The following is a 56,613-nucleotide window of genomic DNA, read 5'->3' on the forward strand; positions in this document are numbered from 1 at the left end:
CTCGGCCTGGCGCCCGGTTCGATTGGAGCGGTGTGCCTGTCGGTGGCGGGCCCCGTCAGCGGTGACGAATTTCGTTTTACCAACAACCACTGGCGGCTGAGCCGCAAGGCCTTTTGCCAGACCTTGCAGGTCGATCAGTTGTTGCTGGTCAACGACTTCTCGGCTATGGCGCTGGGCATGACGCGCCTGCAACCGGGCGAGTTTCGGGTGGTCTGCAAAGGCACGCCGGAGCCGTTGCGCCCGGCGGTGGTGATCGGTCCTGGCACTGGCCTTGGGGTCGGCACCTTGCTGGATCTTGGCGAAGGCCGTTGGGCCGCATTGCCGGGGGAGGGTGGGCATGTCGACCTGCCACTGAGCAGTCCGCGAGAAACCCAACTCTGGCAGCACATCTACAACGAGATCGGTCACGTCAGTGCCGAAACAGCGCTGAGCGGCAGCGGTTTGCCGCGCGTCTATCGAGCGATTTGTGCTGTCGACGGGCATGAACCTGTGCTCGACACCCCGGAAGCCATCACCGCCGCCGGACTTGCGGGCGACCCGATTGCCGTGGAAGTGCTCGAGCAGTTCTGCTGCTGGCTTGGTCGGGTGGCCGGCAACAACGTGCTGACCACCGGTGCACGCGGCGGTGTCTACATCGTCGGCGGGGTGATTCCACGGTTTGCCGATTTCTTTCTCAAGAGCGGTTTTGCCCGCTGCTTCGCCGACAAGGGCTGCATGAGCGAGTACTTCAACGGCATTCCCGTCTGGCTGGTGACCGCCCCGTATTCCGGCCTGACCGGCGCGGGTGTGGCACTGGAACAGGCTCTCCCTGATTGAAATGATTACCTGTGGGAGCGCGCTTATTGTGGCGAGGGGGCTTGCCCCCGTTGGATCGCGAAGCGATCCCAAAATAGTCACTGGGGTTTGCCTGAAGTAATGATGTAGCTGCCTTTACGACTGCTTCGCAGCCGAACGGGGGCAAGCCCCCTCGCCACAATAGACTCCTCACCATTAATGCGCGCACGTCATCAGATTTTCTTAAGGCATAATCCGCCCCATCCATAACAACAAGGACGCCGCCCCGTGAGCTCAGTCAACAAGTCGATTTTGTTGGTCGATGACGATCAAGAGATACGCGAGTTGCTGGACACCTACCTCAGCCGCGCAGGGTTTCAGGTGCGGACCACGCCCGACGGCGCCGGCTTTCGCCAGGCGCTGAACGAGGCGCCGAGTGATCTGGTGATCCTTGATGTGATGTTGCCGGACGAAGACGGCTTCAGTTTGTGTCGCTGGATTCGCCAGCACCCGCGCCAGGCCCAGGTGCCGATCATCATGCTCACCGCCAGTTCCGACGAGGCCGACCGGGTCATTGGCCTGGAGCTCGGCGCCGACGATTACCTTGGCAAACCCTTCAGCCCCCGTGAATTGCAGGCACGAATCAAAGCCTTGCTGCGGCGTGCCCAGTTCGGTCAGGAGCGCTCTGGCGGCGAAGTGTTGGCCTTCGATGAGTGGCGGCTGGACATGGTCAGCCACCGACTTTTTCACACTGATGGCGAAGAGGTGATTCTCTCCGGTGCCGATTTCGCGCTGTTGAAACTCTTCCTCGATCACCCGCAGGAAATCCTCGACCGCGACACCATCGGCAATGCCACCCGTGGCCGTGACCTGATGCCGCTCGATCGCATCGTCGACATGGCCGTCAGCCGTTTGCGCCAGCGTCTGCGCGATACCGATAAACCTCCGCGTTTGATTCGCACCGTGCGCGGCAGTGGTTATCAACTGGCTGCCAATGTAGTCGCCAGCAATGGCCACTGAGTTTTTCACCCGCCTGATACGGCGGGTGCCGGTGCCGCGTTCGCTGCTTGGGCGGATGTTACTGCTGACCCTGCTGGCGGTGCTGTTCGCGCAAACGCTGTCGAGCGTGATCTGGGTTTCGCAATTGCGTGCCACGCAACTGGAAGGTCTGGTCACCGCCGCTCGCAGCCTGGCGCATTCGATGACCGCCAGCGTCAGTTACTTTCGCTCACTTCCGGTGGCGTACCGACCGTTGGTTCTCGACCAGTTGCGTAGCATGGGCGGCACCCGCTTCGTGGTGACGCTCAACGACAAACCGTTGGAAATGCAGTTGCTGCCGGCGACCCCGCGCAAAGAAGCGGTGCTGGCGGCAGTGGATGACGTGCTGCGGCAATCGCTGGGCGCAGACACCGACATCTCGGTGCAATTCGTCAGCCCGGACGACCTGCGGATCTTCAATGGTGGTTTGAAGCTCGATGAATTGCCACGGTCCTGGGCGCATTACGCGCTGACCCTGGAACCGGTCAACCCGCCGGTGCTGGTCACCCAGATCAAACTGGCCCAAGGCGAATGGCTGTATATCGCCTCGCTGTTGCCCGAGCCCTATACCAGCCTGGAAGAGCAGGGCCTGCCGTCGCAGCAGGTCTGGTTCATCGTGCTCACCAGCGGTTTTCTGTTGTTGTTTATTGGCCTGTTGGTGCACTGGCAGAGCCGACCGCTCAAGCGTCTGGCGCGGGCGGCGCGGGACATGTCGCTGGGCGCCGAAGTGGAACCGGTGGCCGAGGGCGGTGGCAGTGAGGTGGTCGAAGTCGGCCGAGCCTTCAACGCCATGCGCGAGCGCATCAGCCGCTACCTGACAGAGCGCAGCCAGTTGTTCAGTGCCATTTCCCATGACTTGCGCACCCCCATCACTCGTCTGCGGCTGCGGGTCGAGTTGCTGGAAGACGAGCGGCTGCAAGCCAAGTTCGGGCGTGATCTGGATGAGCTGGAGCTGTTGGTCAAAGGCGCGCTGCAATGCGTCAAGGACACTGACATCCACGAAAACATCGAGCCGGTGGACCTCAATCATGTGCTCGATTGCTTGGTCGAGCCTTACCTGGCGCCCAACGGCAATGGCCGCGTAACCCAGCAAGGCCGGGCGCTGGCGCCGTATCCCGGTAAGCCGCTGGCGCTCAAGCGCTGCATCGGCAACCTGATCGACAACGCCCTCAAGTACGGGCAGAACGCCCATTTGCACATCGACGACGATGACAGCGCGTTCATCTTGCACGTCGACGACGAAGGCCCGGGCGTGCCCGAGCAGCGACTGGAGCAAGTGTTCGAACCGCACTTTCGTTTGGCCGGACAGCAGCAGGGTTACGGGTTGGGGCTGGGCATTGCGCGTAACATCGCCCATAGCCATGGTGGGGAAGTGAGTTTGCAGAATTTGCGCGAGGGCGGGTTAAGGGTGACGCTGCAGTTGCCCAGAGATTGATGATCATTCCCACGCTCCGCGTGGGAATGCAGCCCGTGACGCTCCGCGTCACTGGACGCAGAGCGTCCCTAGAGGCATTCCCACGCAGAGCGTGGGAACGATCAGTGTCACAAGTCAGTGACACACACGGGCCCCTTCGTTACCTGCCCGTCACCGCCTGTTGTTTAGACTCCCCTCAGTCATAACAACAAAAAAAGGTACTCCATGAACACCCTCCAACCTGCCTTCAGCAGTTGGCTGAACGCGCCTGCCCATCAGCGATGGCTGGCCGACGAAGGCTTGCGCCTGCTGGCTTTCGCCAAGGCATCGAAGCTGCCTGAAGGCTTCGGCAACCTGGACGAACACGGCCAATTACCGGCCGCCGCCCAGGCCCACACCATGAACACCGCCCGCATGACCCACAGCTTCGCCCTGGCTCACATTCAGGGCTTGCCGGGGTTTGCCGAACTGGTGGATCACGGCATCAATGCCCTGAATGGCCCGTTGCGTGACGCCGAATTCGGTGGCTGGTTTGCGGTGCCCGATCACCGTGATGGTGATACCGGCAAAGCCGCTTACCTGCATGCTTTCGTGGCACTCGCGGCGAGTTCTGCGGTGGTTGCCCAAAGGCCTGGAGCAGATGCCTTGCTCAGCGATGCCATCGCCATCATCGAGCAGCATTTCTGGAGCGAGGAGGAGGGCGCGATGCGCGAATCCTTTAATCGCGACTGGAGCGAAGAGGAACCCTATCGCGGTGCCAACAGCAACATGCACGCCACCGAAGCCTTTCTCGCGCTGGCCGATGTCGCACAGGACAGCCGTTGGTTGAACCGTGCCCTGCGAATTGTCGAGCGGGTGATTCACCGGCACGCAGCGGTCAACGACCATTTGGTGGTCGAGCATTTTGATCGTGATTGGCAACCGTTGCGCGACTACAACCAAGCCAATCCGGCTGACCACTTCCGACCGTACGGCACCACGCCGGGCCATGGTTTTGAATGGTCACGGCTGCTGCTGCACCTGGAGGCTGCACGCGGGCAGGCCGGCATGTTGACCCCCGGTTGGCTGGTGAGCGACGCGCAACAACTCTTCGCCAACAACTGCCTTCACGGATGGCGCGTCGATGGCGCGCCAGGCATTGTCTACACCCTCGACTGGGACAACCGCCCCGTCGTGCGCCAGCGTTTGCACTGGGTTCACTGCGAAGCCAGTGCCGCCGCCAGTGCCTTGCTCAAACGCACCGGTGAGGCGCAGTACGAAACCTGGTACCGGCGTTTCTGGGAGTTCAGCGACCGCTGTTTGATCGACCGAATTCACGGCAGCTGGCACCACGAACTCGACCCGCAAAACTGCCCAAGTGCCGAGATCTGGGGCGGTAAGCCAGACCTCTATCACGCCTGGCAAGCGGTGCTGATTCCACGCTTGCCGCTGGCACCGAGCATGGCCAGTGCGTTGGCTCAAGGCTCTGTCTCGGTACTTATGTAACCATGCAGTGACATTTTGCCGTCGCTTCGTTACCTGCCAAGCGACCTACGCTGTTTAAACTCGTTTGCAGCGCAAGCACCAGACTTGCATGCATAACAACAAGAAAGGTACTGCTAGATGAATGCGATTTCTCGCCTCGCCACTGTCGTTTCTCTTGCCACGCTGTTTCCCCTGACTGCATTTCCTCTTAGCGCACTTGCCGCCGATTCCAAAGGTTCCGTGGAAGTCGTGCACTGGTGGACTTCGGGTGGTGAAAAAGCAGCGGTCGATGTCCTCAAGGCTCAAGTCGAAAAAGACGGCTTCACCTGGAAGGACGGTGCGGTCGCCGGCGGCGGTGGCGCTACAGCTATGACCGTACTCAAAAGCCGCGCCGTAGCGGGTAACCCGCCAGGTGTAGCGCAAATCAAAGGTCCGGATATCCAGGAGTGGGGCAGCACTGGCCTGCTCAGCACCGATGCGCTGAAAGGCGTGTCCAAAGCTGAAAACTGGGATGGCCTGCTCTCGAAGAAAGTCTCCGACACCGTCAAGTACCAAGGCGATTACGTCGCGGTTCCGGTGAACATTCACCGCGTTAACTGGCTGTGGATCAACCCGGCCGTCTTCAAGAAAGCCGGTATCGAAAAAGCCCCGACCACCCTTGAAGAATTCTATGCCGCTGGCGAAAAACTGAAGGCTGCCGGCTTCATTGCCCTGGCCCACGGTGGTCAGCCTTGGCAGGACAGCACCGTGTTTGAGGACGTGGTGCTCTCGGTCATGGGCCCTGAGGGCTACAAGAAAGCCCTGGTCGATCTGGACCAGAAAACCCTGTCCGGCCCGGAAATGGTCAAATCCTTCACCGAGCTGAAAAAACTCACCGGCTACATGGACCCCAACCGCGCGGGCCGTGACTGGAACATCGCTGCCGCCGACGTGATCAACGGCAAGGCTGGCATGCAGATGATGGGTGACTGGGCCAAGAGCGAATGGACCGCCGCCCACAAGGTAGCGGGCAAGGACTATGAGTGCGTGCCGTTCCCGGGCACCGAAAAAGCCTTCACCTACAACATCGACTCCCTCGCCGTGTTCAAGCTCAAGGCTGATCGCACCGGCGATATCGCCGCTCAGCAGGACCTGGCCAAGGTCGCGCTGGGTAAAGACTTCCAGAAGGTCTTCAGCATCAACAAAGGTTCGATCCCGGTGCGCACCGACATGCTCAATGACATGAGCGCGTCGGGCTTCGACTCCTGCGCCCAGGCGTCGGCCAAAGACTTCCTGGCAGACGAGAAGACCGGCGGCCTGCAACCGAGCATGGCGCACAACATGGCCACCTCCCTGGCTGTGCAAGGCGCGATCTTCGATGTGGTGACCAACTTCATGAACGACAAGAGCGCTGACCCGGCCAAGGCCAGCGCCCAACTGGCATCGGCCATCAAAGCCGCCCAGTAGTCCCTGACGCCGCATGACCCTGTGGGAGCGAGCCTGCTCGCGATAGCTGACTGACATTCAATAGAGATGTCGACTGTTGTACCGCTATCGCGAGCAGGCCCACTCCCGCAAGGGGGCACTGTGCGCATTCACTTCTCTTCACCTGGATTATCCCGATGAGCTCTGTGGCGGTTTTCAGCAAAGCCTCACCGTTCGACGCACTGCAGCGCTGGCTTCCCAAACTGGTTTTGGCGCCGAGCATGCTGATCGTCCTGGTTGGCTTTTACGGTTACATCATCTGGACATTCGTTTTGTCCTTCACCAATTCCAGCTTCATGCCGAGCTACAAGTGGGTCGGCCTGCAGCAATACGTCCGGTTGATGGAGAACGACCGCTGGTGGGTCGCGAGCAAGAACCTCGCGGTCTTCGGCGGCATGTTCATCGGCATCAGCTTGGTGCTCGGGGTGTTTCTGGCGGTGCTGCTCGATCAGCGCATTCGCAAGGAAGGCTTCATCCGCACCATCTACCTGTACCCGATGGCGCTGTCGATGATCGTCACCGGTACTGCCTGGAAATGGCTGCTCAACCCAGGCCTGGGCCTGGACAAGATGCTGCGTGACTGGGGCTGGGAAGGCTTTCGCCTGGACTGGCTGGTGGATCAGGATCGCGTGGTTTACTGCCTGGTGATCGCCGCGGTATGGCAAGCCTCCGGGTTTGTGATGGCGATGTTTTTGGCCGGCCTGCGCGGTGTCGATCAGTCGATCATCCGTGCGGCGCAAGTCGACGGTGCGAGCCTGCCGACCATCTATTTGAAGATCGTCCTGCCAAGCCTGCGTCCGGTGTTTTTCAGCGCCTTCATGATCCTCGCACACATCGCGATCAAGAGCTTCGACCTGGTGGCGGCGATGACGGCGGGCGGTCCGGGTTATTCCTCCGACTTGCCGGCGATGTTCATGTATTCCTTCACCTTCAGCCGTGGCCAGATGGGCATCGGTTCGGCGAGCGCAATGATGATGCTCGGCGCGATCCTGGCGATTCTGGTGCCGTACCTGTACTCCGAACTGCGAGGCAAACGCCATGAGTAATCAACTTGGCAAACCGGCCTTGAGCTTTAGCCGCATTGCAATCTACGCGACCTTGTTGCTGGCCGCTGCGGTGTACCTGATTCCGCTGGTGGTGATGTTGCTGACCAGCTTCAAATCCCCGGAAGACATCCGCACCGGCAACCTCTTGAGCTGGCCGCAAGTGATTGATGGCATTGGCTGGATCAAGGCCTGGGACGTGGTAGGCGGCTACTTCTGGAACTCGGTGAAAATCACCGTGCCGGCAGTGCTGATCTCGACCTTCATCGGTGCAATGAACGGCTACGTGCTGTCGATGTGGCGCTTCCGTGGTTCGCAGTTGTTCTTCGGCCTGCTGTTGTTCGGCTGCTTCCTGCCGTTCCAGACCGTGCTGCTGCCAGCCTCGTTCACCGTCGGCAAACTCGGCCTGGCCAACACCACCACAGGGCTGGTGCTGGTGCACATCGTCTACGGGCTGGCGTTCACCACGCTGTTCTTCCGTAACTACTACGTGAGCATTCCGGATGCGCTGGTCAAGGCGGCGCGGCTGGATGGCGCGGGCTTCTTCACGATCTTCGGGAAGATCCTGCTGCCGATGTCGATTCCGATCGTGATGGTCTGCCTGATCTGGCAGTTCACCCAGATCTGGAATGACTTCCTGTTCGGTGTGGTCTTCGCCAGTGGCGATGCCCAGCCAATCACCGTGGCCCTGAACAACCTGGTCAACACCAGCACCGGGGTCAAGGAATACAACGTTGATATGGCGGCGGCGATGATCGCCGGGCTGCCGACACTGCTGGTCTACATATTCGCTGGCAAGTATTTCCTGCGTGGGCTGACGTCCGGCGCGGTCAAGGGGTAGAACATGGCAACTCTCGAATTACGCAACGTCAACAAAACCTACGGCAGCGGCTTGCCGGACACCCTGAAAAACATCGAATTGAAGATCGATGACGGTGAATTCCTGATCCTCGTCGGCCCGTCCGGTTGCGGCAAGTCGACCTTGATGAACTGCATCGCGGGACTGGAAAACATCAGCGGCGGGGCAATTCTGGTGGACGACGCTGACATCAGCGGCATGAGCCCCAAGGATCGCGACATCGCCATGGTGTTCCAGTCCTACGCGCTGTACCCGACCATGAGCGTGCGCGACAACATCGCCTTCGGCCTGAAGATCCGCAAGATGCCGGCGGCTGAAATCGACGAAGAAGTGGCACGGGTCGCCAAGCTGCTGCAAATCGAACACCTGCTCAGCCGCAAGCCCGGCCAGCTCTCTGGTGGTCAACAACAGCGTGTGGCCATGGGCCGTGCGCTGGCGCGGCGGCCGAAGATTTATCTGTTCGACGAACCGCTGTCCAACCTCGACGCCAAGCTGCGGGTCGAGATGCGCACCGAAATGAAACTGATGCACCAGCGCCTGAAAACCACCACGGTCTACGTGACTCACGACCAGATCGAGGCCATGACCCTGGGCGACAAAGTGGCGGTGATGAAGGACGGGATCATTCAGCAGTTCGGCACGCCGAAGCAGATCTACAACGACCCGGCCAACCTCTTCGTCGCCAGCTTCATCGGTTCGCCACCGATGAACTTCATCCCGCTGCGTTTGCAGCGCAAGGACGGCCGTCTGCTGGCGTTGCTCGACAGCGGCCAGGCGCGTTGCGAGCTGCCGCTGGGCATGCAGGATGCAGGTCTTGAGGACCGCGAAGTGATCCTCGGCATGCGCCCGGAGCAGATCGTCCTGGCGAACGGCGAGGCCAATGGTTTGCCGACCATTCGCGCTGAAGTCCAGGTTACCGAGCCAACCGGTCCCGATACGTTGGTGTTCGTCAATTTGAACGAAACCAAAGTCTGCTGCCGTCTGGCGCCGGATGTTGCACCGGCCGTTGGCGAGACCCTGACCCTGCAATTCGATCCATCGAAAGTGCTGCTGTTCGATGCCAAGACGGGCGAACGCCTGGGGAGGGCCGGTCAAGCGCAAACCGGGACTCACAGCGCCAACGTCGCGCAGTTCAAAGGGCGCTGAAGATCAAAAATGTGGGAGCGAGCTTGCTCGCGATGGCTATCTGACATTCAACATTGATGTCGACTGAAACACCGCTATCGCGAGCAAGCTCGCTCCCACAGGGGGATATGTGGCGGATGGGGACATCCGTCGCAACCGCTGTAAACCGCGTTAGATAAAAACAGTTAATAACAATAAAGACGAGGATGTAGGGATGAAAAAGAAGAACAACGCTCAGCTTATCTGCCAATTGTCAGCTGTTGCGGTGCTGACCATGGCCGGTAACGTACACGCAGATGATGCATTCAGCGCCGACTCCAAGTGGATGACGGGTGACTGGGGGGGCGAGCGGACCAAGCTGATCGAACAAGGTATCGACATCAAGGCGGATTACGTCGGTGAAGTGGGCGCCAACCTCCACGGCGGCTACAACCACGACAAGACCGCACGTTACGCCGACCAGTTTGGCCTGGGCGTGGCGCTGGACCTGCAAAAGCTGTGGGGCTGGGACAACACCCAGGCCAAGATCCAGCTCACCAACCGTAACGGTCAGAACATCTCCAATGACCGTGTCGGCGACCCGCGTGCCGGCACCTTGAGCTCCTCCCAGGAAGTCTACGGCCGTGGCCATATGGTCCGTCTGACCCAATTGTGGGTCCAGCACCAGTTCCTCGACGGTAAGCTGGACGTCAAAGCCGGTTATTTCGGCGAAGGCGAAGACTTCAACACCTTCCCGTGCGAGTTCCAGAACCTGGCGTTCTGCGGCTCCCAAGCGGGTAACTGGGCGACCGGTATCTGGTTCAACTGGCCGGTCATGCAGGCGGCGGTTCGCGTGAAGTACAACATCACGCCTGAGTTATATGCGCAGATCGGCGCGTACAACCAGAACCCATCGCAACTGGAACACGGTAACGGCTTCAAGCTCAGCGGCAGTGGTACCAAGGGCACCGTCTTGCCGGTCGAACTGGTCTGGTCGCCGAAGGTCAACAACCTGCCGGGCGAATACCGCGTGGGTTACTACAAAAGCACTGCCGACGCCAATGACGTCCGTAAAGACGACAATGGCAATGATGCAGCGACCACAGGCAACGCCTTCCGCAGCCACGATAGCAAGCACGGCTACTGGTTCGTTGCGCAGCAACAGCTCACCAGCCACAACGGTGACGCTTCTCGCGGTCTGAACGTCGCGGCCAACGCCACTTTCCACGACAAGGACACCAACGTTGTCGACAACTACCAGTCGCTGATGTTTGTGTACAAGGGCCCATTCGATGCACGCCCAAAAGATGACGTCGGCATCGGTTTTGCCCGTATCCATGTCAACGATGACGTGAAGAAAAACGCCGAGTTGCTCAACGCCGCCAATGGTGTCAGTGACTACGACAATCCGCTGTTCTCGCCACTGCGTTCCACCGAGTACAACTACGAGATCAACTACGGTTTCCACGTTACCAACTGGCTGACTGTGCGTCCTAACCTGCAATACGTCACTCACCCGGGTGGTGTTGATGAAGTCGACAACGCGCTGGTCGCCGGTTTGAAAATTCAGTCGGTGTTCTAACGCAGCTGCGATAAGCTCCTCTCCATGTGCGCATTTTTGCGGACGGCCAAGGCTGTCCGCTTTTTTTTGGGGCTGCGCAACCCCTGTAGCTCCTATTGGTATGGCAATGATTTTCAGGACCGTGGCACATGCTTGAGCATCCGCTACAACGCTTCTTCAAATCCCTGCGCGAGCGCCCGGTGTTCGCCTGGGAGCGCTATCAGCAGCGTGAGGTGCTGGTGATCGACCATCCGCTGTGTCAGGCGGTGTTCAGTCGTCAGGGTGCGCAGTTGCTGCACTTCCAGCCCTCGGGCCAAAAACCCTGGCTCTGGTGCGCGGCGAAGTGGCCGCAGGTCGGGGCGATTCGCGGTGGCGTACCGGTGTGCTGGCCGTGGTATGGCCGTCATCCGAGCGAAAATGCCTGGCCGTCCCATGGTTGGGCACGGCTGATCGACTGGAAACTGATCGACAGCAGCACCGATGACGACGGCGTGCGCCTGCATTGGCAATTGCAGTTGTGTGACTGGCAGGTGGACCTGCATGCGCACTTGGGTGATCGCATGGATTTGCGCCTGAGTACCGAGCATCAGGACAGTCTGCCGTGCCAGCTGAGCCATGCATTGCACGCCTATTGGCGTATTGGCGACGTTGCTGAGATAGCGCTGTCTGGACTCGATGGCGCGCAAGGTTATGACCAGCTCAAGCGCGAGTTTTGCGAGCAAAAGGGCGAGTTGCGGGTGGAGGGCGGCTGTCAGCGGGTGTTCCAGCACGAGGGCGAGTTACAGCTCAAGGACCACGCATGGCAGCGCCAGCTGTGCATCGACACCGGCGACAGCGCTGACACCGTGGTCTGGCATCCCGGGTCACGGCCGCTGCTGGGAGTGAGCTGGAATGAGGTCTCGGAGTTTGTCTGCGTAGAGGCAGCCTGCGGAGGCACCGATAGCCTGAGCCTGGCACCGGGGGAGCGGGCGCATTTGAGTTTGCAGGCGCGGATGGGAGTGTAGAGGTGGTACACAAACCCTGTGGCGAGGGGGCTTGTCGGAACGCCGCACCGCCCCGTTCGGCTGCGCAGCAGTCGTAAACCGGTAGATACGGTTTACCTGAACTACCGAGTTGGCTGGTTTTTGGGCTGCTTTGCAGCCCAACGGGGGCAAGCCCCCTCGCCACAAGTGGGCACTCGGCTTGGACAAACGTCAGCTGAACTCATCCCCAATCGGATACCGGCTGGCGTTAAGGCTTTCCTTGATCTTGCGCAGGTGCGGCTGGAAGTCGACGCCGCGGCGCAGGGTCATGCCGGTGGCGAGCACGTCGAGCACGGTCAGCTGGATGATTCGCGACGTCATCGGCATGTAGATGTCGGTGTCTTCCGGCAGGGGGATGTTCAGGCTCAAGGTGCTGGCCTTGGCCAGTGGCGAACCCTCGGCCGTCAGACCCAGCACCGAGGCGCCGTTCTCACGGGCAATGCGCGCCACCTCAACCAGTTCGCGGGTGCGTCCGGTGTAGGAGATGATCACGAACAGTTCGCCCGTGTGGGCCACCGAGGCAATCATCCGCTGCATCAGCACGTCGGCATGGGCGGTGACCGCCAGGTTGAAGCGGAAGAACTTGTGCTGCGCATCCAGCGCCACCGGGGCTGACGCACCGAGGCCGAAGAAGTGGATCTGCCGGGCCTGGATCAGCAAATCCACGGCGCGGCTGATCAGGTTCGGGTCCAGTGCCTGGCAGGCGCTGTCCAGCGATGCGATGGCGCTGCCAAAGATCTTCTGGGTGTAGGCTTCCGGGTTGTCGTCGGCTTCCACTGCGCGGCTGACATAGGCCGCGCCGCTGGCCAGGCTTTGGGCCAGTTGCAGTTTGAGTTCCGGGTAGCCGCTGACACCGAACGAACGGCAGAAACGGTTGACCGTCGGCTCGCTGACCGAGGCGGCCTGGGCGAGGGCGGCAATACTGAAGCGAGTGGCCTGCTGTGGGTTGAGCAGGATGACTTCGGCGACCTTGCGCTCGGCCTTGTTCAGGTCTGCAAGGCGATTCTGGATCTGTTCCAGTAAATTTCGCACGCGGTCCATTCATGTTCCTTAGGTCGGCTATGCAGATTGGGCCTGTGAAGCGGCCCATAATGGTGACCTATCCTACTGGTGGCCCCGACCGACCACCACTTGGAATGTGTATTTTGGAAAAATGTTGTGGTTATTACTACATTTTTCCTTGAGCGATGCCTTAAAAAAAGGTATTTGTAGCTTAACTTGATAAAAGAACAAACATCATGCCTTCGATTACGGTTGAACCGTGCACCTTTGCCTTGTTCGGCGCCCTCGGCGATCTGGCCCTGCGCAAGCTGTTTCCTGCCTTGTACCAACTCGATGGCGCCGGTCTGTTGCACGAAGACACGCGCATTATCGCACTGGCCCGTGAATCGGGCAGCGAGCAAGAGCATCTGGCCTTTATTGCCAGTGAGCTGCGCCATTACGTCGAGGAAAAGGAACTCGACGAAGCCGTGGTCGAACGCTTCCTGGCACGCCTGACGTACCTGCATGTCGACTTCCTCAAGTCTGACGACTACGTCGCCCTGGCCGAACTGGCCGGCACGGCGCAGCGGATGATTGCCTACTTCGCGACGCCCGCTGCGGTGTACGGCGCGATTTGCGAGAACCTGGCGAAGGTCGGCCTGGCCGAAAACACCCGGGTGGTGCTGGAAAAGCCGATCGGTTCGGACCTTGAGTCGTCACGCAAGGTCAACGACGCCGTGGCGCGTTACTTCCCGGAAAACCGCACTTACCGCATCGACCACTACCTGGGCAAAGAGACGGTTCAGAACCTGATCGCCCTGCGTTTCGCCAACAGCCTGTTCGAAACCCAGTGGAACCAGAACTACATTTCCCACGTGGAAATCACCGTCGCCGAGAAGGTCGGGATCGAGGGCCGTTGGGGCTACTTCGACAAGGCCGGCCAACTGCGCGACATGATTCAGAACCACCTGTTGCAGTTGCTGTGCCTGATCGCCATGGACCCGCCAGCGGATCTTTCGGCCGACAGCATCCGTGACGAGAAAGTCAAAGTGCTCAAGGCGCTGGCGCCGATCAGTCCGGAAGGCCTGACCACCCAGGTGGTGCGCGGCCAGTACATCGCCGGTCACAACGAAGGCAAGTCGGTGCCGGGCTACCTGGAGGAAGAAAACTCCAACACCCAGAGCGACACCGAAACCTTCGTCGCCCTGCGTGCCGACATCCGAAACTGGCGTTGGGCGGGCGTGCCGTTTTACCTGCGTACCGGTAAACGCATGCCGCAGAAACTGTCGCAGATCGTCATCCACTTCAAGGAACCGTCGCACTACATCTTCGCTCCCGAGCAGCGCTTGCAGATCAGCAACAAGCTGATCATTCGCCTGCAACCGGACGAAGGTATTTCCTTGCGCGTGATGACCAAAGAACAGGGCCTGGACAAGGGCATGCAGCTGCGCAGCGGTCCGTTGCAGCTGAATTTTTCCGATACCTATCGCAGCGCGCGGATTCCCGATGCCTACGAACGGTTGTTGCTGGAAGTGATGCGCGGCAATCAGAACCTGTTTGTCCGTAAAGATGAAATCGAAGCTGCGTGGAAGTGGTGTGACCAGTTGATCGCCGGGTGGAAGAAGTCCGGTGATGCGCCCAAGCCGTATGCGGCGGGCTCCTGGGGACCGATGAGTTCCATTGCACTGATCACGCGGGACGGGAGGTCGTGGTATGGCGATATCTGAATTCAAACTGCCTCAGGGCGTCAGCGCTCATGAGTTCCGCAGCCCGGTGTTGCTGGCCGAAGGCCTGGCACTGAAGGTGGCCAAGCAACTCAGTGACGCTATCGATGCCCGAGGCGCCGCGACGCTGGTAGTGTCCGGCGGACGCAGCCCGGTGGCGTTTTTCCAGCATCTGGCCAAGCAGGCGCTGGACTGGTCCAAAGTCGTGGTGACCCTGGCCGACGAGCGCTGGGTACCGGTGGAGCACGCCGACAGCAATGCCGGTCTGCTCAAGCGTTACTTGTTGCAAGGCCCGGCGGCCAAGGCAAAGTTTCTTAACCTCTACAGCGCCACTGCCAACCTTGAACAGGCTGCCGAGCAGGCCGATCGCTTGCTCGCCGAATTGCCGGCAATCGACGCGCTGGTGCTGGGGATGGGCGACGACGGTCACACCGCCTCGTTGTTCCCCAACAGCCCGAACCTCGCCGAAGCCTTGCGGCCCGACGGCACGCGCCGTTGCTGGCCGATGCTGGCGCCGACGGTGCCGCATCAGCGCCTGACCATGAGTCGTGCACTGCTGGCCTCGGCAAAGTTCACTGTGCTATCGATTTCCGGTCAGTCCAAGTTGACCACCCTGAGTGCCGCACTGGCCGGTGACGATGTCGCCGCAATGCCGATTCGTGCGTTTCTGCAACCCACGTTAGAGATTTACTGGTGCCCATGAACCAAGGATCAGCCGCTATGACAAACACTCAACCGACCGTTTCCATGGCGGACAAAGTTGCCCTGATCGACAGCCTCTGCGTCAAGGCGCGGATTCTTCCGGTGATCACCATTGCCCGTGAGCAAGACATTCTGCCACTGGCCGATGCCCTAGCCGCAGGTGGATTGACGGCCCTGGAAGTCACCCTGCGTTCGCAGTTCGGCCTCAAGGCCATCCAGATTCTGCGTGAGCAGCGTCCGGAACTGGTCACCGGTGCCGGCACCGTGCTCGATCGCAACATGCTGGCCGCCGCTGAAGCCGCCGGTTCGCAGTTCATCGTGACGCCGGGCATTACCCGCGATTTGCTGGAAGCCAGCGTTGCCAGTCCGATTCCATTGTTGCCGGGTATCAGCAACGCCTCGGGGATCATGGAGGGCTACGCCCTGGGCTATCGCCGCTTCAAGTTGTTTCCGGCGGAAGTCAGCGGTGGCGTGGCAGCGATCAAGGCCCTTGGCGGCCCGTTCGGCGAAGTGCGCTTCTGCCCGACTGGCGGTGTTGGCCCTGCCAACATCAAGAGTTACATGGCACTGAAAAACGTGATGTGCGTTGGCGGTAGCTGGATGCTTGATCCGGAGTGGATCAAAAATGGCGACTGGGCACGTATCCAGGAGTGCACCGCCGAGGCGCTGGCTCTGCTGGACTGATTGGTTTTACTGGATCTTTTTTACGCAGAATCGTTGTAGTTGTGTTCTACGGCTTTACGGCGCACTTGGTCAGTGCGCCGTTTTTTTTTGCCTGTAGAAAAGTGGCTGCCCTTCAGCGGCATACATAGTTACCGCAACCCACCCCAGAGATTTCTCTATCCTTCGAGCAACTTATGGAGGAAGCGACTCATGGAAGAACACGCAACAACCAAGGCAACCGGGCCAGTCTGTTTATTGGCTCCCGAACAGATTGCCGGCCCGTACTTCAGAAACCCCAGGCTGATTCGAAGGAACATCAGTGAAGGTGCCAGCGGTATTCCCTTGCTGCTCAAACTGAGCCTTGTCGACGTCAGCACCTGCGAACCGGTGACGGATGCCCTGGTGGATATCTGGCAATGCAATGCGCGAGGGGCCTATTCGGGCTGGAGCAAGATCAATCCGGATAAAGAGGTCGATGTCGGCGATATCGGCTCGGTTCCACGTACCGATGACGACACCTATTTGCGCGGTGGGCAATTCACCGATCGCAAAGGCACCGTCAGGTTTACCACGATTTATCCGGGGTTTTATGCAGGGCGCAGCGTGCACATCCATGTTGTCGTTCGAATCGTTACCGGCAGCAATCACCTGGAGGCGCGGCATGTTGCCTGGGTCGGCCAGCTGTACCTTCCCGAGGTGGCGTCACGTTCGGTGCTGAATGCCAAAGACTACAGCGGGCGGAGCATTTCGCCGCTGCGCAATGATCAGGATGAGCTTTTTACCCAAATGCATGGGGAAGACTCGATACTGAAAATCCACACCATTGCCCGTGATTCCTGGGAAGACGGTTATTTCGGGCAGTTGACCATCGGGATCGACAAGCGCGCGATGTCTGCGCAGATCAAGCCTGAAGACTTCGATATCTATACCGTGTGAACACCGAGGTTTGCCGTCAACACCCGGTGTTCATCGTCTCAACTCAGTTCGATCAGGGCCTGAGCCAGCCAATGCATTTCCTGTGAGGTGTTGGTCAGGCCCGGTGTAATGCGAATACAGCTGCCGCACGCCGAACCGTTGCGGACCACGGTGAACAGGTTGTAGTCGTTGAGCAGGCGGTCGACCATCGCTTGCTGGTCGGCATGCCGGGTGAAACGCATCGAGGTGATGCCGCAATACAGGCGCGGATCATCCGGGGTCATGACTTCAATGCCCTGTACGTCGCGAACAGCCTCGACCCACAGATTGCGCAGATAGTTAAGCCGTGCACCCTTGGCGGCCGCGCCACCAATGGAATGATGTTCTTCGAACACCAGCGGCAAGGTCAGTAACGCCGGAATATTTGGCGTGCTGTAAGGCGTGCGCGAGCGGATGTCAGTGAGCGGAAAGTGAAACTCGCCCATGTCTGGATCAATATCGACCAGACGCTGTGGTGCGATGTAGATGAACCCCAGGGTCAACGGTGCACCGATCCATTTGTGCAGGTTGTAGCCGGCAAAAGAGATGCCCAGTTCATCGAGGTTGAATTCGATCTGGCCGAGGGCGTGGGCACCGTCGAGGATCACGTCGATCCCGTGCTCTTTGGCCGCGGCGGCAATCGCCTTGACCGGCATCACCAGGCCGGTGCGATGGGTGACGTGGGTCAGCGCCATCAACTTGAGCCGTGGATAACGCACGAACGCCTCGCGGTAGGTCGCTACCAACATCTCGAAGCTGGCGGGATGAGCATGCTCGATCTCGATCACTTCGATGCCGCGATGGCGAGCCAGCCAGCGCATCGCACTTTTGACCGTGTCGTATTCCAGATCGCACAGCAGTACCTGATCGCCCGGCTGTAAGCCGTTGTAGTTGCGAATCAGTGATTGCAGCGCGTCCGAGGCGTTGCGTGTCAGGGCCACCGCTTCGGCGGGTACCTGCAAGAGCCCGGCTAGTTGCCCGTGTATTTCCACGCTTTCGAGTTTTTCGAAACGCTGGCGCACATGCACCGAGTTGCTGCGGTTGATGAATTCGATGTTGCGCTGGTACTCCTCGACCACGGTGCGCGACATGCGTCCGAAGTAACCGTTCTCCAGATTGATCGGACCTGGCTGGACCTCATAGCGGTCGGCGAATGTCTGCCAAAATGCTTCATCAAGGGCGCGGCGAGTGTTTTCGGGCATGGCGGCGACTCGTTCCGTGGTTCAGTGGCGTGGCTTGGGTTTGCCATGTTTGGCGCGCAGCGGGTCGAGCAAGTCGGACAGGCCGTTGTGATCGATTTCCTGCATCAGGGCCAGCAAGCCACCCAGTTCACCGTGGGGGAAACCCTCGCGGGCGAACCAGTTCAGGTATTGGCCGGGCAGGTCGGCAATGATACGTCCCTTGTATTTGCCAAACGGCATTTCGCGGGTGACCAGCAGTTCAAGCTTTTCGGGATTCATCGATCGGTCGTCTTGATTCAAACAGTCTGGAAAATACAGGCATTCTGCATGCAGGCCAATTGACAGATCATGCAAATAACTCGGATACAAATGTTTGCTTAAAAGTTAACGTTTTGAAATTTATCGTAAAAACTTCAATTCAAGGGCTGGCACACGTGATGCAACACCTTATGTGGCTCTCTCAACCCACGAGGAATTGAAAAATGACCGACATCAATAAAGAAGCGATTTCAGTCCTGAACGACCTGATCGAGACCAGCAAGGACGGTCAGGAAGGTTTCAAGACCTGCGCCCAGGACATCAAACAGCCTGAACTCAAGGCACTGTTTGTCAAACGCGCTGCTGACTGCGCCGCTGCCGTTGCCGAACTTCAAGGCACCGTGCGTTCGATGGGCGGCGATCCCGAGACCAAAACCAGCGTCAGCGGTGATTTGCATCGTCGTTGGGTTGACCTCAAATCATTGGTCACCGGCAAGGACGAAGAAACGGTGCTCAATGAAGCCGAGCGTGGCGAGGACCATGCCCTGAAGGCTTACAAAGCAGCGATGGAGAAGATCAATAAACACAATCTGGTGGGGATTCGTGATCTGGTCGAACGTCAGTATCACGGTGCGCAACGTAATCACGATCAGGTCAAAGCCTTGCGTAACCAGGCTCGTGCCCGTTCGTAAGTAGATCAAAAGATCGCAGCCTTCGGCAGCTCCTACAGGTTTTGTATACATCCGTAGGAGCTGCCGCAGGCTGCGATCTTTTGGGGGCTTGCGATCAGCCGATGCTGATAGCGGGCAACGTCGGCAAGGTCACGGTCTGTTGCTTGCGCGGCGCCAGAATTTCCGCCTCGCCGTCCACGACCAGCTCATCGCGCTGGTTGAATACCCGAGTGGCGATGCGCACGCGGAATTTCGGCAGTTTCTCGAGGATTTCCAGGCGTACGGTCAGGGTGTCGCCGATTTTTACCGGCTTCTGAAAGCTCATTTGCTGACCGATATAAATAGTCCCCGGCCCAGGCAGCTCGCAGGCGACGGCGGCGCTGATCAGCGCACCGCTGAACATGCCGTGGGCGATACGCTCCTTGAACATGCTCGCTGCTGCAAACTCGGCGTCCAGGTGCACCGGGTTGTGGTCTCCGGACATCGCCGCGAACAGCTGAATGTCACGCTCCTCGACAGTCTTGCTGTAGCTGGCGGTCTGGCCGACTTCGAGGGCTTCGTACGGGGTATTGGTAACCTGGGTCATGTGTCTTGAATCCTGTGACGAGTTAAGTGTAATAACCAAACATTATTCGGTTCGGGGTGGCCGGCGATGGCTCAATGCCTCAGCCAGCCATTTGAGCAGGTCCGCGGTCACTTCATCGCGGTTGCTCTCATTAAACAGTTCGTGCCGGGCTTGCGGGTAGATATTCAGCTGCATGCACTGGTTGCCGGCGCTACGCAGTGCGTCGGCCAGAGCCTTGAGACGTTTGCCTTCGCTCACGGGATCACATTCACCGCCGATCACCAGCAACGGCAGGCCCGGATCGATCTGCGCGAGATTGGACGCTTTGCTGATTTGCTGCAAGCCGCCGAGCAGGTCGATCCACAGTTGATTGGTGCAACGGTAGCCGCAGAGCGGGTCGTGGACGTACTTGTCGACTTCGTCCGGGTCGCGGCTGAGCCAGTCGAACCGAGTGCGATGGGGTTTGAAAGGCTTGTTGAATGAGCCGAACGACAACCACTCGATCAGTGCACTGCGACCGGTAGGTCCCTGGCGCCAGCGTTCGAAACGCGCAATCAGGCGCGCTACTCGGTAGAGCGCGACGGGCTGGAAGTTCGAGCCACTGAGCACGGCAGCGTGCAGGCTGGCACTGTGGTGCAGCAGGTACGCCTGGGCGATGTAGCTGCCCATGCTGTGACCGAGCAGCACGATCGGTACGCCCGGATGGTGCTGACCGATGTGCTGATTGAGGCTGGCCAGATCACCGACCACTTTGCACCAGCCGTCCTGATCGGCGAAATGCCCGAGCACGCCGTGTTCGGCGGTTTTGCCATGGCCGCGCTGGTCCAGCGCATAGACGCCGTAACCCTCGGCACATAAAACCTGCGCCAGCCGCGCATAACGACCGCTGTGTTCAGCCATACCGTGGGACAGCAGAATCACCGCCTTCAGCGGGCCTTCAGGCAACCACTGGTTGACAAAAAGTGGACTGTGATCGCTCGCGGTCAACCAGAAAGTGTCGTGGATCATGGCGATTCCTTTGCACGGTTTTGTTTAGGTGCGGCGTCGTTGCATTGTATAGCTCATCGATCGCAGGGCGTGCGATGTGGGTGTCCCTCAGCAGCAAGATTCACACTGTCAATGAAGCTGGTACGTATATTTGCCTGAATCACCATAGCTGCTAGGGTCTGTTGACGTTTGGTGGCGAACCGCGTTGCGATGCCAACGTGTGCGAGGCAAGGCGCGGGATGCCGCTAATGGTTGTTCCCTTGGCAAATCCTGCAACGCAGCCTCGCGCACGTTGGCGCGCAACGCGAAGGGACGGGACCCATTTGGCGCAGGGCTGCGTTGCTCGGAACTTATTTGGAACGACCAAACCGCGTTCCTCGCGCCTTGCCCTGCGCCAAATGGGTCGCCGTCGCGGTCGTCACCAAACGTCAACAGACCCTAGGTCCCAGAAGCCCCGCTTTTCAGCGTCACAGAGAAGGCGGCCCGGATTCGTTCAGGTAAAGAGGACAAGTACAATGCAACCTGATTTCTGGAATGACAAACGCCCGGCCGGCGTACCCAATGATATCGAACCGGGTGCCTACAAGTCGGTGATCGAGGTGTTCGAGCGTTCCTGCAAGAAATTCGCTGACCGTCCGGCGTTCAGCAACATGGGTGTGACGCTCACCTACGCCGAGCTTGAGCGCTACAGCGCGGCGTTCGCTGGCTACCTGCAAACTCAGACTGACCTGCTGCCCGGTGATCGCATCGCGGTGCAGATGCCCAATGTCCTGCATTACCCGATTGCCGTGTTCGGCGCGTTGCGAGCCGGGTTGATTGTGGTCAACACCAACCCGCTGTACACCGCGCGTGAGATGCGTCACCAGTTCAAGGACTCCGGTGCCCGGGCGCTGGTGTACCTGAACATGTTCGGGCAGAAGGTCCAGGAAGTACTGCCCGACACCGAGATTCAGTACCTGATCGAAGCGAAGATGGGCGACCTGATGCCGACCGCCAAGTGCTGGCTGATCAACACCGTGGTCGACAAGGTCAAGAAGATGGTCCCGACCTACGACCTGCCGCAGGCGATTTCCTTCAAGAGCGCGTTGCGTCTGGGCCGCGGTCAAAGCATCAAGCCGTTGAACGTCAGCCTCGACGATGTCGCCGTGCTGCAATACACCGGCGGCACTACCGGGCTGGCCAAGGGCGCGATGCTGACCCACGGCAATCTGGTCGCCAACATGCAGCAGGCCCGCGCCTGTCTTGGCCAGTTCGGCAGCGATGGCAAACCGCTGCTGCGTGAAGGTCAGGAAGTGATGATCGCGCCGCTGCCGCTGTACCACATCTATGCCTTCACAGCGAACTGCATGTGCATGATGGTGACCGGCAACCACAACGTGTTGATCACCAATCCACGGGACATCGCCAGTTTCATCAAAGAACTGAAAAACTGGCGGTTCTCGGCGCTGCTGGGGCTCAACACGCTATTCGTTGCGCTGATGGATCATCCGGACTTCAAGACCCTGGACTTCTCCAGCCTCAAACTCACCAACTCCGGCGGCACCGCACTGGTCAAGGCCACCGCCGAACGCTGGGAGCAGATAACCGGTTGCCGGATCACCGAAGGCTACGGCTTGACCGAAACCTCGCCAGTGGCCTGCACCAATCCGTATGGCGACAAGTCGCGTATTGGCACGGTCGGCTTGCCGGTGCCGGGTACCACGTTGAAAGTCATCAATGATGACGGTGTCGAACAGCCCATGGGCGAGCGCGGCGAGCTGTGCATCAAGGGTCCGCAGATCATGAAAGGCTACTGGCAGAAGCCCGAAGCCACCGCCGAGGTGCTGGATGCCGACGGCTGGTTCAAATCCGGCGACATCGCGGTGATCGACCCGGACGGGTTCGTATGGATTGTCGATCGCAAGAAAGACATGATCATCGTTTCGGGTTTCAACGTTTACCCGAACGAAATCGAGGATGTGGTCATGGCACACCCGAAAGTCGCCAACTGCGCGGTGATCGGTGTGCCGGACGAACGTTCCGGGGAAGCGGTGAAGCTCTTCGTGGTAGCGCGTGAAGCGGGGATCAGCCTTGAAGAGCTGAAGGCCTACTGCAAGGAAAACTTCACCGCCTACAAGGTGCCCAAGCACATCGTGCTGCGCGAGTCGCTGCCGATGACACCAGTGGGCAAGATCCTGCGACGAGAGCTGCGCGATATCGCTTAATACCTGAAGGCTGTGCTTCGCGCATTCGCGGGCAAGCCCGCTCCCACAAGGTCAGCGTTGACCCCCTGTGGGAGAGGGCTTGCCCGCGATGCTTTTAGGGGGGGAGATGCCTGTTCCAGAGCGGTTTAAGGCGCTGTAGAATTATTGCTCTAAAATAGACCATTTGAAGGTCTTTAGTCATTAAAGTGACCATTAGGGCTTTTTTTGGCTCTAGTAGGGCCTTGGCAAAGCTGCTACTCTCGGCGCGCTTTGTGATTTCTCGGCCCAGGTAAAGGCCAGATTCACCAACAAAAAGACACCAATAAAAAACACACACCAATAATAATCGCAAAATGCGGTGAAGAATTCGCGTTGCTGAGGAGTGGGCTTCCATGATCGAAGACTTTTGGAAGGATAAGTACCCAGCTGGAATTGCTGCCGAGATCAATCCAGACGAGTATCCGAATATTCAGGCAGTGTTAAAGCAATCCTGCCAACGCTTCGCCAACAAACCGGCCTTTAGTAACCTCGGCAAGACACTCACCTACGGTGAGCTGTACGAATTGTCCGGTGCTTTTGCCGCTTACCTGCAACAGCATACCGATTTGCAGCCGGGCGATCGAATTGCCGTACAACTGCCAAACCTGTTGCAATACCCGATCGCCGTGTTTGGTGCCATCCGCGCCGGCTTGATCGTGGTTAACACCAACCCGCTGTACACCGCGCGGGAAATGGAACACCAATTCAACGATTCCGGCGCCAAGGCGCTGGTGTGCCTGGCGAACATGGCGCACCTGGCCGAGGTCGTGGTGCCCAAGACGGGCGTCAAGCACGTCATCGTCACGGAAGTGGCCGACTTGCTGCCACCGCTCAAGCGCCTGCTGATCAACAGCGTCATCAAGTACGTGAAGAAGATGGTCCCGGCCTATCACCTGCCCAAGGCCGTCAAGTTCAATGACGTGTTGAGCAAAGGTCACGGCCAGCCCGTAACCGAAGCCAACCCGGCCAGCAGCGACGTTGCCGTGCTGCAATACACCGGCGGCACCACCGGCGTGGCCAAGGGTGCAATGCTGACCCACCGCAACCTGGTGGCGAACATGATGCAGTGCAGGGCGCTGATGGGTTCCAACCTGAATGAAGGTTGCGAAATTCTCATCACGCCGTTGCCGCTGTACCACATCTATGCCTTCACCTTTCATTGCATGGCGATGATGCTGATTGGCAACCACAACATCCTGATCAGTAACCCGCGCGATCTGTCGGCGATGGTCAAGGAACTGTCGAAGTGGAAATTCAGCGGTTTCGTCGGCCTGAACACTTTGTTCGTGGCGCTGTGCAACAGCGAAGCATTCCGCAAGCTGGACTTCTCAAGCCTGAAAATCACCTTGTCCGGAGGCATGGCCTTGCAACTGGCCGCTGCCGAACGCTGGAAAGCCGTGACCGGTTGCGCCATCTGCGAAGGTTACGGCATGACCGAAACCAGCCCGGTGGCCACCGTCAATCCAAACCAGAACATTCAGGTGGGCACGATCGGCATTCCGGTTCCGTCGACCCTGTGCAAAGTCATCGATGACGCTGGCGTTGAACAGCCACTGGGCGAAATCGGTGAGCTGTGTGTGAAAGGTCCGCAAGTGATGAAAGGCTACTGGCAGCGCCAGGAAGCCACCGACGAAATCCTCGACAGCGAAGGCTGGTTGAAGACCGGTGATATCGCGCTGATCCAGCCAGATGGCTATATGCGCATTGTCGATCGCAAGAAAGACATGATTCTGGTCTCCGGTTTCAACGTCTACCCGAACGAGCTCGAAGACGTACTGGCCACCTTGCCGGGTGTGCTGCAATGTGCAGCCATTGGTGTACCGGACGAGAAGTCGGGCGAGGCGATCAAGATTTTCATCGTCGCCAAACCGGGCGTAACCCTAACCAAAGAGCAGGTGATGACGCACATGCGTGCCAACGTCACCGGCTACAAAGTGCCGAAAGCCATCGAGTTCCGCGATGCGCTGCCGACCACCAACGTCGGCAAGATCCTGCGTCGCGAACTGCGCGACGAAGAGCTGAAGAAGCTCGGCTTGAAGAAGGTCGGCGCATAAGACCAAAGCCCCGCAGATGCGGGGCTTTTTATTGTCTGCCTACTCGTTCCCACGCTCCGCGTGGTAACGCATCCCGGGACGCTCTGCGTCCCAGCTACGGACGCGGAGCGTCCGGGGCGGCATTCCTTTGCTGCGCGTGGGAACGATCTCTTTAGAGGCGGAACTGCGCGAAGTTGACGTTGGTACCGGCCGGGCGCATGTCCTGAAGGTAGGAGTCCTTGTCAGCGCTCAATTCCAGGCTCAGGGCCGCCTTGCGCTTGCCTTCGTTGCGCACCACCAGGCCTTCGAGCTTCTCGCGCAGGAACACCGTCGGCACTTTCAGGTGCAGCAGTTCGTCGGTGGCCGGTGTGTACATCAGCAGGTGAACCCATTCGTACTGACCAATGGCCAGGCGTGCAACCGGGATATCAAACCACCAGATGTTGCGGTTGCGGTTCAATTCGGTGAAATGGCAGTTGTTGACGCCAAGCACTGCACCGCCAAGTTCCTGGTTTCTGCGGGCAATGGCCTGCTTTTTATCGAGTTTCATAACGTTCCTACGGGATTGGATCTTCAGCTACACGGCCTGAATACGTTGCGCATTCTCGGGGGAAAGCCCGCAAACATAAAGCCCAACCTGCATGTGTGGATGAAATGAGGTGGTGAAAATAAATGAAACTCTGTGCAACACCCACCGGTCAACTCTACGTAATGACACTGCCCTTTGAATGTTCACAGGAGAAATACCATGAGCAGCACTGGCGATAAAGTTAAAGGCATGACCAACGAAGCGGTCGGCAACGTCAAGCAAGGTGTAGGTAAAGCCACCGACAACCCCAAGCTGCGAGCCGAAGGCAAGCTTCAGGAGAAGAAAGGCGAAGCCCAGCAAGCGCTCGGCAAGGCTAAAGATGCGATCAAGAAAACCGTCGATAAAGCCTGATCCGATAGCCCGCGTTAATGCACTACGATGGCCATCCACGGATGGCCATTTTTATGTCGACTTTTATTGTTCAATTTCCCCGAAATTGTTCCAAAGTCGCCAAGTAGGTTACTTTGATGTAGAAAACGGCCCCTGAGTCGCTCCCGACTTCAACCCTTTTGCGGCGAAAGGAGACGCTATGATGTTCCCGGAGTTGAAAGGCTTGCCCTTGCACCGCGTGATGATGCGCACCGTCACCGAGTTTATTAATGACGAGATGTCGACGTATGCCTCGGCGCTGGCCTATCAGATGCTGTTCTCGCTGTTTCCCTTCATTCTGTTTCTGATTGCCTTGATCGGTTTCCTGCACCTGCCGGACTTCTTTTCCTGGCTGCGCCTGCAATCGGAACTGGTGCTGCCGCCGCAAGCGCTGGAACAAGTGAACCCGGTGATCGACCAACTCCAGCAATCCAAGGGTGGATTGCTCTCGGTGGGTATCGTCATCGCCCTGTGGACCGCCTCGGCGGGTGTGCGGCTGATGATGAGCGCGATGAACGCGGCCTACGATGTGGTCGAAGGCCGACCGATCTGGAAGCGCTTCCCGCTGTCGATTTTCTATACTGTTGGCGTTGCCGGCATGCTGCTGGCCGCTGCGGCCTTGATGGTACTCGGCCCGCAGGTGATGGAATGGATTGCGTCGCAGATCGGCATGGAAGAGTTCATCGTCACGCTGTGGACGATACTGCGCTGGCCGGTGATCGTCATTTTGCTGATGGTCGCGGTCGCGTTGATTTACTACGTGATGCCTGATGTGAAACAGAAGTTTCGCTTCATCACGCCGGGTTCGGTGCTGGCAGTGGTTGTTTGGATCATCGCTTCGCTGGGCTTTGGTTATTACGTCAAAACCTTCGCCAACTACAATGCCATGTATGGCAGTATCGGTGCGATCATCGTGCTGTTGCTGTACTTCTATATTTCCGCTGCGGTGCTGTTACTCGGCGCGGAAATGAATGCGGTGATCGATCACATGTCGAGCGAAGGCAAGCATCCTGGCGCCAAGGACTTCGGCGAACACGACGAAAAACACCATGTTTCGGGACTGGGCCGGGATCACTCGCTCAACCCAACCACTGACGAAGCCTGACGATGATCCGTGAAATTCTGAAAATGGGCGATGAGCGCCTGCTGCGTATCGCTCCGCCGGTACCGGCCGAGATGTTCAACAGTCCCGAACTGTGGCAGTTGATCGATGACATGTTCCAGACCATGGAAAGTGTCGGCGGCGTCGGCCTGGCAGCCCCGCAGATTGGTGTCGACCTGCAACTGGTGATCTTCGGCTTCGAACACAGCGAACGTTACCCGGACGCTGACGCCGTACCGCAGACGATCTTGATCAACCCATTGATTACACCGCTTGATCCGACGCTGGAAGAGGGCTTCGAAGGTTGCCTGTCGGTGCCGGGGCTGCGAGGGGCGGTCGAGCGTTATCAGCACATTCGTTATGAAGGCTTCGATCCCAAGGGCGAGCCAATTGTGCGCATTGCTTCGGGGTTTCACGCCCGTGTGGTGCAGCACGAATGCGATCACCTGATCGGCCGGTTGTACCCGTCGCGGATCACCGACTTTCGCAAGTTCGGGTTTACCGAAGTGATGTTCCCGGATCTCGACCCGACGGCTGATGATTGATCCGAAACTTCACCTCAATCTGCTCCCACAGTTTGAAACCCCATGGCGATCATCGGCTTGCTGCGTTTATAGCGAGCCAGCCGCTCAGCCAGTGCATAGGGCAACAACGGGTCCGCAGTGAAGCCATTGCACTCATAAAAACTGCGCAAGTCCGGGTGGCAGAACAACCACACTGGCGCCTTGATCTGCACCAGCGCCTGGGCCATCAACGCCCCCGCAATACCTTGTCCCCGAAGGGCCGGGTCGACAAATAACCCCGTCAGCCAAAACCCCTCCGCCATCGGCCGCAAACAGAGCCCCGCAATGATCTCGTCGCGCTTTCCAACCCACAGTTGAGCGTCGCGAACCGCTTTCATCGATGACTGGTGACTGCGGTAAAACTTGTTCAGCAAAGGCCACAGTGGCTCGGCAAGCTGGGTGTACTGGGTGTTGAGCATGTGCGAGAGGGTCACTGCGAAAAATGCGCCTATTATAAAAGAACCAACGCTGCGAGATAGGTGTATACCTGATCTCATATTCCCAGTTGGTGGAGCGTGCATCATGAGCAAAGGCATGGATTCGAAGAAAGCGGCGAAAAAGAAACCGACCAAGACAGCCGTTGAAAAACGCGCTGACAAGAAGGCCAAAAAGGTCGGGGTGTTCGGGCACTGAGCCCGCTTTGACGGAGCCCGGCAATCGGGCTCCGCGTTCATTTTCAAGTGTTCACTTCCAGGTAAATCAGCCATCGATCTGCAAGATTTCCCTGCTTCGTTGCACAGAAGGGGATAAGGCCGACATTTGTCTGTTGGCTTGTCCTGTTCTGAGCCGAGCCATGTCCTATTACCTTGATCAACACCTGCGTGAAGAAATTGAAACCCTGCGCCGAACGTTTGCCGGTCGCAGCGAATGGCCGACCTGGCTGCTGTTGATCGGCGTCTACGCGGCCTGGTTTGGTGTGCTGCTGGCCAGTGCCTGGCTGGGACTGTGGTTGAGCACGCTGCTGCTGATACCGATCGTGGTGCTGTGGATGTCGGTCCAGCATGAGCTGTTGCATGGGCATCCAACGCGCTTTACCTCGTTGAACAAACTCCTTGGTTACGCGCCATTTGCCGTCTGGTACCCGTACACCCTGTACCGCGACAGCCACCTTTTGCATCACCGCGACGAGGACCTGACGTTACCCGGCCGCGATCCGGAAAGTCGCTACGTGAGCGCGCAGCAGTGGCAGGGCAGTTCAGTGTTCGAGCGCAGCCTGCACTGGCTGAACAAAACCGTGTTGGGGCGCTTCGCCGTCGGTGCGCCGTTGGCGTTGCTGACGCTGGCCAAGGAAGAGTTCCAGCGCTTGCGCCACGGTGATCGCCAGGCCTGGTTGATGTGGCTGACCCATGGCGCATTGACCGTGCTGATGCTGACTTTCATCGCTGATTACAGTGTTGTTCCCGTCTGGCATTACCTGCTCTTGATCAGCGTGCCGGCGCTGTCGGTCGCGATGATCCGTTCTTACTATGAGCATCGCCCGCACCCTGACCCGGAAAAACGCACGGTGCTCAACGAGGCTGCCTGGCCTTGGCGCTGGTTATTCCTTAACCTGAATCTGCACCTGGTGCATCACGATCTGCCGGGGTTGCCGTGGTTCTATTTGCCGCGGGTTTATCGCGCACGACGTGAACAATGGCAGGCGCGCAGTGGCGGGTTTCTGGTGCGCGGCTATGGTGAGCTGTTGCGTTGGCACGGGCTCAGTCCCGTCGACAGTCCGCAGCATCCTTTCAGTTGAGAGCCGGCATGATTTCAGGTTTTGCAGAATTACTGATGTACGTCGCCCCCGAGCCGATATGTCAGGCCAATGAACACTGGCTGGCGCGTATCGTCGAGCGGCTCGGCGCGACCCGCTTGAACGCTGAAGGCCTGTCGTTGATGGAGCTTTGGCTGGCCCCGCAATTGCTGCTCACCCAGACCTGTGGCTATCCGCTGATGACAGCGTTGCGCGGGCAGGTGCGGGTGATCGGTCGGCCGCGTTATGAGCTACCGGACAGCAGCGCTGGTAACCATTGCAGCGTGCTGTTGACCCGGGCCGACGACCCGCGCCGAACCTTGCCGGCGCTGCTGGGGTGCCGAGCGGTGATCAATGGCGAGGACTCCAACAGCGGGATGAATTTGTTGCGTCACCGCATCGCTGCGTTGCAACGCAATGGTCAGTTTTTTTCCTGCGTTGCGGTCAGCGGCAGTCACCGTGAAAGCCTGCGCTGGCTGCGTGACGGGCGCGCGGACCTGGCGGCCATCGACAGCGTGACCTTCGCCTATCTGGCGCGCCATGCGCCGCAGGAGATCGAAGGTCTGCGGGTGGTGGCGCGCAGTGCGTTCAGCCCGACCTTGCCGTATATCGGTGTCGCCAGCCTGACGGACGGGCAAATCGAGCACCTTCGCGAGGTGATGAACCAGACGTTGAATGAACTGCCTGATGTGGTTGAAATCCTGGGGCTCCACGAGGTGTTGCCGGCCACTGAAAGCGACTACCAAATCATCCTCGATTACCGAAAAGAGGCCGAAGAGCTGGGGTTTGGACGCTTGCGTTGAGGAAAGAAAAGAGCACCGGGCAAGCGGATGATATATATCTCCAAAAAATATATAAAAATAGTTTTTAAGTATTATTAAAGAATAAGGCTCCTTGCTAGGATCGCTGCACCGGACTACCGGACATCCAGCGCAACCCTATCGATTGGAGCCTCCATGTCCGGCACCGACCTTTCTCACAGCGAATACGTAGGCGGATTGTTCTGCTGTCATTATGTTTGGTTGTGCAATCGCTTGCGCGGCTACCTCGATGCTGGCATCAGCGCCGAAGATGTCGCCGCCGAGGCCTTTGCGCAGCTCCTCGACTCGCCGAAGCTGACGTCGATCCAACAGCCTCGTGCCTTGCTGACCACTCTTGCTCAGCGGGTGATTTATCGTCTCTGGCACCGACGGGACCGCGAGCGTGAACACCTTGATCAGTTGCAGCACATTCAGCCCTGCCAAGGGCCGTCGCCGGAAGACCTGACGCAGCAGTTGCAGACCTTGAGTGTTCTTGATCAGGCGCTTGACCGCTTGCCGGGCAAGGTCAGGGCGACGTTCCTGTTGTCACGGCTTGAGGGCCTGACTTACCCGCAAATCGCCGCCGAACTGGGCATCTCCCAGCGTTCGGTCAGCGTCTACATGACCCGCTGTCAGGCGCTTTGCCAGCGCAGCGCCAATCAACCATTGTTCTCACCCCCCACTCTGAGGTCCGCATGAGATCAATCAAAACCTGGCTCGGCAGTTCGCTGCTGGTCTTCAGCGTTGTGGCGACACAGGCCCCCGCGGCGGAAAAAGTCGCACCCATTCACTTCGGCGACATCACCTGGGAAAGCGGCAGCCTGATCACCGAGATCCTGCGGTTGATCGTCGAGAAAGGTTATGGCTACCCGACTGACACGCTGCCGGGCAGTACGGTCAGCCTTGAAGCCGCGCTGGCCAAGGATGATATTCAGGTCATCGGCGAGGAATGGGCGGGGCGTAGTCCAGCCTGGGTCAAGGCACAGGCTGAGGGCAAAGTGTTCGGTCTGGGCGACACCGTCAAAGGCGCCACCGAAGGTTGGTGGGTGCCGGAATATGTGATCAAGGGCGACCCCGAGCGCGGGATCAAACCACTGGCGCCAGAACTGAAATCGGTAGCCGATCTGGCGCGCTACAAGGACGTGTTCCGGGATCCGGAAGACCCGACTCGTGGCCGCTTCCTCAACAGCCCGACCGGCTGGACCTCGGAGATCGTCAACAGCCAGAAGCTCAAGGCCTATGCGTTGACCGAGAGTTTCGTCAATTTCCGCACCGGTTCAGGTGCGGCGCTGGATGCCGAGGTCAGTTCGTCGATTCGGCGTGGCAAACCAGTACTTTTCTACTACTGGTCGCCGACACCGCTGTTGGGGCGTTTCAAATTGGTGAAACTCGACGAGCCGGCCTTCAACGCCGAGGCCTGGAAAACCCTGGCCGACGCCAATAACCCGCATCCGCAAGGTACACGCTCGATGCCGGCCAACCTGGCCATCGGCGTCTCGGCACCATTCAAGGCCCAATACCCGGACCTGGTGGCGTTCTTCGAGAAAGTCGATTTACCGATCGATCTGCTGAACCAGACCCTCGGCCAGATGAGCGAAAAACACCAAAAACCGCGTGAAGTCGCACAAGCCTTCCTGCGCGAACAACCGCAGGTGTGGCAAGGCTGGGTGCCAACGCAGGTCGCGACGAAAGTCAGCAGCAATTTGTAGGCGCGCCATTCACCGGTGATGGCGCTCATGAAGTCGCCATCGCCGGCTTGCCAGTGAACAATCTTCAGGCGTGCACCACTTCTGCCGCCAGCGCCTCGCTTACCGCAGGCCGTGAGCCAATCCGCGCCTGAAAACGCTCCAGCGGCGGCCATTGCTTCAGGTCGATATCAAACAAGGAGGTCCACCGCAGCACGGTGAACAGATAGGCATCAGCGATGCTGAAGCGTTCGCCCAGCAGATAATCCTGTTGTTCCAGTGTCTGGGTCAGCACGGCAAACCGCTTGAACAGTTTCTCCTTGAAGAGCGCTTTCACCTGATCAGGAAACTGCACGTTGAACAGCAGCCCCAGAGCGCCGTGAATCTCACTCGAAATAAAGTTCAGGACCTCCTGCAAACGCACTCTTTCCCAGGATCCGCACGTCGGTGCAAGGCCGGCAAGCGGGCGAAGATCAGCCAGGTATTGCAGGATTGCCGGTCCCTCGGTCAGCACATTGCCGTTATCCAGTTGCAGCGCCGCGACATAGCCTTTCGGGTTGATCTCCAGAAAGTCGGCACCGTCTTCGGTCTTCTTGGCGCGGTTGTCGACGCGGACCAGCTCGAATGGCAGCTGCAGTTCACGCAGAACAATGTGCGGAGCAAGGGAACAGGCTTGAGGCGAAAAATACAACTTCATGATCAGGGGTCCAGGTGAGGATTTTGATCAGTGTCATAGTCGCCCGCGCATGTCGTAAAATTAATCTTTCAGACATCAGCCATAAGGATAGCTACTGCCATGATGAACCTGATGCATTGGCGGATGCTGGTGGCTATCGCCGACACGGGCAACATTACTCGCGCTGCCGAGCGTGTCGGCATGACTCAGTCGGGGGCCAGTCAAGCGCTGGCCTTGCTTGAGGACGTGCTCGGTATTCAACTGTTTGTTCGGGAAAATCGTCAGACCTTGCCGACCGCGGTCGGAGTACACGTGATCGAACAGGCGCGGGTGATGCTCCAGGCCCTTGAGACCATCCGGACCACCGCCGAAGCAGCGCGGGACATTCAGCGCGGCACGATTCGCCTGGCCAGTTTTCCGATGGTACTCGCGACGTTTCTGCCGCCGCTGTTGCGTCAGTTCAATCAGCTGTATCCCGGCATTCAGGTGGTGGCGCTGGAGGTCAGCGACAATGAAGTCGAAGCGTTGCTCGGCGCTGGCCTGGTTGATTTGGGCGTGGTGCTCAATCCTCCACCTGAACGCAACGCCGGAATGTTGGGGCGAGATACCTGGGTTGCGGTGCTGCCGATTGCACATCCATTGGCCCGCCGCCCCCACGAGCACGGGTTGATGCTGGCGGAACTGGTCGAGCAACCGTTCGTGCTCGCCACTGGCGGTTGCAGCGTCAATGCTCGCAGCCTGGCAGCGGATGCCGGCCTGGGGCTGCTTGATGTACGGGTTGAAGTTCGCGAGTGGGGCAGTGCGTTCACGCTGGTTCGGGAAAACGTCGGGGTGACGCTGGTTCCGGAAATGACCTTGCCAGCCAATCGCAAAGGGTTGCGCGTACTGCCGTTGGCGGTGCCTGTTCATCGAGAGTTTGCGCTGGTCGCCACACCGCTCAGGGAACCCTCTGCGGCGGTGCAGGCGCTGCTGGCGCTGCTCCATCCTGCAGCGCTGTGACCATCGGTAAAAAGCTTGCGCCCACTTCAACTTGTCTTCGTGCGCAGGGCTAGCGAAGCGGGTTGCTCAGACGACCCACGATATCGAGCGCACTGTCGAGCAAGCGCATACGCATGAAAGATTTGGCTGGCCAGTCCTGTTTCAGCAAGGCCAGACGCTCGATTGCCCAGCGCTGTGGCTCGACCCGTTTGCGCAGGTGCTCAAAGCAGTCGCTGACCTGAATGGCCAACTCATTCCAAAGCGCATCTTCCGGCATCTTCCAATGCCGGGCGCAGAGCAGAGCCAGTTCACCAAGATGGCACATGAAGGTGGTGTGCAAGAGTTTATCGCGCACGAAGTCAGCATCGTCATACAGCGTCATCTGCGGGTCATGCAACTGAAGGTCGAGGCCTTGCCGGTGCAAAGTCTGGCGGTGAATCCGAATGTCGCCGAAGTCACGTACCATCAGTCGGCTTAACTGTCCCTCGGCATTCATGACCATGAAGCTGTTCTGTTGGTGCGCCTCGAAGGCGACCCCGTAGATCAGGTACAGACCGAGCAATCCGGGAACGGCGATCGATAGATAGTCACGGAAAAAACGCAGCAATTCTGGTCTGCCGTCGCCTCGTTGGGACAATCTGACCCACTGGCGCAGCAACGGTTGTCCGTGTTCATCCAGGGCGAACAGGCTGCCAACGGGCACGGCCATCTCGCCCGGCTGCAACAAGCGCGACGGGTTGTCCCGGTAAAGCACCGACAGATGTCGGGAGCGTTCATCATCCGCCGGTTGCGGCGCGTAATGCACGCCGATACGTTCCGGCACGATGTTCAATACGGCTCGAATCTGCGGCTCCTGCTTGAGTATTTGCAGCAACAATCCGCTAACCCTTGGCCCCATGCGCGCAGAGCGTGGCGAAAGGGTGCGCTGCACGCTGGTCAGTCGTAGCGCCACAGGAAGTTTGACCATCGGTGAACAGCGGTTTGCATTGGGCGCCAGGGTGCGAAACGACATGGTCGGCTGACCGTTGAACGCAATGATGGTGGTCACGACCAGCACGCGGTCGGCAATTTCGCGAGCAAACGAGCGCGGTAGTTCCTCTGCGGCTTGCCACGGATGGACGGGGATGGGCAGGTAGTCATCCGGGTCGAGACCTTGGGTTAGAAGGTGCTGGATCAATTGTTCGGCCGCGAGCGGGAAATGCCCTTGCCACCAGCCGCGGTAATGCTCAGGTCCGATCAACGATTCGACGTGAGCCCATTGCCGATGCAAGGCGCACAGGACGACTGGCACGCAGGCTTCGAATTCCGGTGATAACGCAATGACCTCAGTGGTGCCCAAGCCAAGCTTGGTCTTGTAGTTCGGGTGCCAGGGATGACCCAGCGTGCCCCACTGTTCAAGCACCGATGTCGGGTTCGGGTGGGAGGAGTTGCTCTTGAGCCAGGACAGCAGATTATCGTCATCGGCAAGCTCGAACTGTTCACGCAGTTGCCGGCTCCAGCCATGGTGAAAGGCCTGGCACAAGGTGGCGTTGCAGAAGCTGTCATCAAGCTCTTCGGCCAGGCGAACGAGCACTTCGGGCGACGGTAAAGGCTCAAGTTGCGTGCAGAGCAGGTTTAGCAACTGTGAAGGAAACTGCAGTTTTTGTGCTGGGCATTCAGAGCGATGCAGCGTGATGTCGCCCTGTATGTCCCAGCTGTTCATCCGCGCCGGGATAAGCCCTTCGAAACACAACCGGGCACCATCGAGCAGCGTAAGCCAATGCACCGAGCCTTCGGCTTGCAGGCTTTTTTGATTTAGCAGGCCTTCGCGCAGCAGCGCCTGCAACAAGCGCTGAAAGCTTGAGCGGGCACTGAGTTCGAGCGAATCGGCCAGATGGCCGAGGCTTATCCGGCGAGACATGAACGCCTCGGTCGCCAGGGCTTCGCTCCAGCGCGAGAGTAACCCTTGCTGTTTTTGCGGGTCCGTGTGCATGACGTAAGACTCCTTGGGGCGGTTAAAAGCAGCTCCAAACAGGCTACGGCAAGCGTAAAAAAATCGATGGCAAGCATTTCCGTTAAATGTGTGGGACGCATCCTATGGTGATGGCGGGAAGGTCCGAGAGCCGTATACACAAGCATTTCGCATGTTGCCAGGCGAGGTTTTAACCAAGAGTGCACTCAGGCCGCATCGGGCAACGCCGAGGCCGGCAAACGCCAGCCGTTGGAGTAAAGGTGCGCTGGCGTTCGTCGAGTTGATGAACCGCACCACGTCAGTACCCGCGTGAAACAGAGGCTCCCGTCTAAGTCGGGAGCCTCTGTTCTCAAGGCCTTTCTTTCAGGTACTGGGCCTGCAATGCGTTCAGTATTTGATCGAAACTGATTGTTTTTCGCCCCAGCAGGGTCATTTTGTCTTCCGGGAGATAGCTGAGTTTTATATAGAGCAAGGTGCCTGCCTGCTTCTGTGACTCGCTCAGTTTGTCAATTCCCGCCTTGAGTCCCCACAACGTACCGGGAATGCTGGCGATGTCTCTCCAGGCCCCGCCACCAGGAATAAAGTTTGTTAGTTGAGTAACAACTTCGGTGATCGAATCGCCTATCGGGAACAATCCTGCAAAGCGATCCTGAGGAATGTAAGGGGAAATGCCGATATGGATCTCGGGTAATTCATCTATCCTGTTTTCGATTAGGCGATGTTTATTGTTGAGCAGGTACTCGACCAGTTGAGTGGATGTGCCAATCAGCACCAACGATTGGATGCCTGCTCCGACTTCGGAGAATAGGTAATTGCCGTTACTGCTGGCGATCGCTTTTCTCAGTTCGCCGCGGTCAACAATTACACTGTGGTAACTGCCCTCTTTTACAACGGCTGATGGCACTCTCCATAAGTTGACAGGTATTTGATCGGCGAAGGATTGAGTGATTGTACAAAATAATAGCGCGCTACAGGCTAGCGCGGCTTTCAGATGTTTTGGGCGTGGTTTCATGGTGTTCTTCCGTGATAGTCAAAGGGCATCATGCCCAACGTAAGCTGACAGCAGTATCAGGTTCGAACTGCCGTCACCTTAGTTTAACTTAACGGATTTTCAGTGTTTTCGCAGGCGCAAGGTTTTGCCAGTTGTAAGGTGTATTTTAAGTGGATGTTGTTTTACTTGTGTCAGGTACTCTCGCGAACCTTCAACTCGAAACCCATGTCCAGCACCGGATTGGCCACCGAGTTTCCGGCCATCAAGGTCAGCATGTGCTCGGCAGCGCGCCGGCCGATGGCTTCACGCGGGGTGCTGATGCTACTCAGGCGCGGCACCATGTGCGCCGAGGCCGGCAGGTCGTTGAAGCCAAGGACGGCGACTTGTTCGGGAATCTTGATCCCGTGGCGCATGGCTTCGAGCAGGGCGCCCTGGGCCAGGTCGTCGTTGCCGAAGAAAATCGCGTCGACCTGCGGGTGGCTGGCCATCATCTGCAGGAATAATTCGCCGCCAAGGCCCACCGAAGAGGGACGCGGTGTCAGCAACTCAAGGTCCGGGTCGTACAGGCCGGCTTGCTGCAATGCACGCCGGAAGCCTTCGCCGCGCAGCAAGGTGCGTTGGTCGAGTTGTGCGCCGATGTAGGCCAGATGCCGACGCCCACGTGAAATCAAGTGTTGTGCGGCGGTTTGGCCGGCACTCAATTGCGAGAAGCCGACGCAGTTCAGGCCGGCGCCCGGGTCCAGGTCCATCATATAGACGCAGGGGATATTGCTGGTCTCGATCATCCGGCGGGCGCTTTCGGTGCGATCGAAACCGGTCAGCAGCAACCCTCTTGGCTGATAGGCCATGTAGTTGCGCAGCAGGTTTTCTTCTTCATCACGAGAATAGTGATAGTTGCCGATCAGCACTTCGAAGCCTTTGGGACGCAGCACCTGATGGATGGCTTCAAGGGTTTCGATGAACAGCAAGTTCGACAGCGACGGCACCAATACCACCACCGAATGGCTCTGGGCCGAAGCCAGTGCGCGGGCAGCGGGGTTGACCACGTAGTTCAGTTCGAGCGCGGCCTGCTGGACCTTTTCCACCAGCTCGGTGGCGACGGTGCTGATCCCGCGCAAGGCCCTGGACGCAGTGATTGGGCTCACGCCTGCCAGGCGGGCGACTTCGTTGAGGGTAGGGCGGCCGGTGGTGCGAGTATTTTTATCGTTTTTAGTGGAGGTCATCGGGCAGCTTGCCAAACAAAATTCAAGGCACTAAGGTAGCGCTGTCTCGATGCGGCTGCAAATGCTTGAGCAGGGTTTGCCTGATCCCTGTTTTTTGGCGTTGGGAAAGAACGTGCTGCAACCCATAAAAATGACAAGAAGGCGTCGGCAATACCTGCTTTTGCACTAGAGTTTCACGTAGCAAAGGTAGCGCTGTCTGCGCGCTGAGGTGTTACATGAGTCAACCAATCACCGCCCTGGTCATCATGGGCGTGGCCGGCTGCGGCAAGTCCAGCGTCAGCGAGGCCCTGTGCCTGCTCAGCGGCGCCACCGGCATTGAGGGCGATACCTTTCACCCTGCCGCCAATATCGAAAAGATGAGCGCGGGTATTCCCCTGAACGACGACGACCGTGCCGGCTGGCTCGACAGCCTGTGCGAGGAGTTGCGTCGCGTCGATGCCTCGGGCGCACGCCCGGTGTTGACCTGCTCGGCGCTCAAGCACAGTTACCGTGAACGCTTGCGCAGCGCCTTGCCGGGCCTGGGTTTTGTATTCCTCGAGTTGACCCCTGAAGTCGCCGCCGATCGCGTGGCTCATCGTCCTGGGCATTTCATGCCTTCGACCTTGATCGCCAGCCAGTTCGCGACCCTTGAATCCCCCGTTGGCGAGCCACTGACCCTGGCGCTCGATGCCTCGAAGCACAACGTCGATGAACTCGCCCGGCAGGCCCACGCCTGGTGGCTCAGGCATGGTTTGAAACTCGCCGGCTGAGTGTTGTTGCAAGAGATAGCGCTGTCCTGACGGCTTCTGAATAACCCGCTTCAATAACAACAACAAACAGGAGATACCCCCCCATGTTTGGCATGTCCCACGAGTCGTTTTTGCTGCTTGATGCAGTGATCACCGTGATTGGATTAATCGTCCTGATCACCAAGTTCAAGCTTCATCCCTTCATTGCATTAATCATCGCCGCAGCTTTTCTCGGGCTGACCTCGGGCATGCCGATTGGCACCATCATCAAGGCGTTCCAGGACGGTTTCGGTGGGGTACTCGGGTTTGTCGGGATCATCCTTGCGTTGGGCACCATGCTTGGCAAAATGATGGCCGAGTCGGGTGGGGCGGATCAGATCGCCCAGACCCTGATTCGCGCGTTCGGCAAAGAGCGCGTGCAATGGGCCATGATGTTTGCGGCCTTCCTGGTCGGTATCCCGTTGTTCTTCGAAATCGGCTTTGTACTGCTGATCCCGCTGGTGTTCATCGTTGCTCGCCGTACCGGGATTTCAATCATCAAGATCGGTATCCCGCTGCTGGCCGGTCTGTCCGCCGTGCACGGTCTGGTTCCGCCGCACCCGGGTCCATTGCTGGCCATCGGGGTGTTCGGTGCAGACATCGGTAAAACCATTCTCTACGGTCTGATCGTTGCCCTGCCGACCGCGATTATTGCCGGTCCGATCTACGGCACGTTCATTTCAAAGTACATCCCCGGCCATCCTAACCAGGAACTGGTGGATCAACTGGCTCGCGAGCCGCACTCCAGCACCTTGCCGAGCTTCAGCATCACGCTGATCACCGTGCTGTTGCCGGTGTTCCTGATGCTGCTGAAAACCTTTGCCGACATCGCGCTGCCGGACGGGCATTTCTTCCGCACCTGGATGGACATGATCGGTCACCCGATCTCGGCGTTGCTGCTGGCGTTGCTGCTGTCGCTGTACACCTTTGGGCATCGTCAGGGCATCGGTTCCAAACAGATTCTGAAACTGCTCGACGCCAGCCTGGCGCCAACCGCGGCGATCATTCTGATCATCGGTGCCGGCGGTGGATTCAAGCAGATGCTGGTCACCAGTGGTGTAGGTGACGTGATCGGCCACATGGCGGTGAGCGCGCAGATTTCGCCGATCCTGCTGGCCTGGCTGGTCGCTGCGGTGATCCGCGTGGCGACTGGTTCCGCGACTGTGGCGACCATTACCGGTGCGGGCATTGTGGTGCCGGTGGTGGGGATGATTCCGGGCGTGAACCGCGAGTTGCTGGTGCTGGCCACCGGCGCGGGCTCGTTGATCCTGTCGCACGTCAACGACGCAGGCTTCTGGCTGGTCAAGCAGTACTTCAACATGACCGTGGCCGAAACCTTCAAGACCTGGACGGCGATGGAAACCATCCTGTCGGTCGTTGCGCTGGGCTTCATTATGTTGTTGTCGTTGGTGGTTTGATTTATTGCGGTGCCTGCGCCTTGTGCGGGTGCTGGACTTACAGCGTCACCAGAGCCGCGAGAGGATGCTGAGTCCTTGTCGCGGCTTTCTTTTTGCCATTCCCAATCCCTGAATACCATTCGTCGGCACTGTCAACTTTGACAGGTAGGCGTTGTGCCGTGCCACGCGTAGAAGTTGCTCATGAACTTTTGACTCATTTACGCGTGCAGGGAGAAAACATCATGACCACCAAAGAACCAGGTGCATCGCAGGCAAACCGAAAAGTCAGAGTGAGCAAGCTTGTCAATGAGACGGATCCGGGCACTTTAGTCAACGGTGTTGTATGGGGATCGGGCTCAGCCGAAAAAACCTATGCCCTCAACAACTTTGATCCCGCCACTCGAGACGATCAGCTGTCCTATGCCCCGGGTCCAGATCGTACGACAAAATATGCGTTCAATAAGTACGCAGACAATGGCTTTCAGTGTTTTGGTTATGGGGGTGATTGGTTGATTGGTGATGCCCGTTACGGCAACGGACCTGGTCAACCTGACCCGAGCTACGCCACTGGAGGGCGTGGAACCAATTTGATGAGGTTCTTGGGAAAAACCGGGACCTTTCACAAAATGATTCTCGGTTTTTTAGCCATTGTGGGGGACAAAGGCGTTAATCGGATTCCGATCTACAACTCTCTAGTCCTCTGGGGGCTTGTTAGTCCGCCAGCAATCCCCGGGGAGCCGACGGACGCTGAATTGGAGGCTGCAGAAACACAATGGGGTGGGCATGTGAGGTTTATTGATCCCTGGAATGATCTAGCAGCCTATATCAACTGCAATTTTCCAGGGTATGTCAGCGAAGACTATTCAGATCTTTATCGTCCTGAAAAAGCGCAAGGTGTGCTGGGGGCTTTGCTTCAAATTTATCAGTCTAATCCTGACCTGGAGCTTTCCCTGAGCCTTGGCGGCTGGTCTATGAGTCATGCCTTTTATGCCGTCGCGCGAGAACGTGATCCTGCAAAAAGAAAGATTTTTATTGATTCGATTGCGACTATTTTCACAACATTCCCCATGTTCAAAAGCATCGATATCGATTGGGAATACCCTGCGGTGAGTGGTAATGAACCTGGGGCGGGTGATACTTGGTTGGGTAATCCCTACGATGACGATGATGCGGCTTACTTTGCCATATTGATAGGAGAGTTGAAGGCCCGGTTGCCCGCGGTCAAAATAAGCATTGCATCGATTGCTGCCCCCGCCAAATTAGCCAAATCCAATATCCCAGCACTTATTGAAGCGGGGCTCGATGGCGTTAACGTCATGGGTTATGACTTTTTTGGTACGCCTTGGGCGACAAAGCTTCAGCACCATTGCAATCTATATCGCAGTGACCCCGATGATATTAACGAGAACTCTGTTGATGCTGCGGTGCAGTACCTATTGGGACTTGGCGTGCCCTCCAAAATGATTTATGTCGGGTACGCCAACTACAGTCGAAATGCTCAGCAAGCTGAATTAACAAGTGTGTCACCACTGGTGGGAACATATAGCCAGCGTGCTGGAGCTAATACGACTCCAGGCTGTTTTGAGGCCGGTGTTACAGAGTTGCCCGGTGTTTTGAAGCACTATCTGGATCTGGAAGCGCGTCAACCGCTGAATCGTTTTATCTTGTATACCGATAAAAAGGCAAACGCAGACTTTCTCTATAATCCAACAACCAAAGTATTTATGTCACTGGATACGCCTCGAACCGTAAAATTGAAAGGCGAATACGTGGTTGAGCATAACCTTGGGGGGCTATTCAGCTGGATGATTGATCATGACCCAGGTCTGATGAACAACGCTGCGCGTGAAGGGGTCGGCTGTACGTTGCTGGAGGAGGTTATCGACATGAAGTCTTTCTACTACGAAGGCGCGACTACGTTACAGCCATAACGCTAACGATCAACTTCCCGATACGAAAATGCCCCTGTGAGCGCAATACACTCACAGGGGCATTTTGTTTTCCGTTCAGTAATCCGCGAAATCAACCCGCCGCCGCATCCGCCCTGAACATCCCGCGAATCCCACGCACCGCCTGACGAATCCGGTCCTGGTTTTCGATCAGTGCAAAGCGCACATGATCATCCCCGTATTCACCAAAGCCCACGCCCGGCGAGACACAGACCTTGGCTTCGGCCAGCAGTTTCTTGGCGAACTCCAGCGAACCCAGGTGCGCGTAGGCTTCAGGGATCTTGGCCCAGACGTACATCGAGGCTTTCGGGTTTTCGACCATCCAGCCCAGTTCATGCAGGCCTTTGACCAGCACGTTACGACGTTGCCGGTATTGTTCGGCGATGTCTTTGACGCACTGTTGATCACCTTCCAGCGCAGCAATGGCGGCCACTTGCAGCGGGGTGAAGGTGCCGTAGTCGTGGTAGCTCTTGATCCGTGCCAGGGCGTTGACCAGTTCCGGGTTGCCGACCATGAAACCGATCCGCCAGCCGGCCATGTTGTAGCTCTTGGACAGGGTGAAAAACTCCACCGCGATGTCCTTGGCGCCCGGCACCTGCATGATCGACGGGGCTTTCCAGCCGTCGTAGACAATGTCGGCGTAGGCCAGGTCATGCACCACCAGCACGTCGTACTGCTTGGCGAGGGCGATCACCCGCTCGAAGAAATCCAGTTCGACGCACTGCGCGGTAGGGTTGGACGGGAAGCCGAGAATCATCATTTTCGGCTTCGGAATCGAGCCGCGAATGGCCCGTTCCAGCTCGGCGAAAAAGTCCACGCCGGGGATCAGCGGCACCGAGCGCACTTGGGCGCCGGCAATCACCGCGCCGTAGATGTGGATCGGGTAGCTCGGGTTGGGCACCAACACCGTGTCGCCTTGGTCGAGGGTGGCGAGCATCAAATGTGCCAGGCCTTCCTTGGAGCCAATGGTGACGATGGCTTCGCTTTCCGGGTCGATGTCGACCTGGTAGCGATCCTTGTACCAATTGGAAATCGCCCGGCGCAGACGCGGAATACCCTTGGAGGTGGAGTAGCCGTGGGTGTCTTCGCGCTGGGCAACGGTCACCAGTTTTTCGACGATGTGCGGTGGAGTCGGGCCGTCAGGGTTGCCCATGCTCAAGTCGATGATGTCTTCGCCACGACGACGGGCGGCCATCTTCAGCTCGGCAGTGATATTGAATACGTAAGGGGGGAGTCGATCTATGCGCGCAAAGCGGCGCGGCGAACCTTGTTCGGCCATTGTTGCCTCGAATAACGTAAGCGCCCGGAACCGTCCGAGCGACGCTGGCCACTGCGGTGGCCTGTGGCGGAAGATAAGGGCGCCGGTGGCCGATTGTCCAGTGGCGAGACTCAACTATTTTCCATGACACGGTTGATCGCACGCGCAAGTTTTCGCTATCAGCCAGTGCGCGCATGCTTCTTGCAAACGTTGGCACTTACTCAACTACCACTTTTGAACGAGATGAAAAATGGAGTTTTCCAGCGGCTTTTTATTGAGCCTTTCGCTGTGCCTGGACATCGGCGTGGCCAACATTGCGATGATCACACTGGCCATGCAACGCGGGTATTTTCAGGGTTTTGCGCTGGGGCTAGGCACCTGTGTCGGCGACTTGGTATACGCCGTGTTGGCGCTGGCGGGCATGACGGTGCTGTTGCAGTATTCGGCGGTGCGCTGGGTGTTGTGGGTCGGTGGTTCGGCGTTGCTGCTGTACTTCGCGGCGAAGATGATTTATTCGGCCATTTATCACAGCGCCGTGTTGGCGGAGGCGGGTGAGGTCAGTGCCGGCTCCCATCGGCGGGAGTTTTTCCGTGGGATTTTTCTGGCAATGTCGTCGCCCAGCGCGATTCTCTGGTTCGCCGCCGTCGGCGGTACGCTGATTGCCCGTTCCGGGGGCGGTAGCCTGAGCAATGCTGCACTGTTTCTGGCGGGGTTCTTTTGCGCCGGGCTGCTCTGGTGCGTTGCCCTGTGCCTGGCGGCGACCCAGGGCGGCAAGTTCTTGGGGGACAAGCTGCTGCGCTATTCCTATATGGCATCTGCAGCGATCTTCTGTTATTTCGCAGTCTACGTGATTGTTTCTGGTTATCAGGAATTTATCGTCCCGGCGGCTGTTGCAGAACTTCCGGGCCTTTGACTGGGGGAATCCGGTTTGGCTTCTATACTTGTAGCCGAACCCACCTTCAGTTGCAGGAGTTGATTCATGGATGATCCAAAAAACGGCGTGGACGCTGGACCGCGCTTCGAAACGGGGCATTTTATGCTGATCGCCGGACTTGGCGGGCGGTTTAGCGAGGACACCACCGAAGGTATTCCCAAGCTCTGGGATAAATTCGTACCGCACATCGGTAACGTTCCAGGGCAGATCGGGGAAGTAACCTACGGCGTCTGCTGCAACCCGGACGGTAAAGGTGGATTTGAGTACATCGCGGGTGTCGAAATCAGCAAGCTCGATGACCTGCCAGAACTCTACCGCTGGATCGAAATACAACCTCAGCACTATGCGGTGTTCAAGCACGAAGGTGCGTTGGACACCCTGCCGCAAACCTTTCAGTACATCTGGAAAACCTGGTTGCCGCAGTCAGGTCATGAGGCCGCCGATGCCCCGGAGTTCGAGCGCTACAGCGACGACTTCAATCCGAAACTCAATACCGGTGTGCTGGAAATCTGGGTACCGCTCAAAACTGCCTGAGCGGGTTGAGAGGCGGCGCACTCAAGCGCCGCCGCCACTCGGCATCTGCCCTATTTGTCTTTGCTGATTCGCCGCGCTCGCAACACGTCGATCGTCAGCGTGATAAAGCCAAAAGCACTGATGGTGAACAGCATAAGAAGACCGACCTGAACGCTACTCATGGTGAGTTTCCCTCTTCATGGCGAAAGACAGGGACAAGCAATAGCCCGAACCTTGCGCGAAAGAAAGCCGCTATACGAAGGTTTTACGGGCGTGCAGATGATCGATATGCAGACCTTATTAATTTATGATTCGCACCCTCTTTTTCGCTGACCGGGTCACGCCATGAACTCATCCTCGACTGTCATTCGCCAGGTCACGCCGGCTGATCTTGATCGCTGTTTCGCCATCGAAACCCAAGCCTATGAAGGTGATGAAGCGGCCACTCGCGAGAAAATCGCCACGCGCATCGCCACCTGGCCGCAAGGTTTTATCGTGGCCGAGGTCGACGGTGTCGTCGCCGGGTTTATCAATTCGGGGGCGGCGTATCAGGTAGAAATGGCGGATGAAGCCTTCAAGGAAATGATCGGCCATGACCCGGATGGCCCGCAGGTGGTGATCATGTCGGTGGTGGTACACCCGGACTTTCAAGGGCTGGGATTGGCGAAGCGCTTGATGACCGAGTTCATTGTCCGCATGCGTGATTTGGGCAAAACCCGCATCAACCTGATGTGCAAGGAACGGCACATACCGCTGTATGCCGGGTTTGGTTTCGCCTACCTCAACGTATCCGCATCCGACCACGGCGGCATGGCCTGGCATGAAATGGCGCTGGATCTGTAACAAACAAGATTCTGTCAGGATGATGGAGATCCAATGTGGGAGCGAGCCTGCTCGCAATGAGGCCCTTACATTCAATGTAGATGCCGATTGTCAGATCCCTATCGCGAGCAGGCTCGCTCCCACATGAGGGTGTCGTCGTATCGGTCAGTAAAGACTGTCCAGTGCCCGAACAGGCGCTTCCCGATCGTACGCCTCGGCATCGAACTGGCCGTCATTCAGGCGCTTGTGAAAGGCGCCTGCGGTGGGCAGGGCTGAGCGGTCCAGGTACTTTTCCGGGTTCCACAAATCCGAGCGGACGATAGCCTTGGAACAGTGGAAATAGGCGGCTTCGACCTCCACCAGAATCACCGTGCGCGCCGGTTTTCCGTTCACCGCAAAGCTTTCCAGCAGAGCGGGCTCGGCGCTGATCCGCGCGCGGCCATTGACCCGCAATGTCTCGCCAATCCCCGGAATGATGAACAGTAACGAGATCCGCGAATCGAGGACGATATTGCGCAAGGTGTCGATGCGGTTATTACCCGGACGGTCGGGAATCGCCAGGGTTCGCTCATCGATAATCCGTACGAAACCCGGCGTATCGCCACGAGGTGAGCCGTCCATGCCGTCAGGGCCGACCGAGCTTAGGATAACCAGCGGCGAGGCGCGCACCATCGCCTGGTAATCAAGGTTGAGAAAGGGGATTTCCTTGCGCACGGCGCGGTCGTGAGGACGGCCGTAAATCGCTTCAAGTTGTTCGACAGTGGTCAGCATTGTTCACTTCATCCATGAAGGGGTATCGGGCGTTCAGAACGCCAGGGCCATGCGCCGCTCATAACCGATCCGGCCTTTGTAGGCGTTGCCGCTGTCGACCCAGCCTTGCTTGAGATAGAGCCCGAGCGCCGATTCATTGTGCGCATCCACCGACAGCTCCAGCCCCTTGATTTCTGGCCAGGCCTGACGCGCAGCGAGTGGCAGGGCCTGCAGGAGTGCGCTGCCATAACCCTTGCCCTGGTGGCGGTGATCGACCTGTAGCGCATGCAGGGTCGCGGTGTCTTCATGGGCCCAGTGCGGCAGGAAAGGCGGTCGCTTGAGCAGCAGGAACGCTACCGGAATCTCGTCGACGAGCAGGGCAAAGCCCTTGATGCCGTCACGCGGTGCTGACAACAAAGTGTGCAGGGCCATGTCGATATCGCCGGAGAATTGCTTCTGCCGGTCAGGGATCTCAATGGCTTCCAGTTGCTGGCGCTGTGCGGGTGTCAGCTGTTCGTAGGGAACGAGTTGGGTGGTCACTGGCGGTGTCCGTAGTCCGACAAAGGTGAAGTGCGGATTTTAGCCAGTTTGCCTGTTCGACATTTATTTTATTTGAGCGGTCGATTTGGTCTTTTGCCAGACGACTAAGGGTGGCTTCACACAAAAAGCCCACTGATGTTCAGGCGCTGTTCAAACGGCCACCCTGATCGTCGGGATTTTCGCCAAATGCTCAATCTGCAGCCATAGTTGATCAGCCTGATGACGGAGAGTCTTATGAAATACCTATGTCTGGTCTACAGCGACGAACAGCTCCTGCACAGCTCGCCCGATAGCCCCCAGGACGCCGAATGCGTGGCGTATGCCGAGTCGGTTCAAGGCAGCGGCCGGATGCTCGCCGCCGAGGCGCTGGAATCCGTTCAGACCGCCACCACGGTGCGTATGCGCGGTGGCAAGTTGTCGATCACCGACGGCCCGTTCGCCGAAACCAAGGAGCAACTCGCCGGCTTCTACCTGATCGATGCGAAGGACCTGAACGAGGCCATTCAGGTCGCCGGCGACATCCCGGCAGCCCGGGTCGGCAGCGTTGAAGTACGGCCCGTTCGTGAGTTGAACCTAGGGTGATCACAGGCATGGCAAACTGATGCCGGGCGAGTCGGTCAAGGCGCTGGTCGAGGCGGTTTATCGCAACGAATCGCGGCGCATCCTCGCCACGTTGATTCGCTTGCTGGGGGATTTCGACCTCGCCGAAGAGGCTTTGCATGAAGCCTTCTTTGTCGCGGTTGAACGCTGGCAGCGCGATGGCGTGCCCGATAATCCACGCGCCTGGCTGGTGTCGACCGGGCGTTTCAAGGCCATTGACGGTTTGCGTCGTCGGGCGCGATTTGCGGCCTCCCAAGCGGCATTGGTGGCACAGCTGGAAGAGCTCGAAGAGACCGACTGGAGTGCTGAGGATGTGGAAGACGATCGCTTGCGGCTGATCTTCACCTGCTGCCACCCGGCCCTGGCGGCGGATGCGCAGGTGCCGTTGACGCTGCGCGAAGTCTGCGACCTGACCACTGAGGAAATCGCCCGGGCCTTTCTCGTTGCACCGTCCACCATCGCTCAGCGCATCGTGCGTGCAAAAAGCAAAATCCGTGACGCGAAAATCCCTTATCAAGTGCCTTCCGTTGCCGAATTACCCGAGCGCCTCGACAGCGTATTGCGGGTGATTTACCTGGTGTTCAACGAAGGGTATTCGGCGTCGGTCGGCAGCGAGCTGACCCGCGAAGACCTGACCCGTGAAGCGATCCGTCTCGGCCGCTTGCTGATGGAACTGTTGCCGGAGGCCGAAGTGATGGGACTGTTGGCGCTGATGCTGCTCAATGAATCGCGACGCCCGGCCAGAACCTCGGCGTCGGGTGAGTTGATCGTGCTCGATGAGCAGGATCGTTCGCTATGGAATGCCCAGATGATCGCCGAAGGGTCTGCCTTGATCGAGCGCGCGTTGAGCACGCGTGGCTTTGGACCTTATTGCCTGCAAGCAGCAATCTCGGCGGTGCATGCCGAAGCCGCAACGGCCGAGCAAACCGACTGGCCGCAAATTGTCGGGCTGTATGACGTGTTGCTGCGAGTGCAGCCTTCGCCGGTGATTGAACTCAATCGTGCAGCGGCGCTGTCCCGCCGCGATGGGCCGCAGGCGGGGTTGACGCTGGTCGAAGGGATTCTGCAGCGAGGCGAGCTGCTTGACTATCATCTGGCCCATTCGGCGCGCGCCGAGTTCTGTCGGCAACTGGGACGTGTTGAAGAGGCGAGGGCGGCTTATTTGCGCGCCCTTGAATTGACTCGGCAAGCGCCGGAGCGACGGTTTATCGAGCGGCGGTTGAGTGAGCTCAAGTGATTGCCGCGACCCCTCCTACGGGGGAGGGGGCTGTGATTTTTTGATCACTCCAGCATCTTCGCCAGCAACCAGCTTCCCGCCGGTCCTGGCGGATGCAGGCGGGACCAAAGGGCATCGACCGACACCGGTTTTGGCCAGCCGCGGACCTTGAGTTCCTGCAACGAGCCCGCTCCAAAACGCCCGACCAACCAGCGCGGCAAGGGCGCCCAACCAAATCCGCCTTGGGCCATTTCCAGCAGCATCAGATAACTGGGCGCCGACCAGACCCGGCCTTGGGCTCGGGTTTCGTAGGGATTGATGATGGTTGCCAGGCGCAATTCACGGTGCTGCTGTAACGTTTCCTTGTCGACGTTTTGCAGCGCCGCCAGCGGATGTTCGGTCGACACGAACAAGGCAATTTCCGTGCGCTCGTCGACCGTCGCGCTGTTCAGGTCGGCCGGGTAGTCGGACTGCATTTCGGCGAAGGCAATATGCGCGCGCCCGCGTTGAACCAGGGCGATCAAGTCGTCGCACTCGGCAATCAGGCATTCGAGTTCCAGGTCCGGGTAGCGCTGTTCGAAGTCACTCAACGCGGCTTCAAAGCGATCGGACTGGTAGGTGTCGGAAATCGCCACCGTCAGCTTCGCCTCAACACCTTGGGACAGCTGGGCAGCGGTCATTTCCAGACGGCTGGTGGCGGCCAGAATGTCTTCGGCGCGTTGCAGCATGACATGCCCGGCCGAGGTCAGGCTGGGCTTGCGGCTGCTGCGATCGAACAGTGTCACGTTCAGGTCGATTTCCAGGCTGGCGACCGCCGCGCTAATGGTTGACTGGCTCTTGCCGAGTTTGCGCGCCGCTGCAGAAAACGAGCCTTGGGTCGCTGCCTGGACGAACGCCAATAACACTTCATGTGAGGCCATGAACTATCGCCTTGATCGATGGTTACTGGTTATGAAGTATCGGAGTGGGGATGGATGATGGCAACCACATTCACCCAGGGAGCTTGATGATGAGCACCAACAAATCCTTTACCGAGCGTGTTCTTCAGGCCATTGGTTTCGAGCTGCTGGCGGTCATGCTGTGTACACCGTTGCTGGCGTGGCTGATGGGCAAGCCGATGGTCGAGATGGGTGCCGTGACGATTGCCATCGGTCTGATCGCCTTGGCCTGGAACGTGTTGTTCAACGGTCTGTTCGACCGTCTGCTCAAGCGTCTGGCGCTTGCCCCCAGTGCCGCAACCCGAGTCTTGCACGCCTTGCTGTTTGAAGGTGGTCTGGTGGCAGTCAGTGTGCCGCTGATTGCCTGGTGGCTGAATGTCAGCCTGTTGCAGGCGTTGATTCTGGACATCGGTGTGTTGCTGTTCTTTTTGCCGTACACCTACCTCTACCACTGGGCGTATGACGTGGTGCGTGAGCGACTGGTGATACGTAACGCTTGTGAAGGATAGAAGCAAAGATCGTCCGAACGTGGTTCGGACGATCTTTTGATCCTGATTACAAAAACATCCCGCCCGACGCTTCGACCCGCTGGCCGTTGATCCACTGACTGCCCGGCGCCAGCAGCAGCGCAATGGCGGCGCCAATGTCGTCGGGTTTGCCGGCGCGACCCAGCGCCGTATTGCTGGCCACCAGTTGATTGATGTCCGCGTTATCGCGCACCGCACCCCCGCCGAAGTCGGTTTCGATAGCGCCCGGTGCCAGGATATTCACCGCAATGTTCCGCGCGCCGAGTTCCTTGGCCTGGTAGCGCGTCAGCACTTCCATCGCCCCTTTCATCGCGGCATAGGCGCCGTAACCTGGCAGGCTGAAGCGGGTCAGGCCGCTGGAAATATTGATGATCCGGCCACCGTCATTCAGCAGCGGCAGCAGGTTCTGGGTAAGGAAAAACGGCCCCTTCAGGTGAATGTTCATTAGCAGATCGAACTGCGCGACGGTGGTGTCGGCGAAGTTCGCATGCACGCCGACCCCGGCGTTATTGATCAGAAAGTCGAAGTGCTGGCGATCGAAGTGGTTTTTCAGGACCTTCCCGACCTCTGCGGCGAACGCGCCGAAACCTTCACTCCGGCCCACGTCGAGTTGCAGCATGGCGGCGCGACCGCCAAGGCTTTCGATCTGTGCGACTAGCGCCTGGGCTTCGTCGGCGCGGCTGTTGTAGGTGCCGATAATGTCGATGCCCTGAGTCACCAGATGCAGGGCGGTGCTTTTGCCAAGGCCACGGCTGGCGCCGGTGATCAATGCGATTTTGCGGTTCATGGGACGTTCTCCAGAGCAGTGAGTGATGATGGGAGAAAGTTTATTTATCCGCCTTACGGTGATAAACAGGCTGTAATCGGAATCACTGGTCGGAATTTTCGAACAATAAAGAGTTTGCCCCATGAACAAGCTGGAACTGTTGCGCACCTTCGTCCGGGTCAGCGAAATGTCGAGTTTCACCCTCGCAGGCGAAAGCCTCGGCTTGCCCCGTTCTACGGTTTCCGAACACGTCCAGGCCCTGGAAACCCTGCTCGGTACACGCCTGCTGCAACGCACCACGCGCAAGGTTCAGGCAACCCAGGACGGTCTGGTGTTGTACGAGCGGAGCAAGGATTTGCTGTCGCACATGGATGAAATCGAAGGGCTGTTTCGCCAGGACGAAGCCTCGCTGACCGGGCGGATTCGCATCGATATGCCGAGCATTCTGGCCCGTCAGGTGGTGATGCCGCGACTGCCGGAATTCATGGCCCGGCACCCTCATCTGGAACTGGAAATCAGCAGCACCGACCGCCGGGTCGATTTGCTCGGCGAAGGATTTGATTGCGTGCTGCGGGTCGGTGCGCAACCGGATCAATCGGTGGTCGCTCGTCACGTGTGCGACTTTGCCATGGTCAACTGCGCCAGCCCTGCCTATCTGCAGCGCTATGGTGTGCCGCAGCGTCTCGAAGACCTGGTGCAACATCGGCTGGTTCATTACGTCGGCGTACTGGGCGCACGCTCGGAAGGTTTTGTGTACGAGGAGGAGGGCACGCTGCATCGAATGCCGATGACCGGCAGTGTGACGGTCAATAATACCGACGCTTACGAGTCCGCGTGTCTGGGTGGTTTCGGGTTGATCCAGGCGCCGCTGATGGGGATGCAGTCGTACCTGATCAGCGGTGAATTGGTGGCCGTCTTGCCGCAGTTCAACGCACCGTCGATGGAGGTTTCGCTGCTCTATGCCCGGCAACGACATTTGCCATTACGCGTGCGGGCATTCATGGACTGGCTGGGGCAGGTGATCCAGCCCTTGGCCTGAAGCACGACAAATCCTCCTGTGGGAGCGAGCTTGCTCCGGGCGGCGATCCGACGATGGCGGCAGAACAGTCGACATAGATGTCGGATGTTATGGCCTCATCGCGAGCAGGCTCGCTCCCACAGGGGGTTATGCATCAGATGTGGAAGTAACCCACGCAGGAGTCGAACGGCAGGCGCTTGAGTTCGATCTTGTTTAGGTCGAACACTTCGCGCAGGGCTTTGGTTTCGCCCGGGAAGTTGCGATAAGCGACTTCGTCCAATACCACGATGGCGCCTTTTGGCATGTACGGCAGGAAGGTTTCCAGCGCGACTTTGGTCGACTCATACAGGTCGGTGTCGAGGATCAGCATCGCCACGACCAGGTCCGGACGGGTCTTGACCCATTCAGGCGCGGTCTTGCAGATATCGCCCTTGACCAGTTCGCAACGCGGGATGCGGTTGACCGGACGCAGCAGGTCGTTGGCGTCGATCATGTCCTGGATCAGCGACTGGTCGGTGTCGGAGAACATGGTCTCGTTGACGTCGGCCGGGTCTTCGTCCTTGTTGATGCTCTGGAAGCCTTCGAAGGTGTCGAAGCCAACGATCGAGCGGTTGATCGCGTAGGGTTCCAGGATCATCGACAGGTGCATGTAAAGCATCAGCGAGTTGCCCTTGTACACGCCGCACTCGATGATCGCGCCGGGGATTTCGGCGACCTTCTTGAACAGCTCCATACGCGACAACGCAGCGGTCACGCCGATGCGGTTGGCGAACACGTAAGGGGCATCGGCCACGTATTCGGCGTCGACCCGCTTGAGAACGCCAGCGCGGGTTTCGTTGTATTGGGCCTCGGCAGGCGTAATGCGACGCTTGGTCATTATTGGATTCCTTGGAAATTCGAGAAGTCGTGGGCGTGGAAATAGTCTTTGAAGCCGGCGCCGACATCCGGGCACGCGCTGTCGACGTTGATCGCGCCGCGCTTGTGCTTCAGGTCGTCTAGGTGCATCAGGCGGAAATCCACACTGAAGCGGGTTTGTTCGGTGTAATTGGGAACCGTGCCGTGCAGGTGTGAACCCGAGAAAATCAGCATTTCGGCGGTGTTGCCGGCGATGCGGATCTCGGACGCTGCGTCGATGTCCTCGGTCGGCACCGGGTGCTGACGGGCTTCTTCCTTGACGTTGTCCTTGGCGCGTTGGCGTTGTACGCCGATCCAGTCGGATAGGCTCCACTGCGCCGACGTGTTTTTCACCGGCTTATTGAAGTACGCCGGGTTGATCATCATGGTCTGGTCCGGCTGGATCGTATAGACCGGCATCCAGGTGTTGATCTGGCAGTCGACGCCACCGTACCAGGTGTCGCGATGGGGTTTGTAGGCGTAGCTGACGCCGGCGTGCAGGTAATCGTAGTTGGGCACAACACGAATGCGCGGCACGTCGAAGATGAACTCTTCGGGGGCCGCACCGATTTCTTCGGTGAAACCGCGGATCAACTCTTTGGCCCGCAGGCTATTGGTGAACTGGCCTTTGAGGCGGGTTACCAGCACCACGAACTCTTCCACCGGCATCAGGCGGTGCAGGGCCTGGTGGTCAGTCTCGCCGTCAAATGCGGCGGTGATGCTTTCCTGAGCAAAAGCACAGAGTTCCTTTGCTGCATTGAGCTGGGTGTTCAGGAAGATATCGCCAGCGTAGATGGCGCTTTTGAAGTCAGCTTTCTTCTGAAGCTGATTGATGTACAGATTCACGGTTCCCCCTCCTGAATGCATCGGGTCTCTTAAGAGTCGGCACCAAGGTAACAAACTGAAGCCCGATCCTGCGGGTGCAGAACCAATAAGTGCTTAATCCAATGATTTTGCGACGAAATGCCTGTCGAGTGAGCGCGGCGCTGATGGCTCTTATAAAAAACTCCCGAACCGATTGCCCGGTCCGGGAGCTTTTTACGCGTTGTCGGGTTCAGAACAGTCGCGTGAACAACCAGTACAAACTCCCTGACAATATTATCGCCGCCGGCAAGGTCAGTACCCAGGCCATCAACAGGTTGCGGATGGTCTTCATCTGCAAGCCACCGCCGTTGGCCACCATGGTCCCGGCTACGCCGCTGGACAGCACATGAGTGGTCGACACCGGCAAACCGAACATGTCCGCCGCACCGATGGTCAGCATGGCCACGGTCTCTGCCGAGGCGCCCTGGGCGTAAGTCAGGTGGGTCTTGCCGATCTTTTCACCGACCGTGACCACAATGCGCTTCCAGCCGACCATGGTGCCCAGGCCCAGAGCAATCGCCACGGCGATTTTCACCCACAGCGGGATGAAGCGCGTGGCGTTGTCGATCTGCTGTTTGAACAATTGCAGTTTGCCTGTGGTGTCGGCATCGAAGTCACCGACTTTGTTCTTGTCCATCAGGCGAATGGTTTCGCTGGTCAGGTACATGTCGTTACGCACGTTGCCCATGGCTTGCGCCGGGACTTTGGAGAGCGATCCGTAACCTTTCACTTCGTTGCCGATGTTGCCCGCCAGGGCGGCGAGGGCGGGGATCAGTTGCGGTGTCGCTTCCTTGCTGCGCACGTACGCGGACAGCACCGGACGCGGGTCGGTCGGGGCCGGTTGCGGAGCACTTTTGACCAACGCTTGCTGGGTCACTTCGGCCACTGCGGCGAATTGCAACGCCTGGTCGGCCGGCATGGTGCGGTTCAGCGCATAGGCCATCGGCAGGGTGCCGACCAGAATCAGCATGATCAGGCCCATGCCTTTTTGGCCATCGTTGGAGCCGTGGGCGAAGGACACACCAGTGCAGGTCAGAATCAACATCCCGCGTATCCACCACGGTGGTGGTGTGTTGCCTTTCGGTGCTTTGTACAGCGCGCGATGTTTGACGAAGATGCGCAACGCCAGCAGCAACAGCGCGGCAAATGCGAAGCCGATCAGCGGCGACAGCAGCAACGCGTAACCGACCTTGGTGGCTTGCGCCCAGTCGATACCACTGGTGCCGTCGCGTCCGTGCATCAGCGCATTGGCGACGCCGACCCCGATGATCGAGCCGATCAAGGTGTGAGATGACGAGGCCGGCAAACCCAGCCACCACGTGCCGAGGTTCCACAGGATCGCCGCGATCAGCAGGGCGAAGATCATCGCGAAGCCGGCGGATGAACCGACTTGCAGAATCAGCTCCACCGGCAGCAAGGCGATGATGCCGAAGGCTACGGCGCCACTGGACAGTAGCACCCCGAGGAAGTTGAAGAACCCCGACCAGACGACCGCAAAATGCGCGGGGAGCGAATGGGTGTAAATCACCGTTGCCACGGCGTTGGCGGTGTCGTGGAAGCCGTTGACGAACTCAAAACCCAAGGCAATCAACAGCGCCACACCCAGCAGCAGAAACGGCGTCCAGGTGGTCACCGTGGTGCCGAGGTCATGCATGTCGTGTATCAGGCTGTAGGCGGTGAACAGCAGCCCCATGGCCAGCACTGCGAAAAACACCACGACGGTCAATACGCCGGGTTTTTTATCGAGTTGCGGGCTGGCACTGCTGGCGGGGACCTTGGGGATGGCAGTCAAGGAAGGCGTAGCCATGGCCGGACAATCCTGTGTCAGGGAGGAGTGTCGGTCATGATCGTTGCCGAATGTTACAGCGAGACTGCTTTGAGTCAGTGTTTGGTTAATTGCCGAACTGTTGATTCGCTTGAGAACCTGTGGCGAGGGGGCTTGCCCCCGTTCGAGTGCGAAGCAGTCGTAAAACCGGCTAATGCGTTCTATTTGAAGAGCCGCAGTGTCTGGTTTCAGGGTCGCTTCGCAACCCAGCGGGGGCAAGCCCCCTCGCCACAATGGGTCTGTGAATCCTGGAAAGCTGGATCAATAATCCACCCGCTTGCGAAAGGCCCAGCGCCCGGCCAGTACCGTGAACGTCGCGACCAGTGCCACCAGAATCCAGAACCCTTCCGGGTCGCCGGCAAGGGGTATCCCGCCGACGTTCATGCCGAAGAAACCGGCAATGATGTTGATCGGCAGCGCCAACACCGTGACCACGGTCAGGGTGAACAGCGTTCGGTTGCTTTGCTCGTTGAGGTTGGCGGCGATCTCTTCCTGCAACAGCTTGATCCGCTCGCTCAGCGCCGTGAGGTCGTTGATGATCAGCGCGAACTCCTCGGTGGATTTGCGCAGCTCCTTGACGTCGTCTTTCTGCAACCATTGCGGCGGACGGTTGAGCAGACGCAGCAGCGAGCCCGGCTCCAGTGCCAGCAGCCGTTGCAAGCGCACCAGCACTCGACGATTGGCGCCCAGTTCGGCACGGTTGGTGGACAGTCGCGATGACAGCAACTCGTCTTCGATCTGGTCGACACTTTGGCTGGTCTTGCGCACGATTTGCGTCAGCACTTCGCCCTGGTCGCGCAGCAAATGCACGAGCAGTTCCAGTGGCGAACGAAAGCATTCGCCGGCCTTGACCGAGGAGCGCAGCTTGTCCACCGAGTGCAGGGGTTGCAGGCGTGCGCTGATGATCAACCGACTGCGGGCGCAGACCCAAAGGGTCGATACGTCTGACGAGACCATGCTGCTGAGGTTGAACACCACGTCGTTGACCACCGCCAGCAGCGCTGAATCGACGTGCTCGATGCGCGTCGAGCGGGAGCCTTCATGCAAGGCTTCGAAAAATTCCTCCGGCAACTCCAGGTGCGCTTTCATCCAGCGCTCGCACGCGGCGTGGGCGAGGTTCAGGTGCAGCCAGAGGAACTCGTCCTCGGCGCCCGGTTGTTGCAGCAGTTGCAGCGCCTTGGCCGAATCGATCTCGCGACCGCGCTCGCCGGGGCGAAAACTGAAACCGTAGAGCAGGCCGAACAGGTCAGAATCGCGGTGGCGTTGATCGATGCTGTGGTTCATGGAGTCTCGCTGAAGGGAGGCGCCTGTCGTACGTTTCACAGGCTCACATGAGCGGCATCATGGCAACGCTGCTTGACGGTTTTGTGACAGTTTGGTGGCGTGTGTAATAGAACTTCTACCGGCGGTCGGATCGGCGTCAAGAAACCGTAGCGCATGCCGATGACAGCTACGTTGGCTCAGGCACTTTGGTGTCCGGCCCGCATGTTGTCGACAGGGAGGTCCGGACATCTCGCATGCCCTACCGATGCGAGCCTTATCCCTGTCATGAGTATCACTCGATGTTTTTGCAAAAATCCCTGCGAGCGCAAATCCTGGCACTGCTGAGCGGCAGTCTGATCGCGATGTTGCTGATTGCCCTGGCCTGTTTTCACTTACTCTCCAGCGGGGTGCAGGACTATCGCAACCTCA

At 58.5% G+C, this 56,613-nt stretch carries 56 protein-coding genes (2 of these 56 cut by a window edge); 36 read left to right on the forward strand and 20 right to left on the reverse strand.

Annotation, left to right across the window (positions count from 1 at the left end; translation table 11 throughout):
- The 10 genes from BK658_RS22610 to BK658_RS22665 form a co-directional block, all read left to right on the forward strand.
- Positions 1-816, forward strand: the 3' portion of a protein-coding gene (locus BK658_RS22610) for a glucokinase (protein ID WP_123584248.1). The gene continues 144 nt to the left of window position 1, outside the view; 816 of the gene's 960 nt are visible here — the last part of the coding sequence; its start codon lies beyond the left edge, outside the window; the stop codon is at positions 814-816.
- 246 nt (positions 817-1,062) lie between these two features.
- The gene (locus tag BK658_RS22620) at positions 1,063-1,794 is read left to right on the forward strand and encodes a response regulator (RefSeq protein ID WP_103314995.1); all 732 of its coding nucleotides are present in this window, start codon (positions 1,063-1,065) and stop codon (positions 1,792-1,794) included.
- 31 nt (positions 1,795-1,825) lie between these two features.
- On the forward strand, positions 1,826-3,247 hold the full coding sequence (locus BK658_RS22625; protein WP_185019886.1) for an ATP-binding protein: 1,422 nt from the start codon (positions 1,826-1,828) through the stop codon (positions 3,245-3,247).
- Between the two features lie 204 nt (positions 3,248-3,451).
- Entirely contained in the window at positions 3,452-4,711 is a 1,260-nt protein-coding gene (locus BK658_RS22630; protein ID WP_123584251.1) for a D-mannose isomerase, read from the forward strand.
- 117 nt (positions 4,712-4,828) lie between these two features.
- Positions 4,829-6,136: an ABC transporter substrate-binding protein gene (locus BK658_RS22635; RefSeq protein WP_123584252.1), complete on the forward strand. Its 1,308-nt coding sequence runs from the start codon at positions 4,829-4,831 to the stop codon at positions 6,134-6,136.
- A gap of 155 nt (positions 6,137-6,291) precedes the next feature.
- Positions 6,292-7,200, forward strand: coding sequence for a carbohydrate ABC transporter permease (locus tag BK658_RS22640; RefSeq protein WP_019693218.1), 909 nt, complete (start codon positions 6,292-6,294; stop codon positions 7,198-7,200).
- The gene (locus tag BK658_RS22645; protein WP_054593683.1) at positions 7,193-8,038 is read left to right on the forward strand and encodes a carbohydrate ABC transporter permease; all 846 of its coding nucleotides are present in this window, start codon (positions 7,193-7,195) and stop codon (positions 8,036-8,038) included. Before BK658_RS22640 ends, BK658_RS22645 begins: the two co-directional genes overlap by 8 nt.
- 3 nt (positions 8,039-8,041) lie before the next feature.
- A complete protein-coding gene (locus tag BK658_RS22650) occupies positions 8,042-9,202 on the forward strand; it encodes an ABC transporter ATP-binding protein (RefSeq protein WP_123584253.1) in 1,161 nt (386 codons plus the stop codon).
- Between the two features lie 193 nt (positions 9,203-9,395).
- Entirely contained in the window at positions 9,396-10,742 is a 1,347-nt protein-coding gene (locus BK658_RS22660; protein ID WP_123584255.1) for a carbohydrate porin, read from the forward strand.
- Positions 10,743-10,870: 128 nt separating this feature from the next.
- Positions 10,871-11,725, forward strand: a complete 855-nt coding sequence (locus BK658_RS22665; RefSeq protein ID WP_123584256.1) for a D-hexose-6-phosphate mutarotase — start codon at positions 10,871-10,873, stop codon at positions 11,723-11,725.
- Between the two features lie 189 nt (positions 11,726-11,914).
- Here BK658_RS22665 and BK658_RS22670 read toward each other — a convergent pair whose 3' ends face one another.
- The gene (locus tag BK658_RS22670; protein WP_173859948.1) at positions 11,915-12,775 is read right to left on the reverse strand and encodes a MurR/RpiR family transcriptional regulator; all 861 of its coding nucleotides are present in this window, start codon (positions 12,773-12,775) and stop codon (positions 11,915-11,917) included.
- A gap of 206 nt (positions 12,776-12,981) precedes the next feature.
- Here BK658_RS22670 and zwf point away from each other — a divergent pair, with 206 nt between their 5' ends.
- From zwf to BK658_RS22690, 4 genes are all read left to right on the forward strand, one after another.
- Entirely contained in the window at positions 12,982-14,451 is a 1,470-nt protein-coding gene (gene zwf / locus BK658_RS22675; RefSeq protein WP_123584257.1) for a glucose-6-phosphate dehydrogenase, read from the forward strand.
- Positions 14,438-15,151 (forward strand): 6-phosphogluconolactonase, encoded by a 714-nt coding sequence (gene pgl, locus BK658_RS22680; RefSeq protein ID WP_123584258.1) that lies wholly within the window; start codon positions 14,438-14,440, stop codon positions 15,149-15,151. Before zwf ends, pgl begins: the two co-directional genes overlap by 14 nt.
- 17 nt (positions 15,152-15,168) lie before the next feature.
- Positions 15,169-15,834, forward strand: a complete 666-nt coding sequence (locus BK658_RS22685) for a bifunctional 4-hydroxy-2-oxoglutarate aldolase/2-dehydro-3-deoxy-phosphogluconate aldolase (RefSeq protein WP_123584259.1) — start codon at positions 15,169-15,171, stop codon at positions 15,832-15,834.
- A 189-nt stretch (positions 15,835-16,023) separates the two neighbouring features.
- Positions 16,024-16,749, forward strand: a complete 726-nt coding sequence (locus BK658_RS22690) for an intradiol ring-cleavage dioxygenase (protein ID WP_123584260.1) — start codon at positions 16,024-16,026, stop codon at positions 16,747-16,749.
- A 38-nt stretch (positions 16,750-16,787) separates the two neighbouring features.
- Here the strand turns inward: BK658_RS22690 and BK658_RS22695 are convergent, their stop codons facing one another.
- Positions 16,788-17,969 (reverse strand): aminotransferase class V-fold PLP-dependent enzyme, encoded by a 1,182-nt coding sequence (locus BK658_RS22695; RefSeq protein ID WP_123584261.1) that lies wholly within the window; start codon positions 17,967-17,969, stop codon positions 16,788-16,790.
- A 21-nt stretch (positions 17,970-17,990) separates the two neighbouring features.
- Positions 17,991-18,227, reverse strand: coding sequence for a DUF3820 family protein (locus tag BK658_RS22700; protein ID WP_019693207.1), 237 nt, complete (start codon positions 18,225-18,227; stop codon positions 17,991-17,993).
- 203 nt (positions 18,228-18,430) lie between these two features.
- Here BK658_RS22700 and BK658_RS22705 point away from each other — a divergent pair, with 203 nt between their 5' ends.
- Positions 18,431-18,898 carry a ferritin-like domain-containing protein gene (locus tag BK658_RS22705; RefSeq protein ID WP_123584262.1) on the forward strand — a complete coding sequence of 156 codons (468 nt, stop codon included), beginning with the start codon at positions 18,431-18,433 and terminating at the stop codon, positions 18,896-18,898.
- A gap of 94 nt (positions 18,899-18,992) precedes the next feature.
- Here the strand turns inward: BK658_RS22705 and BK658_RS22710 are convergent, their stop codons facing one another.
- Entirely contained in the window at positions 18,993-19,463 is a 471-nt protein-coding gene (locus BK658_RS22710) for a MaoC family dehydratase (RefSeq protein WP_071553717.1), read from the reverse strand.
- Between the two features lie 42 nt (positions 19,464-19,505).
- Positions 19,506-20,450, reverse strand: a complete 945-nt coding sequence (locus tag BK658_RS22715; RefSeq protein WP_123584263.1) for an alpha/beta hydrolase — start codon at positions 20,448-20,450, stop codon at positions 19,506-19,508.
- 494 nt (positions 20,451-20,944) lie between these two features.
- Here BK658_RS22715 and fadD2 point away from each other — a divergent pair, with 494 nt between their 5' ends.
- Positions 20,945-22,633 carry a long-chain-fatty-acid--CoA ligase FadD2 gene (fadD2, locus tag BK658_RS22720; RefSeq protein ID WP_123584264.1) on the forward strand — a complete coding sequence of 563 codons (1,689 nt, stop codon included), beginning with the start codon at positions 20,945-20,947 and terminating at the stop codon, positions 22,631-22,633.
- Between the two features lie 371 nt (positions 22,634-23,004).
- Positions 23,005-24,705: a long-chain-fatty-acid--CoA ligase FadD1 gene (gene fadD1 / locus BK658_RS22725; RefSeq protein WP_123584265.1), complete on the forward strand. Its 1,701-nt coding sequence runs from the start codon at positions 23,005-23,007 to the stop codon at positions 24,703-24,705.
- A gap of 151 nt (positions 24,706-24,856) precedes the next feature.
- Here the strand turns inward: fadD1 and BK658_RS22730 are convergent, their stop codons facing one another.
- Positions 24,857-25,234, reverse strand: coding sequence for a hypothetical protein (locus BK658_RS22730; protein WP_054593671.1), 378 nt, complete (start codon positions 25,232-25,234; stop codon positions 24,857-24,859).
- A 198-nt stretch (positions 25,235-25,432) separates the two neighbouring features.
- Here BK658_RS22730 and BK658_RS22735 point away from each other — a divergent pair, with 198 nt between their 5' ends.
- The 3 genes from BK658_RS22735 (at position 25,433) to def (ending at position 27,289) form a co-directional block, all read left to right on the forward strand.
- Positions 25,433-25,624: a CsbD family protein gene (locus tag BK658_RS22735; RefSeq protein ID WP_123584266.1), complete on the forward strand. Its 192-nt coding sequence runs from the start codon at positions 25,433-25,435 to the stop codon at positions 25,622-25,624.
- Between the two features lie 178 nt (positions 25,625-25,802).
- Complete coding sequence (locus BK658_RS22740; RefSeq protein WP_123584267.1) at positions 25,803-26,747, forward strand: YihY/virulence factor BrkB family protein; 945 nt, start codon at positions 25,803-25,805, stop codon at positions 26,745-26,747.
- Positions 26,748-26,749: 2 nt separating this feature from the next.
- Complete coding sequence (def, locus tag BK658_RS22745; RefSeq protein ID WP_123584268.1) at positions 26,750-27,289, forward strand: peptide deformylase; 540 nt, start codon at positions 26,750-26,752, stop codon at positions 27,287-27,289.
- Between the two features lie 14 nt (positions 27,290-27,303).
- On the opposite strand, the gene BK658_RS22750 is transcribed toward def, so the two are convergent.
- Positions 27,304-27,726, reverse strand: a complete 423-nt coding sequence (locus tag BK658_RS22750; RefSeq protein WP_123584269.1) for a GNAT family N-acetyltransferase — start codon at positions 27,724-27,726, stop codon at positions 27,304-27,306.
- A gap of 374 nt (positions 27,727-28,100) precedes the next feature.
- Here BK658_RS22750 and BK658_RS22755 point away from each other — a divergent pair, with 374 nt between their 5' ends.
- From BK658_RS22755 to BK658_RS22770, 4 genes are all read left to right on the forward strand, one after another.
- Positions 28,101-29,042: a fatty acid desaturase gene (locus BK658_RS22755; protein ID WP_123584270.1), complete on the forward strand. Its 942-nt coding sequence runs from the start codon at positions 28,101-28,103 to the stop codon at positions 29,040-29,042.
- 8 nt (positions 29,043-29,050) lie between these two features.
- Positions 29,051-29,842 (forward strand): phosphate/phosphite/phosphonate ABC transporter substrate-binding protein, encoded by a 792-nt coding sequence (locus BK658_RS22760; RefSeq protein ID WP_123584271.1) that lies wholly within the window; start codon positions 29,051-29,053, stop codon positions 29,840-29,842.
- Positions 29,843-29,995: 153 nt separating this feature from the next.
- Positions 29,996-30,538, forward strand: a complete 543-nt coding sequence (locus tag BK658_RS22765; RefSeq protein ID WP_123584272.1) for a sigma-70 family RNA polymerase sigma factor — start codon at positions 29,996-29,998, stop codon at positions 30,536-30,538.
- Complete coding sequence (locus BK658_RS22770; RefSeq protein ID WP_123584273.1) at positions 30,535-31,548, forward strand: ABC transporter substrate-binding protein; 1,014 nt, start codon at positions 30,535-30,537, stop codon at positions 31,546-31,548. Before BK658_RS22765 ends, BK658_RS22770 begins: the two co-directional genes overlap by 4 nt.
- A gap of 64 nt (positions 31,549-31,612) precedes the next feature.
- Here the strand turns inward: BK658_RS22770 and gstA are convergent, their stop codons facing one another.
- The gene (gstA, locus tag BK658_RS22775) at positions 31,613-32,221 is read right to left on the reverse strand and encodes a glutathione transferase GstA (protein ID WP_123584274.1); all 609 of its coding nucleotides are present in this window, start codon (positions 32,219-32,221) and stop codon (positions 31,613-31,615) included.
- A gap of 99 nt (positions 32,222-32,320) precedes the next feature.
- On the opposite strand from gstA, the gene BK658_RS22780 reads away from it, so the two are divergent.
- Complete coding sequence (locus tag BK658_RS22780; protein ID WP_123584275.1) at positions 32,321-33,199, forward strand: LysR family transcriptional regulator; 879 nt, start codon at positions 32,321-32,323, stop codon at positions 33,197-33,199.
- Between the two features lie 49 nt (positions 33,200-33,248).
- Here the strand turns inward: BK658_RS22780 and BK658_RS22785 are convergent, their stop codons facing one another.
- The 3 genes from BK658_RS22785 to gntR form a co-directional block, all read right to left on the reverse strand.
- Entirely contained in the window at positions 33,249-35,150 is a 1,902-nt protein-coding gene (locus BK658_RS22785; RefSeq protein ID WP_123584276.1) for an IucA/IucC family protein, read from the reverse strand.
- Between the two features lie 328 nt (positions 35,151-35,478).
- A complete protein-coding gene (locus tag BK658_RS22790) occupies positions 35,479-36,141 on the reverse strand; it encodes a hypothetical protein (protein ID WP_221178616.1) in 663 nt (220 codons plus the stop codon).
- A 170-nt stretch (positions 36,142-36,311) separates the two neighbouring features.
- Positions 36,312-37,343, reverse strand: coding sequence for an HTH-type transcriptional regulator GntR (gene gntR / locus BK658_RS22795; protein WP_123584277.1), 1,032 nt, complete (start codon positions 37,341-37,343; stop codon positions 36,312-36,314).
- A 215-nt stretch (positions 37,344-37,558) separates the two neighbouring features.
- On the opposite strand from gntR, the gene BK658_RS22800 reads away from it, so the two are divergent.
- The 3 genes from BK658_RS22800 (at position 37,559) to BK658_RS22810 (ending at position 41,438) form a co-directional block, all read left to right on the forward strand.
- Positions 37,559-38,092, forward strand: coding sequence for a gluconokinase (locus tag BK658_RS22800; RefSeq protein ID WP_123584278.1), 534 nt, complete (start codon positions 37,559-37,561; stop codon positions 38,090-38,092).
- A gap of 83 nt (positions 38,093-38,175) precedes the next feature.
- Positions 38,176-39,528, forward strand: coding sequence for a GntP family permease (locus tag BK658_RS22805; RefSeq protein ID WP_123584279.1), 1,353 nt, complete (start codon positions 38,176-38,178; stop codon positions 39,526-39,528).
- Between the two features lie 221 nt (positions 39,529-39,749).
- A complete protein-coding gene (locus tag BK658_RS22810) occupies positions 39,750-41,438 on the forward strand; it encodes a glycosyl hydrolase family 18 protein (RefSeq protein ID WP_123584280.1) in 1,689 nt (562 codons plus the stop codon).
- Between the two features lie 91 nt (positions 41,439-41,529).
- Here BK658_RS22810 and alaC read toward each other — a convergent pair whose 3' ends face one another.
- Positions 41,530-42,735 (reverse strand): alanine transaminase, encoded by a 1,206-nt coding sequence (alaC, locus tag BK658_RS22815; RefSeq protein ID WP_054593657.1) that lies wholly within the window; start codon positions 42,733-42,735, stop codon positions 41,530-41,532.
- A gap of 229 nt (positions 42,736-42,964) precedes the next feature.
- On the opposite strand from alaC, the gene BK658_RS22820 reads away from it, so the two are divergent.
- The 3 genes from BK658_RS22820 (at position 42,965) to BK658_RS22830 (ending at position 45,004) form a co-directional block, all read left to right on the forward strand.
- A complete protein-coding gene (locus BK658_RS22820) occupies positions 42,965-43,627 on the forward strand; it encodes a LysE family translocator (RefSeq protein WP_123584281.1) in 663 nt (220 codons plus the stop codon).
- A gap of 66 nt (positions 43,628-43,693) precedes the next feature.
- Complete coding sequence (locus tag BK658_RS22825; RefSeq protein ID WP_123584282.1) at positions 43,694-44,182, forward strand: GyrI-like domain-containing protein; 489 nt, start codon at positions 43,694-43,696, stop codon at positions 44,180-44,182.
- 324 nt (positions 44,183-44,506) lie between these two features.
- Positions 44,507-45,004 carry a GNAT family N-acetyltransferase gene (locus BK658_RS22830; protein ID WP_123584283.1) on the forward strand — a complete coding sequence of 166 codons (498 nt, stop codon included), beginning with the start codon at positions 44,507-44,509 and terminating at the stop codon, positions 45,002-45,004.
- Positions 45,005-45,148: 144 nt separating this feature from the next.
- Here the strand turns inward: BK658_RS22830 and BK658_RS22835 are convergent, their stop codons facing one another.
- Both BK658_RS22835 and BK658_RS22840 read right to left on the reverse strand, forming a co-directional pair.
- Positions 45,149-45,754 (reverse strand): pyridoxamine 5'-phosphate oxidase family protein, encoded by a 606-nt coding sequence (locus BK658_RS22835; RefSeq protein ID WP_123584284.1) that lies wholly within the window; start codon positions 45,752-45,754, stop codon positions 45,149-45,151.
- 33 nt (positions 45,755-45,787) lie between these two features.
- Entirely contained in the window at positions 45,788-46,273 is a 486-nt protein-coding gene (locus tag BK658_RS22840) for a GNAT family N-acetyltransferase (RefSeq protein WP_123584285.1), read from the reverse strand.
- A 234-nt stretch (positions 46,274-46,507) separates the two neighbouring features.
- Here BK658_RS22840 and BK658_RS22845 point away from each other — a divergent pair, with 234 nt between their 5' ends.
- Both BK658_RS22845 and BK658_RS22850 read left to right on the forward strand, forming a co-directional pair.
- Positions 46,508-46,855 carry a YciI family protein gene (locus BK658_RS22845; RefSeq protein ID WP_123584286.1) on the forward strand — a complete coding sequence of 116 codons (348 nt, stop codon included), beginning with the start codon at positions 46,508-46,510 and terminating at the stop codon, positions 46,853-46,855.
- A 19-nt stretch (positions 46,856-46,874) separates the two neighbouring features.
- Positions 46,875-48,110 (forward strand): RNA polymerase sigma factor, encoded by a 1,236-nt coding sequence (locus BK658_RS22850; protein ID WP_123584287.1) that lies wholly within the window; start codon positions 46,875-46,877, stop codon positions 48,108-48,110.
- A gap of 44 nt (positions 48,111-48,154) precedes the next feature.
- Here BK658_RS22850 and BK658_RS22855 read toward each other — a convergent pair whose 3' ends face one another.
- The gene (locus BK658_RS22855; protein ID WP_123584288.1) at positions 48,155-49,009 is read right to left on the reverse strand and encodes a LysR family transcriptional regulator; all 855 of its coding nucleotides are present in this window, start codon (positions 49,007-49,009) and stop codon (positions 48,155-48,157) included.
- A gap of 89 nt (positions 49,010-49,098) precedes the next feature.
- On the opposite strand from BK658_RS22855, the gene BK658_RS22860 reads away from it, so the two are divergent.
- The gene (locus BK658_RS22860; protein WP_123584326.1) at positions 49,099-49,536 is read left to right on the forward strand and encodes a multidrug/biocide efflux PACE transporter; all 438 of its coding nucleotides are present in this window, start codon (positions 49,099-49,101) and stop codon (positions 49,534-49,536) included.
- A 46-nt stretch (positions 49,537-49,582) separates the two neighbouring features.
- Here the strand turns inward: BK658_RS22860 and BK658_RS22865 are convergent, their stop codons facing one another.
- Entirely contained in the window at positions 49,583-50,341 is a 759-nt protein-coding gene (locus tag BK658_RS22865; protein WP_123584289.1) for an SDR family NAD(P)-dependent oxidoreductase, read from the reverse strand.
- Between the two features lie 121 nt (positions 50,342-50,462).
- Between BK658_RS22865 and BK658_RS22870 the strand changes: the two genes are divergently transcribed.
- On the forward strand, positions 50,463-51,359 hold the full coding sequence (locus tag BK658_RS22870) for a LysR family transcriptional regulator (RefSeq protein ID WP_123584290.1): 897 nt from the start codon (positions 50,463-50,465) through the stop codon (positions 51,357-51,359).
- A gap of 133 nt (positions 51,360-51,492) precedes the next feature.
- Here BK658_RS22870 and BK658_RS22875 read toward each other — a convergent pair whose 3' ends face one another.
- The 4 genes from BK658_RS22875 to BK658_RS22890 all read right to left on the reverse strand — a co-directional run bounded on the left by BK658_RS22875 (position 51,493) and on the right by BK658_RS22890 (position 56,205).
- Entirely contained in the window at positions 51,493-52,215 is a 723-nt protein-coding gene (locus BK658_RS22875; protein ID WP_103314960.1) for a TylF/MycF/NovP-related O-methyltransferase, read from the reverse strand.
- Complete coding sequence (locus tag BK658_RS22880) at positions 52,215-53,078, reverse strand: hypothetical protein (protein WP_123584291.1); 864 nt, start codon at positions 53,076-53,078, stop codon at positions 52,215-52,217. The genes BK658_RS22875 and BK658_RS22880 overlap by 1 nt, the downstream gene beginning before the upstream one ends.
- A 208-nt stretch (positions 53,079-53,286) precedes the next feature.
- A complete protein-coding gene (locus BK658_RS22885) occupies positions 53,287-54,903 on the reverse strand; it encodes an inorganic phosphate transporter (protein ID WP_123584292.1) in 1,617 nt (538 codons plus the stop codon).
- A 279-nt stretch (positions 54,904-55,182) separates the two neighbouring features.
- Entirely contained in the window at positions 55,183-56,205 is a 1,023-nt protein-coding gene (locus BK658_RS22890) for a transporter (RefSeq protein ID WP_123584293.1), read from the reverse strand.
- Between the two features lie 278 nt (positions 56,206-56,483).
- Here BK658_RS22890 and BK658_RS22895 point away from each other — a divergent pair, with 278 nt between their 5' ends.
- Positions 56,484-56,613, forward strand: the start of a protein-coding gene (locus BK658_RS22895; protein ID WP_123584294.1) for a methyl-accepting chemotaxis protein. Its footprint extends 1,496 nt past the window's final position; 130 of the gene's 1,626 nt are visible here — the first part of the coding sequence; its start codon is at positions 56,484-56,486; its stop codon lies off the right edge, out of view.

The organism is Pseudomonas brassicacearum (assembly GCF_003732175.1).
Taxonomy (GTDB): domain Bacteria; phylum Pseudomonadota; class Gammaproteobacteria; order Pseudomonadales; family Pseudomonadaceae; genus Aquipseudomonas; species Aquipseudomonas brassicacearum_G.

Coding starts and splice junctions, on each gene's coding strand:
- fadD2 (WP_123584264.1), top strand. CDS start 20,945: ATGCAACCTGATTTCTGGAATGACAAACGCCCGGCCGGCGTACCCAAT.
- BK658_RS22790 (WP_221178616.1), bottom strand. CDS start 36,141: ATGAAACCACGCCCAAAACATCTGAAAGCCGCGCTAGCCTGTAGCGCG.
- BK658_RS22860 (WP_123584326.1), top strand. CDS start 49,099: ATGAGCACCAACAAATCCTTTACCGAGCGTGTTCTTCAGGCCATTGGT.
- BK658_RS22825 (WP_123584282.1), top strand. CDS start 43,694: ATGGATGATCCAAAAAACGGCGTGGACGCTGGACCGCGCTTCGAAACG.
- BK658_RS22730 (WP_054593671.1), bottom strand. CDS start 25,234: ATGAAACTCGATAAAAAGCAGGCCATTGCCCGCAGAAACCAGGAACTT.
- fadD1 (WP_123584265.1), top strand. CDS start 23,005: ATGATCGAAGACTTTTGGAAGGATAAGTACCCAGCTGGAATTGCTGCC.
- BK658_RS22850 (WP_123584287.1), top strand. CDS start 46,875: ATGCCGGGCGAGTCGGTCAAGGCGCTGGTCGAGGCGGTTTATCGCAAC.
- BK658_RS22750 (WP_123584269.1), bottom strand. CDS start 27,726: ATGCTCAACACCCAGTACACCCAGCTTGCCGAGCCACTGTGGCCTTTG.
- BK658_RS22665 (WP_123584256.1), top strand. CDS start 10,871: ATGCTTGAGCATCCGCTACAACGCTTCTTCAAATCCCTGCGCGAGCGC.
- BK658_RS22660 (WP_123584255.1), top strand. CDS start 9,396: ATGAAAAAGAAGAACAACGCTCAGCTTATCTGCCAATTGTCAGCTGTT.
- gntR (WP_123584277.1), bottom strand. CDS start 37,343: ATGACCTCCACTAAAAACGATAAAAATACTCGCACCACCGGCCGCCCT.
- BK658_RS22755 (WP_123584270.1), top strand. CDS start 28,101: ATGTCCTATTACCTTGATCAACACCTGCGTGAAGAAATTGAAACCCTG.
- zwf (WP_123584257.1), top strand. CDS start 12,982: ATGCCTTCGATTACGGTTGAACCGTGCACCTTTGCCTTGTTCGGCGCC.
- BK658_RS22650 (WP_123584253.1), top strand. CDS start 8,042: ATGGCAACTCTCGAATTACGCAACGTCAACAAAACCTACGGCAGCGGC.
- BK658_RS22640 (WP_019693218.1), top strand. CDS start 6,292: ATGAGCTCTGTGGCGGTTTTCAGCAAAGCCTCACCGTTCGACGCACTG.
- BK658_RS22700 (WP_019693207.1), bottom strand. CDS start 18,227: ATGAATCCCGAAAAGCTTGAACTGCTGGTCACCCGCGAAATGCCGTTT.
- BK658_RS22690 (WP_123584260.1), top strand. CDS start 16,024: ATGGAAGAACACGCAACAACCAAGGCAACCGGGCCAGTCTGTTTATTG.
- BK658_RS22645 (WP_054593683.1), top strand. CDS start 7,193: ATGAGTAATCAACTTGGCAAACCGGCCTTGAGCTTTAGCCGCATTGCA.
- BK658_RS22635 (WP_123584252.1), top strand. CDS start 4,829: ATGAATGCGATTTCTCGCCTCGCCACTGTCGTTTCTCTTGCCACGCTG.
- def (WP_123584268.1), top strand. CDS start 26,750: ATGATCCGTGAAATTCTGAAAATGGGCGATGAGCGCCTGCTGCGTATC.
- BK658_RS22885 (WP_123584292.1), bottom strand. CDS start 54,903: ATGGCTACGCCTTCCTTGACTGCCATCCCCAAGGTCCCCGCCAGCAGT.
- pgl (WP_123584258.1), top strand. CDS start 14,438: ATGGCGATATCTGAATTCAAACTGCCTCAGGGCGTCAGCGCTCATGAG.
- BK658_RS22765 (WP_123584272.1), top strand. CDS start 29,996: ATGTCCGGCACCGACCTTTCTCACAGCGAATACGTAGGCGGATTGTTC.
- BK658_RS22710 (WP_071553717.1), bottom strand. CDS start 19,463: ATGACCCAGGTTACCAATACCCCGTACGAAGCCCTCGAAGTCGGCCAG.
- BK658_RS22890 (WP_123584293.1), bottom strand. CDS start 56,205: ATGAACCACAGCATCGATCAACGCCACCGCGATTCTGACCTGTTCGGC.
- BK658_RS22760 (WP_123584271.1), top strand. CDS start 29,051: ATGATTTCAGGTTTTGCAGAATTACTGATGTACGTCGCCCCCGAGCCG.
- BK658_RS22735 (WP_123584266.1), top strand. CDS start 25,433: ATGAGCAGCACTGGCGATAAAGTTAAAGGCATGACCAACGAAGCGGTC.
- BK658_RS22685 (WP_123584259.1), top strand. CDS start 15,169: ATGACAAACACTCAACCGACCGTTTCCATGGCGGACAAAGTTGCCCTG.
- BK658_RS22695 (WP_123584261.1), bottom strand. CDS start 17,969: ATGCCCGAAAACACTCGCCGCGCCCTTGATGAAGCATTTTGGCAGACA.
- BK658_RS22780 (WP_123584275.1), top strand. CDS start 32,321: ATGATGAACCTGATGCATTGGCGGATGCTGGTGGCTATCGCCGACACG.
- BK658_RS22835 (WP_123584284.1), bottom strand. CDS start 45,754: ATGCTGACCACTGTCGAACAACTTGAAGCGATTTACGGCCGTCCTCAC.
- BK658_RS22830 (WP_123584283.1), top strand. CDS start 44,507: ATGAACTCATCCTCGACTGTCATTCGCCAGGTCACGCCGGCTGATCTT.
- BK658_RS22770 (WP_123584273.1), top strand. CDS start 30,535: ATGAGATCAATCAAAACCTGGCTCGGCAGTTCGCTGCTGGTCTTCAGC.
- BK658_RS22855 (WP_123584288.1), bottom strand. CDS start 49,009: ATGGCCTCACATGAAGTGTTATTGGCGTTCGTCCAGGCAGCGACCCAA.
- BK658_RS22705 (WP_123584262.1), top strand. CDS start 18,431: ATGACCGACATCAATAAAGAAGCGATTTCAGTCCTGAACGACCTGATC.
- alaC (WP_054593657.1), bottom strand. CDS start 42,735: ATGGCCGAACAAGGTTCGCCGCGCCGCTTTGCGCGCATAGATCGACTC.
- BK658_RS22820 (WP_123584281.1), top strand. CDS start 42,965: ATGGAGTTTTCCAGCGGCTTTTTATTGAGCCTTTCGCTGTGCCTGGAC.
- gstA (WP_123584274.1), bottom strand. CDS start 32,221: ATGAAGTTGTATTTTTCGCCTCAAGCCTGTTCCCTTGCTCCGCACATT.
- BK658_RS22810 (WP_123584280.1), top strand. CDS start 39,750: ATGACCACCAAAGAACCAGGTGCATCGCAGGCAAACCGAAAAGTCAGA.
- BK658_RS22865 (WP_123584289.1), bottom strand. CDS start 50,341: ATGAACCGCAAAATCGCATTGATCACCGGCGCCAGCCGTGGCCTTGGC.
- BK658_RS22630 (WP_123584251.1), top strand. CDS start 3,452: ATGAACACCCTCCAACCTGCCTTCAGCAGTTGGCTGAACGCGCCTGCC.
- BK658_RS22805 (WP_123584279.1), top strand. CDS start 38,176: ATGTTTGGCATGTCCCACGAGTCGTTTTTGCTGCTTGATGCAGTGATC.
- BK658_RS22715 (WP_123584263.1), bottom strand. CDS start 20,450: ATGATCCACGACACTTTCTGGTTGACCGCGAGCGATCACAGTCCACTT.
- BK658_RS22785 (WP_123584276.1), bottom strand. CDS start 35,150: ATGCACACGGACCCGCAAAAACAGCAAGGGTTACTCTCGCGCTGGAGC.
- BK658_RS22870 (WP_123584290.1), top strand. CDS start 50,463: ATGAACAAGCTGGAACTGTTGCGCACCTTCGTCCGGGTCAGCGAAATG.
- BK658_RS22740 (WP_123584267.1), top strand. CDS start 25,803: ATGATGTTCCCGGAGTTGAAAGGCTTGCCCTTGCACCGCGTGATGATG.
- BK658_RS22845 (WP_123584286.1), top strand. CDS start 46,508: ATGAAATACCTATGTCTGGTCTACAGCGACGAACAGCTCCTGCACAGC.
- BK658_RS22875 (WP_103314960.1), bottom strand. CDS start 52,215: ATGACCAAGCGTCGCATTACGCCTGCCGAGGCCCAATACAACGAAACC.
- BK658_RS22800 (WP_123584278.1), top strand. CDS start 37,559: ATGAGTCAACCAATCACCGCCCTGGTCATCATGGGCGTGGCCGGCTGC.